This is a genomic window from Vibrio sp. Makdt, assembly GCF_027587015.1.
GTDB lineage: Bacteria > Pseudomonadota > Gammaproteobacteria > Enterobacterales > Vibrionaceae > Vibrio > Vibrio chagasii_B.
This window is the reverse complement of the sequence record NZ_JAPPTH010000007.1, coordinates 115344-171044: the sequence shown is the minus strand read 5'-3', so window position 1 is coordinate 171044 and position 55701 is coordinate 115344. Positions and strand designations below refer to the sequence as shown.

The following is a 55701-nucleotide window of genomic DNA, read 5'->3' as shown; positions in this document are numbered from 1 at the left end:
TCCTGCCAATTATTGTTGCTCGGCTCTGATGAGCTACTCTTGGTGTTTTGCTGTTCGCTCAGCCCAACGGTATTTATCTCTAGCGCAACGCGAGATGTAACCGGAGTTGCCTCTACTTTAGGTTCAGGCAACGGCACAACAAGTAGGATAAGAACGATCGGCGAAATCACCATTAATAATCTTTGGTGTAATTTTGGTAATGAGCCCCAAGTTTGCACTGCTGAGGTTTTCATTCCTTTAATATCGATCGAGCTCAATTTCTCTTTGACCTGATTCAGTCGATCCTTGAGTTCTGCTAAGTGGTCAACTTTCTGCTTTTTCTTTTGACGACGATTCATACCACTGCGTCCTATACATTGAATAACTACAGTATAAAAACCAAAGTACCAACAGTATAGATCTTTCCGTCACAACAGGGCTCAATGCAAGAAAATTGACATGGCTGTGATTTGGACGCGGTAAAGCGCAAGTGATCAGGGACTAGCCGTTTCTTCACGCTGCTAATACTGGTATTCTTACCTTTTTCGTACTGACAAAAAGAGTGACTTTTCATGTCTGAAGTAAAATTTGAAACTGTAGAGCAAAAAGCTAGCTACGGTATCGGTCTACAAATGGGCCAACAACTTGCTGGTTCTGGTCTTGAAGGCCTAAACGTTGACGCAATCGCTGCTGGTATCGCTACAGCTCTAGTTGGTGACATGCCAGCTATCGAAGTTGACGAAATCAACAACGCACTACAAGAGCTACACACTCGCGGTGAAGCTGCACGTCAAGAACTAGCTAAAGCTGCAGCTGCTGACGGCGAAGCTTTCCTAGCTGACAACGCTCTTCGTTCAGAAGTAACCGTTCTTGAGTCTGGTCTTCAATACGAAGTACTAACTGAAGGCACTGGCGAAATCCCAACAGCAGACAAGCAAGTACGTGTTCACTACCACGGCGAACTAACTGACGGTACTGTTTTCGACAGCTCTGTATCTCGCGGTCAACCAGCTGAATTCCCAGTAACTGGCGTAATTCAAGGTTGGGTACAAGCTCTACAAATGATGCCTGTTGGCTCTAAGTGGAAGCTATACATCCCTCAAGATCTAGCATACGGTGAGCGTGGCGCAGGTGCTGCAATCCCACCATTTGCTGCTCTAGTATTTGAAGTTGAACTTCTAGCTATTCTTTAATTTTTATAAAAACCTCTAGTAAAACAAAATACTATAGGCAAATAAAATTGAAATAATCCAACGGCGATGTCACTACATCGCCGTTTTTCGTTTATAGTGAAAGAGTAAATTACTTTATTACTTAAGGACGAATAATGAAGAAAGTACTCATCACAGTTTTAAGCAGCCTTGCTGTTGTCTCTTGCTCTAGCACTAGCGACTCTGAACAAACCAGTTCTGGTTCTGATACCAACTACTCTCAACTATCACAAACTGCATTAATGGCAGCTGTAAACATGTGGACTCAACAAAATGAAACAACACCGCTTGCTGACACTGTTGCCGACCAAGCGTCTGTCACTAGCGATCAAGCGATTGGTGGTATCGGTTCTATGTTAGCACTGGCACAGAACTCATTAGATACTACAGATAACAAAGAGCTTGCGTCACTTATCCCAGGTATGTCTAGTCTGGAGTCAACGGGTCTATCATCACTACTAAACTCACAAGGTGCAGTTGAAAGTGCCTTTTCTAGTTTAGGTATGGATCCATCGATGGTATCGACGTTTGCACCAATCATTCTGCAAACACTGCAATCTAAAGGCGCAACGAGTGGCTTGATGGATTCTTTGGCTGCTATTTGGCAATTATAGTGAGTGGTTAGTTTTAGAAAATGATAAGGGCACTTCGGTGCTCTTTTTTGTGGATGGAAGAAATGGGATGCGAGATGCGAGATGCGAGATGCGAGATGCGAGATGCGAGATGCGAGATGCGAGATGCGAGATGCGAGATATTTTGAATAGTGAAGCAGAGAAGGCAAGAATAAATGCCAAACATCGTGGTGCAAGATTCAACCTTTAAAGACACAAAGTCCAGATACAAAAAAGCCGAGCTAATGCTCGGCTTTTTGTATTAAGAATCTAGATAGATTACTCAGCAGCTTCTTCAGCAGCTGGGCGGTCTACAAGCTCAATGTAAGCCATTGGAGCTTTATCACCAGTACGGAAACCACATTTAAGAATGCGAGTGTAACCACCTTGGCGAGCCGCGAAACGCGGGCCTAGTTCATTAAATAGTTTTGCTACCACTTCGTTATCACGAGTGCGAGCGAATGCAAGACGACGGTTAGCAACACTGTCTGTCTTAGCTAGGGTAATCAACGGCTCAATTACGCGACGTAGTTCTTTTGCTTTAGGCACGGTAGTTTTGATAACTTCGTGACGAACAAGAGAGCTAGCCATGTTGCTGAACATCGCTTTACGATGACTGCTGTTGCGGTTGAGTTGACGACCACTTTTACGATGGCGCATGACCTAATCCTTCTAACTTTTCGATTAATCTTCAGCGATTGACGCTGGTGGCCAGTTTTCTAGACGCATGCCTAGAGAAAGACCACGTGAAGCAAGCACATCTTTAATCTCTGTAAGAGATTTCTTACCAAGGTTTGGCGTTTTAAGTAGCTCAACCTCAGTGCGCTGTACAAGATCACCGATGTAGTGAATCGCTTCTGCTTTCAAACAGTTAGCAGAGCGAACTGTTAGTTCAAGATCGTCTACAGGACGTAGTAGGATAGGATCGAATTCTGGCTTCTCTTCCTTCTCCTCAGGTACACGTACATCACGAAGATCTACGAACGCATCCAGTTGTTCAGCTAGAATAGTAGCTGCACGACGGATTGCTTCCTCAGGTTCTAGAGTACCGTTCGTTTCCATATCGATAACAAGCTTGTCTAAGTCAGTACGTTGTTCTACACGTGCCGCTTCTACAGCGTAAGCGATTTTATCAACCGGGCTGTAAGTAGCGTCAACAAGTAGACGACCGATTGGACGCTCATCTTCTTCAGTATGGATACGAGCTGAAGCTGGAACGTAACCACGACCACGTTCAACTTTGATGCGCATAGCGATCTCAGCGTTGTCATCCGTTAGGTGACAAATTACGTGCTCAGGGTTAGCGATCTCTACATCACCATCGTGGGTGATGTCACCTGCAACAACAGGGCCTGAGCCTGATTTGTTCAGTGTAATAAACACTTCATCTTTGCCTTCAGCAACGCGCACAGCCAAACCCTTAAGGTTTAGAAGGATTTCCAGGATATCTTCCTGAACGCCTTCTTTAGTGCTGTATTCGTGTAGCACACCTTCGATTTCAACTTCTGTTACGGCACAACCCGGCATAGAAGATAGAAGAATGCGGCGAAGAGCATTACCTAGAGTGTGGCCGAAACCGCGCTCTAATGGCTCAAGAGTTACTTTCGCGTGTGTCGTATTGATCTGTTCAATGTCAACAAGACGCGGCTTAAGAAATTCTGTTACAGAACCCTGCATTGTGTCCTCTCTTTTTTTAACCTTACTTAGAGTAAAGTTCGACGATCAAGTGTTCATTGATGTCAGCTGATAGGTCAGAACGCTCAGGCATACGCTTGAATGTACCTTCCATTTTGCCAGCATCTACTTCAATCCAAGTTGGCTTTTCACGTTGTTCAGCAACTTCTAGAGCCGCTTTAATACGAGATTGCTGTTTAGCTTTCTCGCGGATAGAAACAACGTCGTTTGCCGCTACTTTGAAAGAAGGAACGTTTACAACTTTACCGTTAACTAGGATAGACTTGTGGCTAACTAGTTGACGAGATTCAGCGCGAGTCGCACCAAAGCCCATACGGTAAACTACGTTATCAAGACGACCTTCAAGAAGCTGAAGCAGGTTTGCACCCGTGTTGCCTTTTAGACGTGCAGCTTCTTTGTAGTAGTTGCGGAATTGTTTTTCTAGAACGCCGTAGATACGACGAACTTTTTGCTTCTCACGAAGCTGAACGCCATACTCAGATAGACGACCGCGACGAGCGCCGTGTACACCTGGTGCGTTATCAATTTTACACTTGGTATCGATCGCACGGACACCAGACTTAAGGAATAAGTCAGTACCTTCGCGACGGCTAAGCTTTAGCTTAGGACCCAAATATCTTGCCATGATCTTTCTCCAATATTCCTAGAAACGAAACTTAAACGCGACGTTTCTTAGGTGGACGACAACCGTTATGAGGGATTGGTGTCGCATCAACAATGTTAGTGATACGGAAACCAGCAGCGTTCAGTGCGCGAACAGTAGATTCACGACCTGGACCTGGACCCTTAACCATAACTTCCAAGTTCTTTAGGCCATATTCTTTAGCCATTTCACCACAACGCTCAGCTGCAACTTGTGCTGCGAACGGAGTAGATTTACGAGAACCACGGAAACCTGAACCACCTGCTGTAGCCCATGCAAGAGCGTTGCCTTGACGGTCAGTGATAGTTACGATTGTGTTGTTGAAAGAAGCATGAATGTGCGCTACGCCATCAGCTACTTGCTTGCGTACGCGCTTACGCGCGCGAGTTGGTTGTTTTGCCATTGTACTCTACCTTATCCGACTATTTCTTGATCGGCTTGCGCGGACCCTTACGGGTGCGAGCGTTGGTTTTAGTACGCTGTCCACGTAGTGGTAGACTGCGACGATGACGAAGACCGCGGTAACAGCCAAGGTCCATAAGACGCTTGATGTTCATCGATACTTCACGACGTAGATCACCTTCTACAGTGTACTTAGCTACACCATCACGCAGTTGATCGATCTGCTCTTCAGTTAGTTCACTGATCTTAGCATCTTCAGCAATACCCACTTCAGCTAGAATAGCTTGAGAGCGAGTTTTACCGATACCGTAGATTGCAGTAAGTGCAATTACAGAATGCTTGTGATCAGGAATGTTAATGCCGGCTATACGGGCCATTATTCACTCCTAAGGGGTTCATAAAAGAATTATCCGCAGCAAAGCCCGTTATGGATACGCTGCGGCATACTACTTCTTTTGCACGCAAAAGGTAGGCCGAGGAATATACTCGACTCTACCTTGTATTTCAAGTAAAAATTTCTGCTGATTAGCCTTGGCGTTGCTTATGCTTTGGCTCACTGCAAATCACGCGAACGACACCGTTACGCTTGATAACTTTACAGTTACGGCAGATTTTTTTAACGGAAGCACGAACTTTCATTGCTAAACTCCGTAAATGGAACTGAAATTATTACCACCGAATTAACGGCCGTAACCTTTCAGATTCGCTTTCTTTAACACAGAATCATACTGTTGTGACATCAGATGAGTCTGTACCTGTGCCATGAAATCCATGATAACTACCACTACGATTAGTAGTGAAGTGCCGCCGAAGTAGAAACGAACGTTCCACGCGACCATCATGAATTCAGGAATCAGACATATAAAAGTAATGTATAGAGCGCCCGCAAGGGTTAGTCTAGTCATCACTTTATCGATATATTTCGCTGTCTGCTCACCTGGGCGGATACCGGGTACGAATGCACCAGACTTCTTCAAGTTATCAGCTGTTTCACGTGGGTTAAACACCAACGCTGTATAGAAGAAACAGAAGAAGATTATAGCTGCTGCATAAAGCATTACATACAGAGGCTGACCTGGGCTAAGAGCTAATGACACGTCAGTTAACCAACCGAACGCGCTGCTTTCACCATTTTGACCAAACCACTGTGCTAATGTTCCTGGGAACAAAATAATGCTCGATGCGAAAATCGCTGGAATAACACCTGCCATATTAATTTTAAGAGGCAAGTGAGAGCTTTGTGCTGCAAAAACCTTACGACCTTGTTGACGTTTCGCATAGTTAACGACGATACGACGTTGACCACGTTCCATGAAAACTACGAAGTAGATAACAGCAAAAGACAATACAGCAATCAACAGCAGAAGAAGCACATGCAATTCACCTTGACGCGCTTGCTCGATTGTTTGACCGATTGCAGAAGGCAATCCAGCAACAATACCTGCAAAAATCAGAATGGAAATACCATTACCGATTCCTCGCTCAGTGATTTGTTCACCTAACCACATTAAGAACATGGTACCAGTTACTAAACTCACGGTAGCAATAAGCGTAAACATGGTTTGGTTGATAACAACCAGATTGTCGACCATGTTTGGTAAGCCCGTTGCAATACCAATAGCTTGGAATGTTGCAAGTACAAGCGTGCCGTAGCGTGTATATTGGCTTATCTTACGACGGCCTGCTTCACCCTCTTTCTTGAGTTCCGCTAACGCTGGATGAACTACAGTTAACAATTGGACTACGATCGATGCCGAAATGTACGGCATGATACCCAATGCTAATATAGATGCACGCTCAAGAGCACCACCGGAGAACATGTTAAACATTTCAACGATGGTACCTTTTTGCTGATCGAACAAATCGGCAAGTACAGCTGCGTCAATACCAGGGATCGGCACAAAAGAGCCGGCTCGGAATACTAAAAGTGCACCAATTACGAATAATAAGCGCGACTTTAGTTCACTTAAGCCGCTCTGAGCACTACGAAAATCTTGTCCTGGTTTCTTAGCCATCTGTACCTCGTTCCTCGAGATTATTCCTCGATTTTACCGCCTGCAGCTTCGATTGCAGCTTTAGCGCCTTTAGTCACGCGTAGACCTTTAACAGTCACAGCTTTGCTTAGGTCACCAGAAAGAACGATCTTAACGAATTCGATGTTCTTAGTGATAACGTTAGCAGCTTTAAGGCTGTTAAGATCAACTACGTCACCTGTTACTTTCGCTAGCTCAGCTAGACGAACTTCAGCAGACACTAGGCTCTTACGAGAAGTGAAACCGAATTTAGGTAGACGTTGTTTTAGAGGCATTTGACCGCCTTCAAAACCTGGACGAACAGAGCCGCCAGAACGTGACTTTTGACCTTTGTGACCGCGGCCACCTGTTTTACCAAGGCCAGAACCGATACCACGACCTACACGCTTCTTAGAAGGTTTAGAGCCAGCAGCCGGTGATAGAGTATTCAAACGCATTCTGATTACTCCTCAATCTTAACCATGTAGTAAACCTTGTTGATCATACCGCGTACGCACGGAGTATCTTCAAGTTCTACTGTATGGTTGATGCGACGAAGACCTAGACCTTTAAGACACGCTTTGTGCTTAGGTAGGCGACCAATTGAGCTTTTAGTTTGAGTTACTTTAATAGTTGCCATCGTGTGCTTACTCCGAAATAGATTCAACAGTTAGACCACGTTTAGCAGCAACCATTTCTGGTGACTTAACGTCTACTAGAGCACCAATCGTTGCACGAACGATGTTGATAGGGTTCGTAGAACCGTATGCTTTAGAAAGTACGTTATGTACGCCCGCAACTTCAAGTACAGCACGCATTGCACCACCGGCAATAACACCTGTACCTTCTGCAGCTGGCTGCATGTAAACTTTAGAGCCCGAATGACGACCTTTCACCGGGTGGTGAAGAGTGCCTTCGTTCAGCGCAACAGTAACCATGTTACGACGCGCTTTTTCCATTGCTTTTTGAATCGCAGCAGGTACTTCACGAGCTTTGCCGTAACCGAAACCTACACGACCATTACCGTCACCAACTACTGTTAGTGCAGTGAAGCTCATGATTCGACCACCTTTAACCGTCTTAGATACACGGTTAACAGCGATTAGCTTTTCTTGCAAATCATTAGCTTGTTGTTGTTCTTTAGCCATCTTCCAACCCTACCTTAGAATTTCAGACCAGCTTCGCGAGCAGATTCTGCTAGCGCCGCTACTCGACCGTGGTATTGGAAACCAGAACGATCGAATGCAACTGAAGCTACGCCTTTTTCAAGAGCGCGCTCAGCAACAGCTTTACCAACTGCTTTAGCTGCATCAACGTTACCAGTGTTCTTAACTTGCTCACGGATCGCTTTTTCTACAGTAGAAGCAGCTGCGATAACCTCAGAGCCGTTTGCCGCGATAACTTGTGCGTAAACATGGCGAGGAGTACGGTGTACTACCAGGCGAGTTGCACCAAGTTCTGCAATCTTACGACGTGCACGTGTAGCACGACGGATGCGAGATGCTTTCTTATCCATAGTGATACCTTACTTCTTCTTAGCTTCTTTAGTACGCACATTTTCATCTGCGTAACGAACACCTTTACCTTTGTAAGGCTCAGGAGCACGGTAAGAACGAATGTCAGCCGCAACTTGACCAACTAGCTGCTTGTCACAACCAGTTACAACGATCTCAGTTTGGCTAGGGCACTCAGCTTTAATACCTTCAGGTAGAGCGTGCTCTACTGGGTGAGAAAAACCAAGAGTTAGAGCTACAGAGTTGCCTTTCATAGCAGCACGGTAACCAACACCCTTTAGAGTTAGCTTCTTAGTGAAGCCCTCTGTAACACCCACAACCATGTTGTTAACTAGAGCGCGAGCTGTACCAGCTTGTGCCCATGCGTTAGCAACACCTTCTTTCGGACCGAAAGTTAGGTTGTTTTCTTCCTGTGCAATAACTACGGCGTTGTTAAGAACGCGAGTAAGCTCACCTTTGCTACCTTTTACAGTAACTTCTTGGCCGTTTAGTTTCACCTCTACGCCAGCTGGAATAGCGACAGGTGCTTTAGCAACACGAGACATAATCTACTCCTTATTAAGCTACGTAACAGATGATTTCACCGCCAAGACCTGCTTTACGAGCAGCACGGTCAGACATTAGACCCTTGGAAGTAGAAACAACTGCAATACCAAGACCGCCCATCACTGTTGGTAGAGAGTCTTTATTTTTATAAACTCTTAGACCAGGACGTGATACACGCTTGATTTGCTCGATTACAGGTTTAGCTTGGAAGTACTTAAGAGTAACTTCTAGCTCAGGTTTTGCTTCGCCTTCAACAGCGAAGTCTACGATGTAACCTTCAGCTTTTAGTAGTGCAGCAATTGCAACTTTAAGCTTTGAAGAAGGCATTTTTACAGCAACTTTGTTTGCTGCCTGACCGTTACGAACGCGGGTCAGCATATCCGAAATCGGATCTTGCATGCTCATAAGATTTACTCCAAATGATTAAGTGGCAATTACCAGCTAGCCTTACGAAGACCCGGAATCTCGCCTTTCATGCAAGCTTCACGAACCTTAATGCGGCTTAGACCGAATTTACGTAGGTAACCGTGTGGACGACCAGTTTGGTTGCAACGGTTACGCTGACGTGATGCACTTGAATCACGTGGAAGAGATTGCAGTTTAAGAACCGCATTCCAACGATCTTCTTCAGATGCGTTTACATCGCTAATGATAACTTTTAGCGCAGAACGCTTTTCAGCGAACTTAGCTACTAGTTTTGCACGTTTAGCTTCACGTGCTTTCATTGATTGTTTAGCCATAACAGTAACCCTACCCTTACTTACGGAATGGGAAGTTAAAGGCAGCCAGCAGAGCTCGGCCTTCCTCATCGGAACCCGCAGAAGTCGTGATAGTGATATCAAGACCGCGGACACGATCGACTTTATCGTAGTCGATTTCCGGAAAGATGATTTGCTCGCGAACGCCCATGCTGTAGTTACCGCGACCGTCGAAAGACTTAGCGCTAACACCACGGAAATCACGTACACGTGGAAGTGCGATAGAGATTAAACGCTCTAAAAATTCCCACATGCGCTCACCACGCAAGGTTACTTTACAACCAATTGGGTAGCCTTCACGAATTTTGAAACCAGCTACAGATTTACGCGCTTTAGTGATAAGTGGCTTTTGACCAGAGATCGTTGCCATATCAGCTGCTGCGTTTTCTAGCAGTTTCTTATCGTTGATTGCTTCACCAACGCCCATGTTTAGGGTGATTTTCTCAATCCTAGGGACTTGCATGACGCTTGTGTAGCTGAACTCTTTGGTAAGCTCAGCGACTACAGACGACTTGTAGTAATCATGCAGTTTCGCCATAGTAGAACTCCAAATTACTTCTAATTAGTTAGAAACAGTTTCGCCGTTAGATTTGAAGAAACGAACTTTCTTGCCATCTTCGATACGGAAACCGATACGGTCTGCTTTACCAGTAGCCGCGTTAAAAACTGCAACGTTAGAAGCGTCAATAGCTGCTTCTTGTTCAACGATGCCACCTTGTTGACCTAGAGCCGGAACCGGCTTTTGGTGTTTCTTAACAAGGTTGATGCCTTCAACGATAACTTTACCAGTTGTCAGAACCTTAGTTACTTTACCTTTCTTGCCTTTATCTTTACCAGCAAGAATGATTACTTCGTCATTACGACGGATTTTAGCTGCCATATTGCCGCTCCTTACAGAACTTCAGGTGCTAGTGATACAATCTTCATGAATTTCGCGTTACGAAGTTCACGAGTCACAGGACCAAAGATACGTGTGCCGACTGGTTGCTCAGTAGTGTCGTTTAACAATACACAAGCATTACTGTCGAAGCGAATGACAGAACCGTCTGGGCGACGAACGCCTTTACGGGTGCGCACTACTACCGCCTTCAGAACATCACCTTTTTTTACTTTACCGCGAGGAATTGCTTCCTTAACTGTAACTTTGATGATGTCACCGATATGTGCATAACGGCGGTGAGAGCCACCCAGAACCTTAATACACATTACCTTGCGCGCGCCAGAGTTATCTGCTGCGTCAAGTGTACTTTGCATCTGGATCATTGTTAGTGCTCCGCTAAATATTAAAACTAGACCCTCTCGGGTCGGGCTGCCTCTTTAAAAGGGACGCGAATTGTACCACCCTTTTTTTAAATTGGGTAGACAAAAAACAAGCGGCCCCAAAAATAATTTGGAGCCGCTTATAAGTTATAGAATTACAAAGATTAAATCTTCGCTTTTTCTAGAACTTTAACCAATGTCCAAGACTTAGTCTTAGACAGAGGACGACACTCAGCGATTTCAACTTTGTCGCCTAGGCCACAAGTGTTGTCTTCGTCGTGTGCGTGTACTTTAGTCGTGCGTTTAACGTATTTACCGTAAATTGGGTGTTTTACAGTACGCTCGATAGCAACAACGATAGACTTGTCCATCTTGTCACTTACTACACGGCCTTGCTGGATGCGGTTAGTTTCGCTCATTATGCGCCTGCCTTTTCAGTCAAAACAGTTTTCACACGTGCGATATCACGGCGTACAGCTTTTAGAGTATGAGTTTGCTGAAGCTGACCAGTTGCAGCTTGCATGCGCAAGTTGAACTGTTCACGTAGCAAATTCAATAGCTCAGCGTTAAGCTCTTCAACGTTCTTTTCGCGTAGATCTTGTGCTTTCATCACATCACCTGCTTAGTTACAAAAGTAGTTTTAACAGGCAGTTTACGTGCCGCTAGGCGGAACGCTTCACGTGCCAACTCTTCAGGTACGCCATTCATTTCGTACATAACTTTGCCAGGTTGGATTTGAGCAACCCAGTACGCTACTGAACCTTTACCTTTACCTTGACGAACTTCAAGAGGCTTTTCAGTAATCGGTTTGTCTGGGAATACACGGATCCAGATTTGACCTTGACGCTTAATGTGACGTGTCATAGCACGACGTGCCGCTTCGATTTGACGTGCAGTCAGACGACCACGGCCAACAGCTTTAAGACCGAATTCGCCGAAGCTTACTTCAGTACCTTTAGCTAGACCACGGTTACGACCAGTCATAACCTTGCGGAACTTAGTACGTTTTGGTTGTAGCATCGTTCGACTCCTTACTTACGGCCTTTACGCTGCTTCTTAGGCTTATCGCCTTTAGGCTCTACTGCGTTAGCAGCTGGCATACCGCCTAGAATCTCACCTTTGAAGATCCAAACTTTAATGCCGATCACACCGTATTGAGTGTGAGCCGAAGAAGTTGCGTAATCAATGTCTGCACGTAGAGTGTGTAGAGGCACACGGCCTTCACGGTACCACTCAGAACGTGCGATTTCAGCGCCGCCTAGACGACCACTTACTTCCACTTTGATACCTTTAGCGCCTAGACGCATTGCGTTTTGTACTGCGCGCTTCATAGCACGACGGAACATAACACGACGCTCTAGTTGAGACGCGATGCTATCAGCTACAAGCTGACCATCTAACTCAGGCTTACGTACTTCAGCGATATTGATTTGCGCTGGTACACCTGCGATTTTAGCTACAGCTGCGCGTAGCTTCTCTACGTCTTCACCTTTCTTACCGATAACAACGCCAGGACGAGCAGTGTGAATAGTCACACGGATGCTCTTAGCTGGACGCTCGATAACGATACGAGATAGTGATGCTTTTTGTAGTTCCTTTGTAAGGAACTGACGTACCTTGAAGTCGCCGTCTAGGTTGTCAGCGAAATCTTTGGTATTAGCAAACCATGTAGCATTCCAAGGCTTAACGATGCCAAGACGAATACCATTAGGATGTACTTTCTGACCCATTGCTTACTCTCCTAGTCTTTAGCGATCTGCTACAACAATAGTGATGTGGCTTGAACGCTTCAAGATACGATCCGCACGACCTTTAGCACGAGGCATAATACGCTTCATGATAGGGCCCTCATCTACGAAGATTTTAGCGACATTTAGATCGTCGATATCTGCACCTTCGTTATGTTCCGCGTTAGCGATAGCTGACTCAAGAACCTTCTTAACCAATACAGCAGCTTTTTTGTTGCTGAAAGTTAGAATTTCAAGAGCTTGGTCTACCGACTTACCGCGAATTTGGTCTGCAACTAAGCGAGCTTTCTGTGGAGAAATACGAGCAAAGTTATGTTTAGCTAAAGCTTCCATCATCTACTCCTTACTTCTTCTTAGCTTTCTTATCTGCAGCATGACCGCGATAAGTACGAGTTGGTGCAAATTCGCCCAGTTTGTGACCGATCATTTCTTCGGTAACGAAAACTGGAACGTGCTGACGACCATTATGGACAGCGATGGTCAAACCAATCATTGTTGGGATGATCATTGAGCGACGGGACCAAGTCTTAATAGGCTTTTTGTCTCCGCTTTCCACCGCTTTCTCTACCTTCTTCAGCAAGTGTAGGTCAATAAAAGGACCTTTCTTGAGAGAACGTGGCATGGCGATTCCTCTTTATAAATTATTTAGTGCGACGACGTACGATGTACTTGTCAGTGCGCTTGTTCTTACGAGTCTTGAAGCCCTTAGTAGGAACGCCCCAAGGAGAAACTGGGTGACGACCACCAGATGTGCGGCCTTCACCACCACCGTGTGGGTGATCCACCGGGTTCATTACTACACCACGTACGGTTGGACGTACGCCGCGCCAGCGTGAAGCACCAGCTTTACCAAGTTCACGTAGCATATGCTCAGAGTTACCAACTTCACCGATCGTTGCACGACCTTCAGAAAGTACTTTGCGCATTTCACCAGAACGTAGACGGATAGTGATGTATGCACCGTCGCGAGCAACGATTTGAGCATAAGCACCAGCCGAACGAGCTAGTTGAGCACCTTTACCAGGCTTAAGTTCAACACAGTGTACAGTAGAACCTACTGGGATGTTACGCATCGGCAGAGTGTTACCTGCTTTGATTGGCGCATCAACACCAGATTGGATCTGGTCACCTGCTTGAACACCTTTTGGTGCAATGATGTAACGACGCTCACCGTCTGCGTACAGAACTAGAGCGATGTTAGCGCTACGGTTTGGATCGTATTCTAGACGCTCAACTTTCGCTGGGATGCCATCTTTAGTACGTTTGAAGTCAATTACACGGTAGTGGTGCTTGTGACCACCGCCGATGTGACGTACTGTGATACGACCGTTGTTGTTACGACCACCGTTCTTAGAGTTTTTCTCTAGAAGAGGTGCGTATGGCTTACCCTTGTGTAGGTCAGCGTTAACAACTTTAACGACGTGACGACGACCAGGGGAAGTCGGCTTACATTTAACAATAGCCATTTTTAACTACTCCTGTTATTCCGCGCCGCCAACGAAGTCAAGATCTTGACCTTCTTTCAAAGTAACGTAGGCTTTCTTAACGTCTGAACGACGGCCTTCACGCATACCTTGACGTTTGGTCTTACCCTTTTGAACAAGAGTATTTACAGACTTAACTTCAACTTCAAATAGCTTTTCTACAGCTGCTTTGATCTCTTTCTTAGTTGCATCTTTAGCTACTTTGAAAACGATAGTGTTCGCTTTCTCAGCTGCCATAGTTGCTTTTTCAGAGATGTGCGGAGCACGTAGAACTTTTAAGATACGCTCTTCAGTGATCATGCTAGCATCTCCTCAACTTGCTTAACTGCGTCAGCAGTCATTAGAACCTTGTCGAATGCAATTAGAGATACTGGATCAACACCAGCAACGTCACGTGCGTCAACTTTGTATAGGTTACGAGCAGCTAAGAATAGATTTTCATCTACTTCGCCAGTTACAATCAGAACGTCGCTTAGCTCAAGCTCTTTAAGCTTAGCTACAAGTTCTTTTGTTTTTGGTGCTTCTACTGAGAAGTTATCAACAACGATTAGACGCTCTTGACGAACAAGCTCAGAAAGAATGCTCTTCATAGCACCGCGGTACATTTTCTTGTTTACTTTTTGGCTGTGATCTTGTGGTTTCGCAGCAAAAGTAACACCACCTGTACGCCAGATTGGGCTACGAATTGTACCAGCACGTGCGCGGCCAGTACCTTTTTGACGCCATGGCTTAGCGCCACCGCCAGATACTTCAGAACGAGTCTTTTGAGCACGAGTACCTTGACGAGCACCTGCTGCATATGCAACAACTACTTGGTGTACAAGAGCTTCGTTGAAGTCACGTCCGAAAGTAGTCTCGGAAACAGTTAGTGCATCAGCACCTTTAACCATCAATTCCATTACTTACTCCTAGACGTTATGCTTTAACAGCAGGTTTTACGATCACGTTGCCGCCTGTTGAGCCTGGTACTGCACCTTTAATAAGAAGCAGATTGCGCTCAGCGTCAACACGTACGATCTCTAGGTTTTGAGTCGTTACACGCTCAGCACCCATGTGACCTGCCATTTTCTTGCCTTTAAACACGCGACCTGGAGTTTGACATTGGCCAATTGAACCCGGTGCACGGTGAGACAAAGAGTTACCGTGAGTCATATCTTGAGTAGAGAAGTTCCAACGCTTAACAGCGCCTTGGAAGCCTTTACCTTTAGATGTACCAGTAACGTCTACTTTTTTAATTTCGTTGAAAAGTTCTACGTTTAGCTCAGCGCCAACTTCAAACTCTTCGCCGTTTTCTAAACGGAATTCCCAAAGACCGCGACCTGCTTCTACACCCGCTTTCGCGAAGTGACCAGCTTCAGGTTTAGTTACACGGTTAGCTTTCTTAGCACCAGTAGTTACTTGGATTGCTGCGTAGCCGTCGTTCTCTAGAGTTTTAACTTGAGAAATACGGTTCGCTTCAACCTCAACAACAGTTACTGGGATAGAAACGCCTTCTTCAGTAAATACGCGGGTCATACCCACTTTACGTCCGACTAGACCAATCATTATTCTTATCTCCCTTAACCTAGGCTGATTTGAACATCAACGCCAGCTGCAAGATCAAGACGCATTAGAGCATCAACAGTTTTATCTGTTGGCTCAACGATGTCGATCAAACGCTTGTGAGTACGGATTTCGTACTGGTCACGTGCATCTTTGTTGACGTGTGGAGAGGTAAGAACAGTGAAACGCTCTTTACGAGTAGGTAGTGGGATAGGACCACGAACCTGTGCGCCAGTACGTTTTGCTGTTTCAACGATTTCCGCAGTTGAAGCATCGATTAGCTTGTAATCAAACGCTTTAAGGCGGATACGAATACGTTGGTTCTGCATGAGACAGAGCTCCAATTATTAAAAATTACACAAACAATATCGCCACTCAAACTCGATAAAACGAGAGAATGCCGATTGATTTATGTGAAACCGTAGCATCCAAAATTAGGACGCATTGTCAGTTAACTTTTGAAGTAAAGACAAGCCTTACTATTTTTATTAACCGCGAACATAAGCTGAGTATACATTACTAGGTAAAACCTACTCCTCAGTGCTCATTGGTTCACAACCAGCTTAAGCTAGTGCGGTGCATTATACAGATCACACTTTAACTTGCAAGCTGTGTTTGAAAAATAATCGCAAAATCTAGTGGAAGGGGGGATTGGAGAATTTTTCATTCTTGGTAGTGCCCTACCGACTAAAAAAGAAAAGCAAGGTAGCCGCTAGGATGCGCCTGAGCAGCTACCCTTGTTATTGGTACTTTTTAGCCTTCGTCTTCATCGACATATTGAGCTTGTAGGTAATTTTGAATACCCGTCATTTTGATGAGGCCGAGTTGGGTTTCTAACCAATCGACATGTTCTTCTTCATCTTCCAAAATCTCAAGGAACAGATCTCGTGACACATAATCGTGAATGTCTTCAGCATAAGCGATGGCGTTTTTCAGATCCGGAATGGCTTCCATCTCTAATGACAAGTCGCACTCCAGCATTTCCTGAGTATCTTCGCCGATTTTAAGTTTGCCTAGATCTTGCAGATTGGGGAGCCCTTCGAGAAACAAGATTCGTTCAATCAGATGGTCGGCATGTTTCATTTCGTCGATGGATTCATGATATTCCTTGTCGGCGAGATGCTTTAAACCCCAGTCTTTATACATGCGCGCATGCAAGAAATACTGATTTATTGCGACAAGTTCATTACCAAGAATTTTATTGAGATGTTGAATGATGATTGGATCGCCTTTCATGACATAGCCCTCCTCTTTGGCTCTTCTAACTGTAGAACCAAATCGAGAAGTGTCAAAAAAGCTACTGCCCTTTGAGCAGAACTAGCTTGCCTGTTTGAACAGGTCTTTCGCGGTGTCGTTAATGACTTCTTTTGCTGAACGTACACACTTGCCGCATTGACTGCCAAGTGCTGTACACTTTTTAATTCCTTTTATGTCAGTAATGCCCTCTTCTAATACCAACTTGCGGATTTTCTTGTCCGAGACCCCATGGCATAAACAAACGTACATAGTAAAACCTAACCCCTTAACTTGAGGTTAAATATAAAAAGGAATCATTCTTATTACCAGTCAAAAATTGCCGTATATTTATATCGATTGGTTATAGTGTTTCGTCGAAAAGAGAGTTTAACGGGCTTTGGAGAGGAGAGAGTTTAGGTGGGCAGCTTAAGCCGCTAAGTAAATAACTGTATTTACATCGGAATATAGACTGCGGATATTACGAGTTGCGAATTTTCCTTATAACCAAAATAAAAAAGGGAAGCCGAAGCTCCCCTTTTTTTGATGCGTGCTCTTCTAATGAAGAGTGTGCAAAAATCTAAATGCTATTAAGCGAAGATTTTAGCTACAACACCAGCACCTACAGTACGGCCACCTTCACGGATAGCGAAACGTAGGCCTTCGTCCATTGCGATTGGAGCGATTAGCTCAACAGTCATTTGAACGTTGTCACCTGGCATTACCATTTCTACGCCTTCTGGTAGAGTGATGTCGCCTGTTACGTCAGTTGTACGGAAGTAGAACTGTGGACGGTAACCTTTGAAGAAAGGAGTGTGACGGCCGCCTTCGTCTTTAGAAAGTACGTATACTTCAGACTCGAACTTAGTGTGTGGGTTGATAGAACCTTTAGCAGATAGTACTTGGCCACGTTCAACTTCGTCACGCTTAGTACCACGTAGAAGTGCACCAACGTTCTCACCTGCACGACCTTCGTCAAGCAGTTTACGGAACATTTCAACACCAGTACAAGTAGTAAGAGTAGTCTCTTTGATACCAACGATTTCTACTTCGTCACCTACACGTAGGATACCACGCTCGATACGACCAGTTACAACAGTACCACGACCTTGGATCGAGAATACGTCTTCGATTGGTAGTAGGAACGGTTGGTCAACTGCACGCTCTGGCTCAGGGATGTAAGAATCTAGTGCTTCTGCAAGCTCAACGATCTTGTCTTCCCACTGCTTCTCGCCGTTTAGTGCGCCAAGTGCAGAACCTTGGATAACTGGTAGGTCATCACCTGGGAAGTCGTACTCAGAAAGAAGTTCACGAACTTCCATTTCTACTAGCTCAAGTAGCTCTTCGTCATCAACCATGTCACATTTGTTCATGAATACGATGATGTAAGGGATACCAACTTGACGACCAAGTAGGATGTGCTCACGAGTTTGAGGCATTGGGCCGTCAGTCGCAGCAACAACTAGGATACCACCGTCCATTTGCGCAGCACCAGTGATCATGTTTTTAACATAATCCGCGTGTCCTGGGCAGTCTACGTGTGCGTAGTGACGTGATGGAGTGTCGTACTCAACGTGAGAAGTAGCGATTGTGATACCGCGCTCACGCTCTTCTGGAGCGTTATCGATAGATGCGAAATCTTTAGCAACACCACCGTACACTTTTGCAAGTGTAGTACAGATAGCAGCAGTTAGAGTTGTTTTACCGTGGTCAACGTGGCCGATAGTACCAACGTTTACGTGCGGTTTCGTACGTTCAAATTTTTCTTTAGACACAATCGTGTTCCTTCCTAGTTATGATTCGCCACGTTCATTATTGAGCGAGACGCGCCAGAAATTGCTATTTTATGCGCCAACTCTCGTTAGCGCAATATTTGGACGCATTAGATCTTTCAAAAAATGAAAAAAATGCCTTCCTTTTGTTTAACCACGCTCTGCAATGATTGCTTTTGCAACATTGTTAGGCACTTCAGCGTACTCACTAAACTCCATGGAGTAAGAAGCACGACCTTGTGTCGCAGAACGTAAATCAGTTGAGTAACCGAACATGACAGACAACGGAACTTGTGCACGAATTATCTTCAGGCCAGCTGTCCCCTCGTCCATACCTTCGATGATGCCGCGACGACGGTTAATATCGCCAACAACGTCACCCATCCAGTCTTCTGGAGTAGTCACTTCAACTTTCATCATAGGCTCAAGCAGAACTGGTTGCGCTTCAAGTGCACCTGATCTGAAAGCCATAGAGGCAGCGATTGTAAACGCCATCTCACTTGAATCTGTTTCATGGTAAGAACCATCATATAGTGTAGCTTTGATATCCAGAACTGGATAGCCAGCAAGCACACCATTGTTCATCTGCTCTTCAACGCCTTTAGCTACTGAAGCGATAAACTCTTTTGGTACTGTACCATCGGCAATTTCATCCACGAAGACAAAGCCTTCGCCAACTTCTGATGGTTCCAGTTTCAGCCATACATGACCGTACTGACCTTTACCACCGTGTTCACGGATAAATTTACCTTCCGCTTTCGCTGTACCACGAATTGTTTCACGGTAAGCGACTTGCGGGTTACCAACGTTGCAGTTCACGCTAAATTCGCGCTTCATACGGTCAACGATGATATCTAAGTGTAGTTCACCCATACCAGAAATCAGTGTCTGGCCTGTTTCGTCATCCATATCGACGCGGAACGATGGGTCTTCTGCCGCTAACTTACTTAGCGCGATAGTCATTTTATCTTGATCGGCTTGTGAGCTTGGCTCTACAACGATCTGAATAACTGGGTCTGGGAATTCCATGCGCTCTAGAACAATCTTATGGTTCTGGTCACACAGAGTTTCACCAGTGGTCACATCTTTTAGGCCGATAATAGCCGCGATGTCACCTGCTCGTACTTCTTTTACTTCTTCACGCTTGTTTGAGTGCATTTGTACAATGCGACCTAAACGTTCACGTTGTTTCTTCACAGAGTTGTAAGCTGTTTTACCGCTTTCAACAACACCAGAGTAAACACGGATGAAAGTTAGAGTACCAACGAATGGGTCTGTTGCGATCTTAAATGCTAGCGCTGAGAACGGTTCTTTGTCGTCCGCGTGACGCTCTGCTTCATTCTCGTCTTCATCGATGCCCTTAATTGCAGGTACATCAACTGGAGAAGGAAGGAAATCAACCACTGCATCTAGAACAGCTTGTACACCTTTGTTTTTGAATGCACTACCACAAGTTGCTAGTACGATTTCATTATTAAGAGTACGAGTACGAAGACCTTGTTTGATTTCAGCTTCTGTCAGTTCACCTTCTTCAAGGTACTTATCCATTAGCTCTTCAGAGGCTTCTGCCGCTGCTTCAACAAGTTCTGTACGATATTCTTCAGCCATTTCTTGCATGTCTGCTGGAATGTCTTCGTACGTAAAAGTCATGCCCTGGTCAGCTTCATTCCAGTTGATTGCCTTCATCTTGATAAGATCGACAACACCTTGGAAGTTTTCTTCTGCGCCAATGTTCAGTTGAATCGGAACAGGAGTCGCGCCTAGGCGGTCCTTGATCTGCTCGATAACGCGCAAGAAGTCTGCGCCAGTACGGTCCATTTTGTTAACGAAAACCATACGAGGAACTTGGTACTTATCAGCTTGACGCCAAACTGTCTCTGATTGAGGCTCAACACCAGATGAACCACAGAACACAACAACGGCACCATCAAGTACACGTAGAGAACGTTCTACTTCGATAGTGAAGTCAACGTGTCCAGGAGTGTCGATGATATTGATACGGTGATCTGGGAATTGCGCTTCCATACCACGCCAGAACGTAGTGGTTGCTGCTGAAGTGATCGTAATACCGCGCTCTTGCTCTTGCTCCATCCAGTCCATGGTTGCTGCACCATCGTGAACTTCGCCGATTTTGTGAGAAAGACCGGTATAGAACAGAATACGTTCACTTGTGGTTGTTTTACCTGCATCTACGTGAGCAACGATACCGATGTTACGGTACTGCTCAATAGGAGTTTTACGAGCCACGGTTGAATCCTCTTATTAGAGACTTAGGGACTATTGCTATACCTAGGGTTGAAATTTGCCTGCCCTAGAAATAGCAATAGTTCCTAGCATAAGCATAGGAACTAAAGAAGTGCTGCAAGGAACCTTGCAGCACTAAAAAGGTATTACCAACGGTAATGTGCGAACGCTTTGTTTGCGTCAGCCATGCGGTGAACGTCTTCACGTTTCTTAACCGCAGTACCTTTGTTCTCAGACGCGTCTAGCATTTCAGCAGCTAGGCGTTGAGCCATAGATTTTTCACCACGCTTACGCGCAGCTTCAACTACCCAACGCATAGCAAGAGCGTTACGGCGAACCGGACGAACTTCTACAGGTACTTGGTAAGTTGAACCACCTACACGGCGAGATTTAACTTCTACCGCTGGGCGAACATTTTCAAGAGCTTCTTCAAATACAGCTAAGTGGTCTTTACCAGACTTCTCAGCCATTGCATCTAGTGCAGTGTAAACAATTTTCTCTGCAGTAGATTTCTTTCCGTCAACCATTAGGATGTTAACGAATTTTGCCAGCAGTTCAGATTTGAACTTTGGATCTGGAAGGATCTTACGCTGACCTATTACGCGACGACGTGGCATGGATATTCTCCGTTGTCTTCTTCAGGTTTTTTCCAAAACTTTTCAGAATAATAAATAAAATAGTGTTTGGCCTTACTTAACGATTTCTTTTTAAAAAAGAGAATCAATTAAGACTTAGGACGTTTCACACCGTACTTAGAACGACCTTGTTTACGGTCGTTAACGCCAGCACAGTCAAGTGCGCCGCGAACAGTGTGGTAACGAACACCCGGAAGGTCTTTTACACGACCGCCACGGATTAGTACAACACTGTGCTCTTGTAGGTTGTGGCCTTCACCGCCGATGTACGAAGTTACTTCGAAACCGTTAGTTAGACGTACACGACATACTTTACGTAGTGCCGAGTTAGGTTTTTTAGGTGTAGTAGTGTAAACACGAGTACATACACCACGTTTTTGTGGGCACGCTTCTAGTGCAGGCACGTTGCTTTTAACAACTTGCTTTACACGAGGTTTGCGAACCAACTGGTTAATAGTTGCCATTAACTAGCTCCTGAAATTTACTTGAAAGTAAGCTTTGTGAAAAATCTATCCCTAACTACATGTCGCAATTAGGGACGCAAAATTCTATTCAGCAGTGGGATGTGTGTCAAGAAATATACAGATCTTTTTTAGCCGTCTAGAGCTCAGGATGGTTTAGTTTTGACCAAGCCGATAGAACATGGCTACCAAGTGACTGATTTGTCGTTTAAAACTGTCAATTCAACAAAGCCATCAAAGCCTACTTGTGTGATGGCTTCAGAGGCCAGTTTTTGTAGGCCACGACTCTCTAGATCGGGTTTTAATACCGACACATACTCGACTGCACTGATTTGAGTGAATAACTCATGATTTGGAAGGCAAACATACACCGCATCTTCAACTAACAAGAACTGATCCTGTGTTTGCGAATAGACGAGTGCAAGCTTGAGTTTATCGGCTGTTTTAACAATATGAAGCATAGCGTTTCCTAGAAAGTCAGTATCTGTTGGCACTGAGCTAACGTCTGCGCTAACTCATCGACTTCTGTGACGGTTACATCAATCAACAAATCATCAGCTGAAAGGCCGAACTGATTCAGGCTTCGCTGACATACGTATACCTGTTCGATATCGTACAGATCCATCAACTTAAACGCCGAGATGTAGTCACGGGACAGTGTCTGTTCAGGCTGTTGTGCTTTAAGAAGCTGAGTCACACCATCGCCGACAAAAAATACCACGATCTCTTCACTATAAGCCGACGCAGCTAATAATGCGTCTAAACCTTCTCTACCCGCAGCGGTAGTATGGGGAAAGCTATTAAATACAAAAGCTAATTTTCTCAAAACTGTACCACTCTGTCTTGCGTGAGTAGCGCTTCGGATAAGCTACCTAAACCAGCCTGTGTGAATCCAGAAGCTAAGTTAGAGCCACTAAGCTGATGCTGCTCTGCTTCTTCAGAACTGATGATGCCACGTCTTAGTGCCGCCGCAACACAGGTCTCAAGACTCACATTGTGTTCATTTGCCAATTTCTGCCAAGCCGCAGCCAAATCAAACTCATCATTAGCTGGCACAGTAAGGTCAGAGCCGTTACTTACGCCGTCTTGATAAAAGAACACACTGTGGAGTTTGTGGCCCTGTTGAAGCAGAGCCACGGCAAACTGGTAAGCACTTCTTGCTGACTGTGAACCATAGAGAGGTCCATTAACTAGGAGTGTATAGCTTAACAACCCTCTTCATCCTCTGTTTTACGCTGACGGATATATAGGTACACGGTGTGCTTAGAAATATTCAATCGCTCAGCAACACGGTTAATCGCATCTTTGATATCGAAAATACCTTTGTCGTACAACTCCATCACGATTTGACGGTTCTTGGTATTGTTCGATACTGACTTGTCGGCATTGATCTCTTCAATGGTGCGCTCAACTGTTTGGTCAACAAGCTCTTCAACATCGCTTGCAAAGTTAACCGATGATGCAGCTTCGTCTGCGTCTTGTGTCGGCATGAAAGATTGCAGCACTTGAGAGAAAGGCGCATCCAGGTTCACGTTAATACACAGCAGGCCAATCACTCGGTCTTCACCATTTCGGATAGCCACAGTGATCGACTTCATCAACACGCCGCCTTTAGCACGGGTGAAGTATGAGCGCGAGAAGTTACGTTTAGAACCTTCGATATCTTTTAGCATCTTTAACGCAAGGTCAGTAATTGGCGAGCCAACCTGACGCCCCGTATTCTCACCGTTAGCAATTTTAATCGCAGAGGTGTTGAGGTCTTCTAAAGAGTGCAGAACGATCTCACAAAATGGGCCAATTAGACTCGCAATGCCGTCTACCACCGCTTCATAAGATCTTAGAATGATTTTATCGTGTTCACTGAATGGCATGACATTGACTGATTCCATTTCAAGTAACACATCTGCATTGACTGTTTCTGTAGTAGTCACTTATTCCTTACCTTCGTGTGAAAAATCAACAAATTTATGTAAGTTTATCAGAAAATTTTAATTGCACACCTAGCTAACATTGCAACTAGTGATTTAGAACAAGTTTAAAAATCAAATACTCATATTCGAATCATAAAAAAAGCCTAACGAAAAGTTAGGCTTTTTAGTCAATCAACGCTTTTTACAGCAGGATTTCTTGCAATTATTACTGAGCAGCAGGTGCTTCAGCGTTATCAATGCTTAGTAGTTCAACTTCGAATACTAGCGTTGAGTTAGCTGGGATAGTCGGTGTATCTTGCTCACCGTATGCTAGCTCTGGCGGGATTACAAATTTGTACTTAGAACCAACTTGCATTAGTTGTACGCCTTCAGTCCAACCTGGGATTACGCGGTTTAGTGGGAATGTTGCTGGTTCGCCACGGTCGTAAGAGCTGTCGAACTGAGTACCGTCAGTTAATGTACCTTTGTAGTGTACTTGAACTGTATCTGTGTCTTTTGGAGAAGCGCCTTCACCTTGTGTCATTACTTGGTAAAGTAGGCCAGATTCAGTTTGCTTAACGCCTTCAGTTTTTGCGAACTCAGCACGGAAATCGTCACCTGCTTTCTTAGTTTCAGCTGATTTCTCTGCCGCTTGTGCTTGCATAGTTTCAGCAACACGCTTGTCTAGAGCTTCAAGCGCTGCACGAGTTTCTTCTTCGTTAAGTGCAGTTTTCTCTGCGAATACGTCTTCAATACCTTGAAGAACCATGTCTTTGTCTAGATTAATGCCTAGCTCGCTTGGCTTATCAATGCTTGTGCTCAGGTAGTTTGCGAAAGATACGCCGATTGCGTATGCCGCTTTGTCATCTTCGGTTTTAAAGTTTACTGCTTCTACTTTAACTTCTTCTACTTGAGGTGCTTCTGCCTTTGGTTCTTCTTTCTGACAACCAACTGCTAGCATAACCGTTGCGGCAAGCAGTGATACTTTTAAAACTGATTTCATTGAATTCTCCAATTAATGGCCAAGCCATTGGTTATTGTGCACAAATCTAATGATTAGATTGGTGTGAATACGTTAGTTATAACAATATACTAGTCATATGTCTTTCGACACAAACCGGATTATTAGAAGTGATGCAAATATTTTTCCATTCCTTGCTATGTGCAATTGTCATCACCTTGTTAAATGGATGCTTTTTCTTTCAAGACGATGAGCAGCGTTGGGAAATTGAGCCCAGCGGCGCCACCAGCTTTGCCTTAAGCAGAGATGGACGCTTCGCCCTGCTCTACTCTCAGCAAAAACAATTGCTACTTTGGGACCTTGCCGAAAACAAAGAGTTAGCCCAACTCGGCCCTCAAGATCAGTCCGAAAACCAAGTATCGCGCATTCGAATCTCTGACAATGGCCGCTTTGCCATTACTGCCAGCCAGATGAACTTCGCCGTGTGGGACCTATCTTGGACCCAAGCTGAAGGGCTATGGTCTATCTCAGACGGCTTAATTCGCGATGTTGATATCTCTAGCAATGGTGAAAAAGTACTGCTCGGTTTATCTAATGGTAAAGCCATCTATGTGGACTTAGTCACCGGACGCCGTCTGGAGTTCCTTGCTCATAGAGAAAAAGTTAATTCCGTTGCCCTTTCTTCGAACGGTCGCTATGCGCTTTCTGGCGGTAACGACTATAAAGCCTACCTGTGGGATACCGAAACCGGCTTGGTATTACGAACCTTTGAGCATGAACAAAGAGTAGTACGTGTTGCCCTACAACGTGACGGTAATTTAGCTTTTACCTCTGATGGTGGTAATCAAGCGATGATTTGGGATCTTGAAACGGGCGAACCTCAAGCCCAGCTGCAGAGTTGGTCTCGACAACTGATATTCTCCAGTGCCCGCTTTTCTGATGATGGCAGCATGTTGGTGACAGGCACTCCATCAAGCCAAGTGAGCGTGTGGAATACTGAGGACGGCAAACGACTTTCACGACACGATGCAGAGCCATTAAAAGATACTCGCCCTCCTCGTGCGGTAGTGTATGATGCAGCCTTTGATGATAAGAACCGTGTAATATCGGGCACCTCTGCGGGCATCGCCCAAGCTTGGAATGTGGATTAAGAACGATGACAGAAAAGCGAGTTGAACAGTTAGAAAGCCGCGTGAATGACTTAGAATGTCAGCTAGCTTTCCAAGAACAGACCATTGAAGAACTCAATGAAGCGCTTAGCCAACAACAGATGTTGATCACTAAGATGCAAGACCAAATGAAATATGTAGTGGGTAAAGTGAAGAACATTGATGGTTCAAACTTGGCTGACGCATCTGAAGAGACGCCACCACCACATTACTAATGTGCGTTGCCAATGAGCTGCGGCTTATTGGTCTGGTTGAAAAACAAAAAGCGACAGAGAATATCTGTCGCCTTTTGCGTATTTGATTGGGAACTTGAGTTACACCGAAGCTTGACTAGTCATCGGCATAAATCTTAACTTCAACTCGACCTTCTGTATCGACACTAGCACGGTACATGCCTGAACTGTTCATGCCGAAGTGAATGTCACCTTGGCCATCAATCGCAATCAGACCACCTTCACCGCCCATGGTTTTCAGTTCACCTTGGATGATATGTTCACATGCGGTATGAACATCTTCTTTAAGATAACGCATGCGCGCAGCCACATCACTGGCAACCATTTTTCTTAAGAAGAACTCCCCCATGCCAGTAGTAGAAACCGCAACATTGCCATTTTCAGCAATAGTGCCCGCGCCAATGATTGGCGAATCGCCGACACGGCCGTACTTCTTGTTTGTCACACCGCCAGTACTGGTCGCTGCCGCCAAGTTGCCCGCTTGGTCTAATGCCACCGCGCCAACCGTGCCGTACTTTTTGTCGTCTGGGTATTTCTCAGCTTGCTGCTCATCGTATTTCGCTTCAGATAGAGCAAATATGCCCTTCTCTTTCATCGATTGAAGTTGGTCGTAACGGCGCTCAGTAAAGAAGTAGTCTTGCTCGGTAAAGGTATAGTCGTGTTCAAAGGCAAACTTCTCCGCCCCTTCTCCAATCAACAATACATGGTCGCTTTTCAGCATCACATCGCGGGCTAATTCGATCGGGTTTTTAATGTGGCGAACACCAGCAATAGCACCCGCATCCATTTCACGACCGTGCATCACCGACGCATCCATCTCAACAAACTCATCATGCGTAAGAACGGAGCCCTTACCCGCATTGAAGTGTGGGCTGTCTTCCATCACCTTTACCGATGCCACTACCGCATCCAACGCATCACCACCCGATTGCAGCACTTGGTAACCAGCTAACACTGATTTTTCTAAAGCCTCAGTAATGTCCACTTTTAGCTCATCACTCATTTGCTCTCGCAAGATGGTTCCAGCACCACCGTGAATGGCAATTGAAAAAGGTTGCGACATCTATACTCTCCACTGACGTATTCTTGTTATCTGTCGCTATCAATATCATATCCAAAGCTCGATGTCTGATAGCAACAACAAATCTTTCGCTAGCGGTCATGCTCACGCCAGAAAGCACAACCCCAATACGAAAAAAGCCTCCACAAGGGAGGCTTTAATATTCTTGAACTAATCCGTTAGGTCGGTATTAGTGAGAACCACAGCTACCGCCGCCGCAGCAGCCGTCTTTTTTCTCTTCACCGTGGTCGTGGCCTTCGCCACCACAGCAACCGCCTTCGTGGTCATGGTCATGGTCGTGACCGTGGCTGCCACAGCCACCAGCTTGGTGTACGTGACCGTGTTGAACTTCTTCTTCAGTCGCTTCACGAACCGCTACCACTTCAACGTCAAACGTTAGAGTTTGGCCAGCTAGCATGTGGTTACCATCAACAACAACTTCGTCGCCGTCTACTTCAGTTACTTCTACTGGGATTGGACCTTGGTCTGTATCCGCTAGGAAGCGCATACCAACTTCGATTTGCTCAACACCTTGGAAAACGTCAGCAGGAACACGTTGCACTAGTGCGTCGTTGTGCTCACCGTAAGCGTCTTCTGGAGTAACCGTTGCAGAGAACTTGTCGCCAGCTACTTTGCCTTCAAGCTCTTTTTCAAGACCTGTAATTAGGTTGTTATGACCGTGAAGGTAATCTAGTGGAGCTTCTGCAGTTGATTGGTCAACTACTACGCCATCTTCAAGTTTCACTTGATATGCAACACTAACTACTACGTTCTTTTCAATTTTCATGAGAGCTCCAAGGAGGTTTGGACTAAGCTCCAACAGTTGAGCTTAGGAAAAATTCTGTACCCGGATATTATGGGGATCAATTATCGAAACTCAATCATTCAGGCTTAAAAATACCGATCATTTCTTGATTCGCGTGTTCAGATTTCTCTACAGTTTTCGGTTTACGTTGCTCTGAGAAGTCACAATCGACACATTCCACCAGCTCGATATTATTCTCAATCCACCAACGAAGCGTGTCTTGAGTATTGCAGCTTGGGCAGCTCGCCCCTGCGATAAAGCGTTTTTTCTGTTTCACGTTAATATCCTTTACTACTCTGGATTCGCGGTTCTCTATGCTTGATGTGAAAGCGAATAGGACCACGTTTATTATTAGGTATCTCTGGGCAATGGCTTTTGGCTCAAAGCATTCATTACAAGCTCGAACCATTCACTCTAAGCTGAGGCTATTGCCAATAGTTTCGAGATTGGTGGTCATTCTCCATCTCATGTCCAAAGATCTCTTCAAGCTCTTTACGAGCTTCTTTTGCTCTTTGGGCTAATTCGGCGTCTTCATTATGCTGAGGCAACAGCTCTTTCAGCATACCATTATCCAACTTCCTAAAATGTGCTTCTGCTCGCTTCGCTTTATATGGGTGCATGCCAAGTTCGGTCAATGTTTGACGACCTAAATCGAGAGCCCCAAGGAAGGTTTCACGCGAGTAGTTACTCACTCCGTGGTTAAGTAATTGATACGCTTCAACACGGCTTCGAGCTCGCGCTAAGATCTTTAAGCGTGGGAAGTGCTGCTTACACAAATCGACGGTTTTCATGATTTCATCAGGAGAGTCAGTACACAACACTATCGCTTCGGCCTTATCTGCCCCCGCTGCGCGTAACAACTCCAAATGAGTGGAGTCACCGTAAAACACCTTATAGCCAAACTTTCTCAGGATGTGGATTTGGCTTGCGTCACTTTCCAAGATGGTAATGCGGATTTTATTGGCGTACATCAGACGACCAATGATCTGACCAAAGCGACCAAAGCCGGCAATGATCACTCGAGGGCTACGGTCAACCACATCCGAAGACATCGCATTCTCACTGATTTGATTCAATTGGCGAGCAAAGAACTTATCTTGTAGCTTAAGCATTAATGGTGTGGTCACCATTGATAAACTCACGACTACTAGCAAGAAAGATACTTGCTCACCACTCAAGATGCCTTGTGCACTTGCCGCCGTGAAGATAACGAAAGCGAATTCACCACCTTGGCTAAGAATCATTGCCATGCGACTACGCGCTTTGGCTTGAGTACCAAACACTCGCGCAAGGGCGTACAAAACCAAACCTTTTAGTACGACTAGCGCAAGAACAGCGATCAATATTGCGAATGGGCTTTCGGCCAACAATCCCAAGTTAACGGCCATACCTACTGAGATGAAGAACAGACCAAGCAACAACCCTTTGAACGGGTCAATCGCGATTTCCAGCTCATGTCGGTATTCACTCTCCGCCAGAAGCACACCAGCTAGGAAAGTACCCAATGCCATCGACAAGCCGATCTGTTGCATGATCACAGCAATACCAATCACCAATAGCAGAGCAGCAACGGTGAACAACTCACGTACACCACTCATTACCACATAGCGGAAAAGAGGCCTCAACAAGAAGTGACCGCCCACCAGCAAACCAACCACGCCACCTAGCATCCACAGCATGTCGCCCCAGCTTCCGCCGGTGTTACCAGCAAGCAGAGGCAGCATAGCCAACATTGGTATTACGGCAATATCTTGGAAAAGCAAAACCGCAAAGCCAGATTGCCCAGCTTCTTTACCACCAAGCTCTCGCTCTTCAATAACCCTTAAAGCGATAGCAGTCGAGGACAAGGCCAAACCCATACCTATTACTAGGCTCGTTTGCCACGTTAAACCGAACATGCAGGCGATGGCAGTAATAATCAGAGTAGTGATCAGCACCTGCGCGCCACCGAGCCCGAGAATAGGCGCTCGCATCTGCCACAGTTTTTTAGGGTTAAGCTCTAAACCAATCAGGAAGAGCAGCAGCACCACCCCGAATTCGGAAAAGTGTAGAATCGCTTCTACGTCACTAATTAACCCAAGCCCCCATGGGCCAATTGCCACACCCGCCAGCAAGTAGCCCAAAACTGAGCCTAAACCTGCGCGTTGTGCGATAGGAACAGCAACCACCGCGGCAGCTAAAAATATAACGCTACTTTGCAAAAATTCATTAGTCAGAGCCATCGTTCGCTCCTATATCTTGTAGCGGGTCTCGCAACCAGTTTCGATACGCTTCTGCATGTTGATACCGTGTCATATCTGTGACATTTCGTGCCCAGTGTAAAACCAATGGTGGTATCCAATTCATCTGACACAAAGCAGCTGTGAGTTCGAAAGGTTGTAAAATCTCTTGTAATGGATATTTATTATAGCCTGCTGCTCCAAACGCCTCTTCTTTACCACCCGTAGTGATAACACTTCGCCAATGTTTACCTTTCAGTGCACTTTGCTCACCAAACGCAAAGCCTTTGCCCAATACGCGGTCAAACCACTCTTTTAGCAATGAAGGGCAGGAATACATAAACAGAGGGTGTTGGAACACAATCACATCGTACTCAAGGAGTAATTCATGCTCATAAGGCACATCGATAAAGAAATCAGGATAGATGGCATAAAGATCGTGAATTTTGACATGCCCGAGCGACTCTACCTTCTTGACCATCATCTGATTAGCAATAGAGGTTTGTGGCTCTGGATGTGCGTAGATGATTAACACCTTAGGCACGGTTTTGTCTGTCGAGGGAGTATTACTCATTCCTTTGAAGCATTCCTTTTAAGGCTAAACGGTGGCAAGGCCACAAGAATTTAAGCAAAAGTTATTAATATGTTATTGGCATCATAACGCAAATTGCATTGTGATCGACTTTTATCTGGTTTCAGCCTACTATGCAGGCGTCTGTTCATCTCTAATTTCTATGCTATTTCTATGATTACTTTCTCTGATATTCAATTGCTACGCGGCGGTAAGCCCCTCCTCGACCAAGCATCTGCGACTCTTCACCCTGGCGACAAGATTGGCTTGGTAGGCAAAAACGGTTGTGGTAAATCGACGCTGTTCGCTTTAATTAAAGACGAGCTATCGATTGATGCTGGCTCATTCAGCAAACCTGCTCATTGGGAAATGGCGTGGGTTGCTCAAGAAACTCCAGCATTAGAAAGAACAGCAATTGAATACGTGATTGATGGTGACCGTGAATATCGTGGCCTCGAAGATCAGCTACAAAGAGCGGAAGTAGCCGACAACGGCACACTCGTCGCAGAGATTCACGGCAAGATAGAGACCATTGGTGGTTACAGCATCAAAGCTCGCGCAGCCGAATTGCTAGACGGCCTAGGCTTTAGCCAAGAACAAATGACATGGAACCTGACTCAATTCTCAGGTGGTTGGCGTATGCGTTTGAACCTAGCTCAAGCCCTACTGTGCCGCAGTGACTTACTGCTGCTCGATGAGCCAACCAACCACTTGGACTTGGATGCAGTAATGTGGCTAGAGCGCTGGTTACAAACCTACCCTGGTACGCTAGTACTTATCTCGCACGATAGAGACTTCTTAGATCCTATCGTCAATCGTATCGTGCATGTTGAAAACCAAAAGTTAAATGAGTACACAGGCAACTACTCATCGTTTGAGAATCAACGAGCGCAAAAGCTAATTCTGCAACAGGCGATGTACCAGAAGCAGCAAAAGCAGATGGCTCACATGCAGAGCTACATCGACCGTTTCCGTTATAAAGCTTCAAAGGCTCGCCAAGCGCAAAGCCGCATTAAAGCACTCGAAAAAATGGAACAAGTACTGCCCGCTCAGTTTGATAACCCATTCAGCTTTGAGTTCAGAGAGCCTGACGCACTACCAAACCCAATCATGATGATGGATGAAGTATCTGCGGGCTACGACGACAACCTAATCCTAGAGAAGATTCGCCTTAACCTGGTTCCAGGCAGCCGTATCGGTCTACTGGGTCGAAACGGCGCAGGTAAATCGACGCTTATTAAGCTGCTTTCTGGCGAACTGAAACAGCAAGGTGGCGAGCTGAGCTACTCACAAGGCGTTAAGATTGGTTACTTCGCACAGCATCAACTAGAAACGCTGCACCCAGAAGAAACACCACTGCAACACATGATGCAGATTGCGCCTAAGCACACCGAACAACAGCTGCGTGATTATCTTGGTAGCTTCGGCTTCCAAGGCGAGAAAGCACTGGATAAAGTAGCGCCTTTCTCAGGTGGTGAGAAAGCACGTTTAGTGTTGGCACTGCTCGTCTGGCAAAAACCGAACCTGTTACTACTCGATGAACCAACCAACCACTTGGATCTCGACATGCGTCAAGCGCTGACGTTTGCTCTTCAGACATTTGAAGGCGCAATGGTTATCGTATCGCACGACCGTTACCTACTTCGTGCAACTACCGATGACCTGTACCTTGTACACGACCGCCAAGTTGCACCGTTTGACGGTGACCTGAACGATTACTACAAGTGGCTCACCGAACAACAAAAAGTGGAACGCAAAGAAGCACAAGCACAGGCTCCAGCGAAAGATGGCGCCAACAGTGCTGCTGCGAAAAAAGAGCAAAAACGTAAAGAAGCGGAGTTCCGTAAGTTAACCGCGCCAATCCGTAAAAAGCTGACTCAATTTGAAAAACAGATGGATAAACTGACGCTTGCTCTTGAAGAAGCTGAACAACAATTATCCGACACTTCACTGTATGAAGCTGAAAATAAGGCTAAACTGAATGAAGTACTCGCTCTACAAGCGAGCAGTAAGTCACAACTGGAAGAAGTTGAAATGGATTGGATGTCCACTCAAGAAGAGCTTGAGCAGATGGAACAGGATATGGATAGTTTATGAGCCTAAAGCACGCCCCAATATCACTCACACTGGAAAGACTATGGCAATTTAGCCTTCAGTACTACAGTGTGCGTGGTGTTAAAGATGCGTGCTTAGCTTTGCAAAACCAGTTCCACGGCAACGTCAATCTACTGCTGCTCCTCAAATGGCTTGATGAGCAGCAATTGTCTTTTGCAGAAGAAGAGTGGCACAAAGTGCAGCAGTGCTTAAGCCGCTCTGAGACTCTACTGCATAGCTATCGAGAGCTGCGCAAACACCTTAAAGAGCATGTTGTCGACTCTCTCTACCGTGAAGCCTTACAGTTTGAACTGCAACTTGAGAAGCAGCAGCAATCCGACCTTGTTGACTGTATCAACTCGCTGCAGCTATTCACCAATCAACAAGCGCCACTGGCTCTGCAATATTGTCGTCTACTCGGGGCAGAAAACCTCTATGACGCATTTTCTGAACCCGCCCCTCAGCCTTAACTCATTTTCTTTCTCTTTTGAGTTGTTCCGGTACAAGCTTACTCTCGTATTGATATTTCGGTGCACCTAGCAAAACGAGTGCTCATAGCAAGCAGAGGCTAGCTCGTACAAGTTTGATAATATTCAATCAGTTACTCACAACATATTTTTACATTGAGTCTCAGTGAAAGGCTTGCGCTTGCACCGAGAATCAACCAAGCTCAAATAAAAACGTGGGCGCATCGCAATACTTAATACTTTTCAAAGCCCATAAAAAGTACGGACTGTTTTATGACCATATTTACCGCAGCGGCTGGTTTATCTAACCCACACTTACAAACTTTAGTGCCAAGGTTTATCAGAAAGCAGGCGTTGTTCCATCCTACATGGCAAACCTTAGAAACGCCTGATGGTGATTTCCTAGACCTTGCTTGGAGTGAATCACCAGATAACGATGAACTGACGAGCAACAAACCTATCTTTATTCTGTTTCACGGATTAGAGGGCAGTTTTGAGAGCCCTTATGCCAACGGGCTGATGAATGCATTTGCGAAGGATGGTTGGTTATCCGTGATGATGCACTTTAGAGGCTGTAGCGGTAAACCGAATCGCCTGGCTCGCGCATATCACTCCGGTGAAGTTGAAGATGCTCGCTTTTTCCTAAGGCACCTGCATGCACAGTTTCCCAACAACCCTAAGGTGGCAGTCGGCATCTCTTTAGGTGGAAACATGTTAGCTAATTATCTGGCTGAATATTCAGACGATCCCCTGCTATCAGCAGCAACCATAGTGTCAGCTCCGTTTGATCTGGCTTGTTGCGCGAGTCGCATTGAAAAAGGCTTTTCTAAGCTCTACAAGAAGTACCTGCTCAGCTCTCTCAAATCAAACGCCCTAAAAAAGATTAACCTGCTGCAAGAGAAGCTCAACATCACCGCTGAGACAATCAAGAAGATTGATAAGTTGTATGAGTTTGATGAACGAATCACCGCGCCTCTGCATGGATTCAAGAACGCTCAAGACTATTACGCACAGTGCTCAGCTCTTCCTAAGCTCAATAAGATAAAGCTACCAACTCAGATCATTCATGCTAAAGACGATCCTTTCATGACTGATGATGTGATTCCAAAATTCGTTCTACCGGATAACATCGATTATCGCTTGTTCCAGAAAGGGGGTCATGTTGGGTTTATTACTGGTAGTACGCTAAAACCAAGGTTTTGGTTAGAAGAAGCGCTGCCTGCCTACTATGAAAGTATTCAAGATTCGGCATAACGGCTAAGCCTACTAAAGATATAAGTGAAACCTTGATAAGATAGCGCAGCCCCTAATTGGGGTTGTACTAAAACATCACTAGACACACTCATCAACATATCAATGAACATAAAAGAGAGAAGTATTTATGATCATCCCATGGCAAGACATCGCGCCAGAGACTCTGGAAAACCTCATCAAAGAATTCGTGCTGCGTGAAGGCACAGACTATGGCGACGTGGAGATCTCTCTACAAAACAAGATTGACCAAGTGAAACATCAATTAGCTTCTGGTGAAGCCAACATCGTGTTTTCCGAACTGCACGAGACCGTTGATATCCAGCTCACAAAACGCTTCTAAGCTGCGTTGAGAAAAGAGCCGTGTTATAGTGGAAAACGATTGCTAACAAGTAAGTTACTCATAAGACAAGGGTTGTCATGTCCGCTAAACATCCAATTATTGCGGTGACGGGTTCCTCAGGAGCCGGCACCACCACCACCTCAGAAGCCTTCCGCAAAATGTTCAATATGATGGACGTGAAGGCTGCTTGGGTTGAAGGGGATAGTTTCCACCGCTTCACTCGACCAGAGATGGACGTCGAGATCCGTAAGGCGCGCGAGCAAGGTAAGCACATCAGCTACTTTGGTCCACAAGCCAACGACTTCGGGGCCTTAGAAGAGTTTTTCCGTAAATACGGAAATGAAGGTACTGGCCAAGTACGTAGTTACCTACATACGTTTGACGAAGCTGTCCCTTATAATCAAATGCCGGGCACCTTTACGCCATGGCAAGATATCCCTGAAAATTCAGACGTGATGTTTTACGAAGGCCTGCACGGTGGAGTGGTTGATGGCGACATTAATGTCTCTCAACACGTCGACCTGCTGATTGGCATGGTACCGATCGTAAACCTAGAGTGGATTCAAAAATTCGTTCGTGACACTCGCGATCGTGGCCACTCTCGAGAAGCGGTAATGGACTCTATTGTGCGTTCAATGGATGATTACCTTAACTACATTACCCCGCAGTTTTCACGTACACATATCAACTTTCAGCGTGTTCCAACCGTAGATACATCGAACCCACTCAACGCCAAAGGGATTCCAAGTTTAGACGAAAGCTTCGTAGTTATACGTTTGCGTGGTATCAAAAACGTCGATTTCCCTTACCTTTTGGCAATGATTGATGGCTCATTTATGTCTCGTCATAACACGCTAGTTGTGCCAGGAGGCAAGATGAGTTTTGCTATGGAGCTCATTGTAAGGCCAATCCTACAACAACTCATCGAAACCGGAAAAATAGGTTAACAAAACGACATTCTGGTTGATTACTTTTCATACCGTGATCATGTGCACAATTTTGCGTAAAAAATCGTAGCTTGGTCACGATTAAAATCAAGAAATAGTACCTGAAAAAGGATACTATTCTTAAACGAAACACAAGATAGCTTGCAGCGCTCATCGAGTGCTCTTATCCTAAGAAGTCAATTCAGGCTTAGCTAAAATACGGAAAGCGGCAAGCATACCCTGCAGAGGAAGTGAGATATTATGGTTCTAGGTAAACCTCAAACCGATCCAACATTAGAGTGGTTCCTTTCACACTGTCATATTCATAAGTACCCTTCAAAAAGTACTTTGATTCATGCTGGTGAAAAGGCAGAAACCTTGTACTACATCGTTAAAGGTTCTGTGGCAGTTCTTATCAAAGACGAAGAAGGTAAGGAAATGATTCTTTCTTACCTAAACCAAGGCGACTTCATCGGTGAGCTAGGCTTGTTCGAAGAAGACCAAGAGCGTACTGCTTGGGTTCGTGCTAAATCTCCTTGTGAAGTAGCTGAAATTTCTTTCAAGAAATTCCGTCAACTTATCCAAGTGAACCCAGACATCCTAATGCGTCTTTCAGCGCAAATGGCAAGCCGCCTACAAGTAACTAGCCAAAAGGTTGGTGACTTAGCGTTCCTTGACGTAACAGGTCGTATCGCTCAAACGCTACTAAACCTAGCGAAACAGCCAGATGCAATGACTCACCCTGACGGCATGCAAATCAAGATCACTCGTCAAGAGATTGGCCAGATCGTTGGTTGTTCTCGTGAGACAGTAGGTCGTATCTTGAAGATGCTAGAAGAGCAGAACCTAATTTCTGCACACGGTAAGACTATCGTGGTATACGGCACTCGTTAATTTCGACTAACTGAGTCAAAAATATCAAAGCCACCAAATGCGAATTTGGTGGCTTTTTCTTTATCGAGAGAAGATACGAGATACGAGATACGAGATACGAATGGAATACATGAGACTCTCGCCTTGTAAACACTCTCAGCGAAGCGTACCCGCCTCTCTAGGGCAAAGCCCGTGCTTGTATCTTTCTTTAACCGTTGGTGCTTTCGAAGATCTTATCTGCCGATGCCGCAACAAAACCGGTATACAGATCACCATTGGCCATTGGGTAGCGCTTAGCGAACTCATAGAAGCCACCAGGAATCATCTCATTGCCTTCAACAAATGCCACTGGCACTTTGTCTGCCATTGTTGATGATTGCTCTAATAACACCTCTGGAGAGCCTTTTACCTCACCACCAGATGCGTTAATCGTAAAGCCAGCATCACTCAGGTAGTCATTCACTGCTTGTACTTCATCGAACTTGTTCAGTTGATTGACACTAACCGTGAAGTGGTTAGCACCGTAACCGTGAGCGGCTAACCAAGAGGCGTATTCGCTCTCTTTTGCTAACAGTTGGAAATCAGCGAAGCTCAAGTCCCAAAGGCGGCCACCAAATAGGAATTCATGCCCCTCTAACTTACTTACATCAACCTGCTCAACCAATTTGGCAACGATCTGCTGTAATTCACTAGAACACTCTTCTACCTTCAACTCACTGATGAACACTTTCGGTTGTTTTGGATCTGGGTGTTCGTAGTGTTTAGCCACTAGCTTCTTGCTTTCAAACAGGTAATCGCCACATGCCTTATAGCCTAACTCAAGGAAAGGTTTGGCTAATGTTTCGATACCAAGAGGAGCAACATTAAAAGTACGCAATGCAATGTGATCGTTGATCAGCGCTTCATCTTCTTTTAGCAAGTGATGTACTTTCTCTGCCGATGGGCAAAGCCTGTGAATGTAATCGTCCCATAGAGATTTAAAGAGTAGATCGGGCGTCATGGTGACTCCTTGTCAGAGGTTCTAGCAAGCTAGTAATTTGGATTAGAAAGGGAGAGACTGAGACACAAAGTCAGCAGCCATCAGCCTGTGACATACTTGTTCTATTATTATCTACCGCCCAATCTTGACGCTGAGCGTGGTTAAAATAAGGAAGCGATACGCTGCTTCCTTATTTCATAACTAATGAATGAGCCTTAGCTCAATATCAATCTAAACTACAGCTCGATACCTGGGCTAAACGTAGCTGGCAGTTGAGTTTCCCCACCTTCCATTGAAGCCATTGGGTAAGCACAGTAATCTGCCGCATAGTAAGCGCTTGGGCGTAGGTTGCCAGAAGCACCCGGACCACCAAATGGTGCATCGCCACTTGCGCCTGTGAGTTGGCGGTTGCGGTTAACAATACCCGCGCGGATATGGTCAACGAAGTATTCCCACTCAGCATCGTCTGTCGATACTAAACCTGCTGACAAACCAAAGCGTGTGTCGTTAGCTAATTCAACCGCTTGCTCTAGCGACTGATAACGAACCACTTGTAGCAATGGGCCGAAGTACTCTTCATCTGGCAGGTCAGCAATGTTGGTTGCATCGATAATGCCCGGAGAAACAAATGCCGCTTCGCCTGCTTTTGCCTCTACTAGGCTGACACCACCCAGCGATTGCAGGTTAGCTTGTGCATCTAGAATAAACTTAGCGGCAGCTTCAGAGATTTGAGGCCCCATGAAAGGTGCAGGTTCAGCGAATGGCTGATCAACACGAATCTTTTGCGTCGCTGCGACCAGTTTGTCGAGTAGCAGATCACCCTTTTCGCCAACAGGAACATACAGGCGACGAGCACATGTACAACGTTGACCAGCACTGATGAACGCTGATTGGATAATCGTGTATACCGTTGCATCTGCGTCACCGTATTGGTCACTGATCACCATAGGGTTATTACCACCCATCTCTAGTGCCAGCATCTTGCCCGGTTGACCCGCGAATTGACGGTGCAGGATATGACCCGTATTAGCACTACCTGTAAATAGTACGCCATCAAGACCTTTAGCATCTGCTAGTGCGATACCTGTCTCTTTAGCGCCTTGCACTAGGTTGATTACGCCAGCAGGAAGACCCGCTTCTTGCCATAGCTTCATTGCGAACTCACCTGTCCAAGGCGTCTGCTCTGAAGGTTTGAATACCACTGTATTTCCCGATAGCAATGCAGGAACAATATGACCATTTGGTAGGTGGCCTGGGAAGTTGTAAGGGCCAAATACCGCCATCACGCCCAATGGACGGTGACGAAGTACAATTTGGTTACCAGCCGCTTCACGTGATGCTTCACCGGTACGCTCGTGATAAGCACGAATAGAGATAGCGATCTTGCCCGCCATTGCGCCCGCTTCAGTGCGAGTTTCCCAAATAGGTTTACCCGTCTCTTTTGCGATAATTTGCGCGATCTCTTCGCTGTTCTCTTTTACTTTTTCCGCGAACTTCAACACGATCGCTTCACGCTCAGCAAAGCTCAGTTTTTTCCAAACTAGGAACGCTTCGCGAGCCGCTGCCACTGCAGATTCAACCTGTGCCGGTGTTGCGCTATCACCCTGCCACACTACTTCATTGTTGTATGGGCTTACTGATGTCATGGCATCACCTTGACCTGCTACCCATTGTCCTGCTATCCACTGAGTCATACTTCTATCCTTAAAATCTTCGACAGATAATCGCCGCTCTTATTGAGCCAACATGCGAACGAATTCGCCTTCTTTTACTTCAAGAGCGCTTGCTACTTCAGATGATAAAATCACTGCGTCGCTTGCTTGGTCATACGCACCTTTCGCGGCCACTGCGCGGAAGTTCTCAAATGAGGTATTACCAATTAGGAAGTCTTTAGAGCTAGAGTGCTCTGCAATTTGAACCTGTGCTCGAATAGAGTGACGTACAGATTCGATGTTTCTTAAATCACACTCGACCGTTGGTCCCGCATCAAAGATGTCGACATAACCACGATTCGTGAAACCTTCACGTTCCAGCAGTTTCAATGCTGGGCGGGTGTTATCGTGCACTTGGCCAATCACCGCCTGAGCTTCTTCACTCAATAGGTTTACATAGATTGGCAGTTTCGGCATAAGGTCCGCGATGAAGCCTTTCTTACCAATACCCGTTAGGTAATCGGCTAGTGTGAAATCAATCGAGAAGAAGTGTTCTTGCAACCACTTCCAGAATGGCGAGTTGCCTTCTGCATCTGATACACCACGCATCTCAGCAAAGATCGTTTTCGAGAAACGCTCTGGGTGCTCAGCCATCAGTAGGAAACGACACTTAGACATCAGTCGACCGTTTAAGCCTTTGCGGTAATCAGGACGCAAGAACAGCGTACAAATTTCGCTGCAGCCTGTGTAGTTATTACCAAACGTCAACAGCTTAACCACGTTATTCACTTTAAGGCGCTGTGAAGAGTGAACCACTTTACTGATGTGGTACGAGTAAAAAGGCACATCCCAGCCAATGGAAGCTTCGATACCCGTTGTACCAGCAACTTCGCCAGTTTCAGCGTCGAAACCCACCATGAGATAGCCTTCATCACCGGGTTCGGTCACGTCTGCTTTCGCAAAGCTGTATTCAGAATGGGTAATTCGGTTAGTTAACAATTCTTCGTTAACCGGAAGAGATGTGAATCCATGACCTGATTCAACTGCACAGGTGTGCAGCGCATCGTAATCAGACAGTTTTATTGGGCGAACAACTAGCATCAATATTCCCTCCAGATGCAAAATAGGCCCAAAACCAGAAGCTTGGGCCTTTAGCAGTACGTCATGGGATCGCTCTAATGGCGATCATTCCTATGACGCCGCTCAGGCTAAACTAGCGTAGCGATTGCTTTGTCTAGTTTTGATAAGCCTTCTTCAATTTCTTGTTTAGTGATAACCAGTGATGGAGTGAAACGAACCACGTTTGCACCCGCAACCAGTACCATTAGGCCTTGCTCGCCTGCTGCTACCAATACGTCGCGCGCACGTCCTTGCCATTCGTCATTCAGTGCAGCACCTAACAATAGGCCTTTACCACGAATCTCACTGAAAATTTGGTATTTGTCGTTAATCTTAGTTAGACCATCGCGGAATAGCGCTTCACGCTCTTTTACGCCTTCTAGAGTCTCAGGTTGGCTAACTACGTCAACCACTGCTTCAGCTACCGCACACGCCAGTGGGTTACCACCGTATGTAGAACCGTGCGTACCAACCTTAAGGTGTGTAGCCAGTTCAGACGTCGTCAGCATTGCGCCGATAGGGAAACCGCCACCTAGAGACTTCGCAGTGCTTAGAATGTCTGGCGTCACGCCCAGACCTTGGTAAGCATAGAAGTTACCAGTACGGCCATTACCTGTTTGTACTTCATCAAAAATCAACAGTGCATTGTGCTTGTCACACAGTTCACGAACCGTATTCACGAACTCAGCCGTTGGAGAGATGATACCGCCCTCGCCTTGCAGAGGTTCCATCATGATTGCACAAGTGCGATCAGAGATATGCGCTTCTAGAGCTGCAATATCATTGTAAGGTAGGTGAGTTACATCGCCAGGTTTTGGACCGAAGCCATCAGAGTAAGCCTCTTGACCACCAACGGTTACGGTAAAGAAAGTACGACCATGGAAACCTTGTTTGAATGCAATGATTTCAGATTTCTCAGGACCGTGAACATCTGCTGCCCAACGACGAGCTAGCTTAAGTGCTGCTTCATTCGCTTCTGCGCCAGAGTTCGCAAAGAATACTTTTTCTGCAAAACATACGTCAGTTAGCTTCTTCGCTAGACGCAGTGCAGGTTCGTTAGTCATTACATTACTTAGGTGCCAAATCTTGTTTGCTTGCTCAGTAACGGCATTCACCATTGCTGGGTGACAGTGACCCAAACAGCTCACAGCAATACCACCAGCAAAGTCGATATACTCTCGGCCTTGTTGGTCCCATACGCGTGCGCCTTCCCCTTTTACCGGGATCATTTCCATTGGGTTATAACAAGGCACCATCACCTCATTAAAAAGACTACGTTCTACATTATTTTCCACTGTCATCGTACATTCCTTCTCGATACCGCAAGCTTCGCAAATAAGCGTAATGATTCATAAGTGAGACAAAAAAATTTTGTCTCGCTACAATCCCGCTGCAGCATTATATTTACATTTAATTAACGTTTTCAATAGTAGATTATTCTTTAGCCATCCCTCACAACCAGCTAAACCTCACTACCTATGACTATTTATGCATCAATCAACCTGTTTTATGAAGCTTTTTTTACGCATACGCCCATCCTGCAAAGGCAAAGCCTTACTGGCACAGAGGTAAATTGGGTTCAAAAGGAAATACGGCGAATAACTTTGCATAGGCTAAAAACTTAGCCGGATGAGGAAGAAATGTTATAAAAAGTGATCGGCGTCAGAAGGATCGAGCTCGGTAAAACTCAAATTAAAACGGATAACGAAGGAGTTGGCAGGTTAAGCTCACCTATTTAGGAGAATAAAACGCCCGCTTTAAACACTTAACGTGCTAAAAAGTTAGCCAGAAGTTGGTGCCCTTGCTCTGTTTTAATCGATTCAGGGTGGAACTGAACCGCATCAATTGGCAGAGTTTTGTGTTGATAGCCCATGATCTCATCCATACTGCCATCTTTAAGCTCCGTCCAAGATGTCAGTTCAAAGCAATCTGGTAGTGTGCCGTTTTTCACCACAAGGGAGTGATAGCGTGTGACGGTTAGCGGGTTATTCAGCCCTTGGAAAACACTCTTACCATTGTGGCGTATCGGTGAGGTTTTACCGTGCATCACTTGTCTGGCTCTCACCACTTCACCGCCAAACACTTGAGCAATGGCTTGATGGCCAAGACACACACCTAAGATAGGTAACTTGCCAACGAAGTGTTCTATGACTTGTAGAGAGATACCCGCATCATCCGGTGTACAAGGCCCAGGGGATATCACAAGGTGACTAGGATTCAGCGCTTCAATGCCCGCAATATCAATTTCATCGTTGCGTACAACTTTTACAGTTACCCCTAACTCACAGAAATACTGATACAAGTTATAGGTAAAAGAGTCGTAGTTATCGATGATAAGTAACATGGGTGAAATCGTTTGCTAAATACTAAATGATTGGGAGATATAGGGGCGGTATTGTGCAATACCCATAGCGAAAGGCAAGTGGAAACTGCATTTCACCAATAATTAAGGCCAACCTAAGTTGACCTTAATTGTTTACAGATAACTGTCAATTACCCGCATTCGGTGATGTGTACTCACTTTCACCGTTAGCAGTAAAGCTGATTCGCTCACTACTTACGACGGCGCCACATCGCGAGGCCAAACAGTGACATCAACGCGCCAAAGCCAAACGAACCACCGACTTTTAGCTCAAGAACCGCTGGATCATGATCCGATGAACGGAAGTGGTCTTGGTACTTAGGCAGGTCGCCTTTGTACTCTTCGTTGTAGTCAAATAGCGTCGATTCACCACCATTGATATGCCAGTCGGTCGCGTCGACAACCATGTCTTTTAAGCTCTCGCTCACCAATAAGTGGTCTAACGCGCCAACTTCATCGTTGTATGAGTAGCTCCAGCTGTCTGGGTGCTTCTGAGCTACGGCATTAATGTAGCCGTAGTTCTTAGTAATCACCGCACCGTTATCACCAAACTGTTCAACACCATCAATGTAAGTGTTACGCGCCGCTTTGATCTGCTTGCCGTACTTCTCTTCAGAGTAATCTGTCAGCACTAGCATTGGGTCTTCCATGCCATACGAGTTCATATCACCCAGAATCACTTTGTGACCTTCAATGCCATCGAGTGCTTCGCCCAACGCAACCGCCGCTGCAACACGGAAGTTCTCACATGAGCCTTGCTTATCGGCATCTACACCACCTTGACCGCCTTGCTCAACAGGGGCAGCATCTTCCCAACACTTAGAACCTTTCGATTTAAAGTGGTTAATCGCTACAGTCAGTTTCTCTTTGGTGCCCTTCACCTTAAAGGTTGGCGCCAAGGAGTCACGTTGGTAGTTCTTACCATCTTCAATCACCTTACCTGAGTCGTCTAACACCTCTGGTGCTTGCTGGCTTGGCATCGCGATAACACGGCTGTCTTTAAGCTTAACCACCTTCTTACGGTAGATAACACCCGTAGTAATCACATCAGTGCCGATCGAGTCCATTTCGTCGGTAACGCCATCCTCATTAGAGTCGACAGCCACAAAGGTGTAACGATCTTTTTTATGTTCAATACGGTCATTCAGTTGATTCACAAGCTGTTGAATTGCCGAGCCTTCGCCAAAGCCGTTGTTCTCGATTTCCATCAAACCGATGATGTCAGCATCCAAGCGAAGAATCGCGTTTACAATCTTCTCTTGTTGCATCTCAAACTCAGTGATGGTGTTTGCACCACGGTTATTACCATGTTGATTCGCATCACCGCCAAATGGTGAGTTGAAGTAGTTCAATACATTGAAGGTCGCAATACGTAGGTCGCCTTCATCCATATCTGGTTTGTCAGTACGTGGGTCGTTGCGAATGAAGTTTTCAGCCGTGATCTGGTTAGTCGTAATCAGACGGTACTCGCCATAGCTGTAAGTCAACACGCCTTCTAGACCAACAATGGTGTCATCAATACGGATGTAGTCTTCCGTTGAGCCATCTTGGTCGATGTCAGTACGGCCAAAATCTGGATAGAAAGGAACTTGTCCATCACCTGCTTTTTGGTCAGTCTCTACGAAAAGACGACGGTCAGCATTGTCTTCCGTTTGCTGTTTCGCTTCATCAGAACCCGCTGCGAAAAGTTGGTTTGGTTGCATGTTGATACGCTCATGCGCCAAAACCATGTTGTTACGACGACCTGCGTAGTCATAACCGAAGGTACGCGTTACACGCATATCTAGCGCTTCAGTTGTTTTCACCAACATGCCTTCGTAACGTTCAAGTGTCGCCGCGAAGTTCTCGTCAGTGTCTAATACTTCAATGTCTGTCGCGTCAGGTGCGTCCTGCTCGCCTTGCTTTAACCATTGATTGTTTTCAACTTTAAGCTGAGTGTGGCTGTAGTATTCTTGTACTTTACCTTTCACACACACCACATCGCCTGCAGCTAATTCTGAGCTAGATTGGTTAGTATGAACAAATAGACCTTCAGAAGTGCTTGAGTTGAAGTCATCCTCAAGAGCTTGCAGATAGAAACCTTTAGTTAGGCCGGTAGTAACCGCACTTACCACCCCTTTTACGAAATACTCATCGTCGGTGATGTACGGGTAGCCATCGATGAACGGCGATGTCGCGCCCTCACCTTGGATTTCTTGAATGGTGGTGAATACTGGGTCTGAGCCATCTTGCGTACAAGCAAAGGCTTCTGGCAACTCAACATTGTCTAGAGAACCTAGGCCTTCAATGTTGTCTTTTGGTAGCGATACCCACTGTGAAGCGTCAAACGTCGCCGATGGGGTTTGGTCAGCACGAACCAAGGTAACATCTTTACCCCAGTCGACATCGCCCATCACGCCAACCATGTCCAACACGCTTGAGTCTGCATTCAAGATAGCCAATGGGTCATCACCATTGTGATTAGCCAATGAAGCGTTAAGAATATCAGCGACGGCTTTAATCTCATCGCTTGCACTGCTATGTGCAACAACCAGTACCTCACCAGGCGCTAAAACGTGGCCATCTAAAGGTAAAGTGGCGCCCCATGATCCGTTGCCATTCGCTGATTTAGCCAGTGAATAGCCATCTAAATTAATGCTGCTATCACCGTTGTTGGCGATCTCAACCGCTTTGTTGTAGCTGCCGCCTTCCACATATTGTGAAATAAACAAATCAGCGTGTGCGCTTGCCGTTAACAAGCTACCAATTGCCACTGCTAGCAATGAAGGTTTGTGTAAAAGAGCCATCCGTTTCACCTGAGTTCATCGATTTATAATTACTGCCATCTATGGGCAGTCATGTATTTTGTGGTAACTATCAGGTTTATTTATGAAAGGAATAAGTCAGTTGGCAAGAAAATGAGGAACTTATCACTTTGGAATCATCAATTGTTTGGCACGCTATATATTTCCAACATAAATAGAAATGAGCGCATATTTATAAAACCCAAGCTTATTTAATAAGATACTCTGCACAACATAGATGTTACAGATGTGTTAGTCATTAAATGCGTAAATCATCAATTAAAACAGCACGATTATTGGGAAGCCTTAGCTAGCGGGCACTAAAAAGCCCAAAGTAAACATAGTCACTTTGGGCTTAGATTTTATCGCGGAAGGTTTTGATTCACCCTATGGGCGAGTTACAAAACCTACGGCTTCGTATGCTTTCTTCAGCGTTACTGCTGCGCGCTCAGAGGCTTTTTCTGCGCCCGCTTTCATTACTGCGTCCATGTAGGCACGATCAGCACGGATGCGGTGGTATTCCGCTTGAATCGGCTCAAGCATCTCAACAATCGCAGCACCCACATCTTTCTTGAATGGGCCGTACATTTCAACACCTTGGTACTGCGCTTCAATCTCTTCGAATGTTTTACCTGTTGCTGCCGAGTAAAGCCCCATCAGGTTAGAGATACCCGCTTTGCTTTCCCAATCATGAGCAATACGTGGTGGTGTTTCTGCATCCGTTTGCGCTTTGTTGATCTTCTTGATGATCGACTTAGGCTCTTCTAGCAGAGTAATCACGTTCTTACGGTTATCGTCCGACTTAGACATCTTCTTGGTCGCATCTTGTAGGCTCATTACACGTGCATTCACTGTTGGGATGTAAGGTTCTGGCACTTCGAAGATTGGCTGTTCTGACGAGTAGATGTTGTTGAAGCGAGTTGCGATATCACGCGCTAACTCTAGGTGTTGCTTCTGGTCGCTACCTACTGGCACTTGGTGAGCACCGTAAAGCAGGATGTCTGCAGCCATCAACACTGGGTAATCAAACAGACCTACGTTTACGTCGTTTGAGTGACGTGCAGACTTGTCTTTAAACTGAGTCATTCGGCTCAGTTCACCCATTTGTGTGTAACAGTTAAGAAGCCAACCAAGTTGAGCATGCTCTGGTACGTGAGACTGAACAAATAGCGTGCTCTTCTTTGGATCAACACCGACAGCAAGACAGATAGCTAGTGCGTCTAGAGTCGCTTCATGCAGTGCTTTCGGATCTTGGCGAACCGTAATTGCGTGAAGGTCTACCACACAGTATTGGCAATCGTAGTCATCTTGCATCTGTTGCCATTGACGTAGAGCACCCAAGTAGTTACCGATACTTAGTTCACCAGATGGTTGAACACCACTCAATACGATGGGCTTGCTCATGGTTTTAATTCCTTTGCTTATTCGCTAAGTCAATTGATGGCTTAGCTTCTTAACTTAAATATAGAAAAGCCGCACAGCTCTTTCTGCGCGGCTCATCCAGTGTACTCATTGATAAGTATTTTGCTAGTGAGTTAGCTAACTTTTGTCCGCTTTATGCAGAAACTAGAACGACATCGAGCAATTGCGCGACATTATCTGCCACATAGTCAGGGTTTGATGCTGAAATAGGCTCACCGTGGTTGTAGCCGTAAGTCAGGCCAAACGAATGACAACCCGCGTTCTTTGCCGCTTTGATGTCATTGCTTGAGTCGCCAACCATTAGCATCTCTTCTGCTTTCACATTGTGCTTTTCTAGCAACCAGTTTAGCGCGACTGGGTTCGGTTTTTTCTCTGGGAAAGAGTCACCGCCAAGCACATCTACAAAGTACTTATCGATACCGTGTTGCGCTAGCACGTCTGGCACAAACTTCGATGGCTTGTTGGTTACCAATGCCATAGTAAAGCCCGCTTTGTGCAGCTCTGCCAGCGTCTCTTTTACTGATGGGTAAAGGTGACTCAGCTTATGGCCGCCCTGCTCGTAGAAGTCATCAAACAAGATGCGTGCTTTTTTCAGCAGCTCTGGTTCTAAGCTTGGGTCCACAGTTAGATTGCGGCTTAGTGAACGCCCGATCAGTACATCGGCACCATTGCCTACATAATCACGAACTTGTTCTTCACTCACTGAAGGGAAACCTAGCTCCTGACAAGCTTGGTCAGCAGCGACTGCCAAATCAGGCACGCTATCTAACAAGGTTCCATCCAAATCAAAGGCGATCAGTTTTATTGAGCTTAATGACATCTTACTTTCCTATTCATTATATTCGTCTCATGTGTTGAGCAATAAGACGTAAAAAAGGGACCAATCAGCCCCCTTAATCTAAATTTTTTGATTTTAGGTCAACTGACCCTAGTTCTACTTTTATGCGTTTACTTTTGCAAGCTCTGCACGCATCTCATCAATCACTTCTTTGTAATCTGGTTGATTGAAGATCGCTGAGCCAGCAACGAACATATCTGCGCCCGCTTCTGCGATTTCACGAATGTTATCCACCTTTACACCACCATCGATCTCTAGGCGAATATCCCGACCTGATTCGTCAATCAACTTACGAACCGCACGTAGCTTATCTAAAGTGTGAGGAATGAAAGATTGGCCGCCGAAACCTGGGTTCACAGACATCAATAGGATCATGTCTACTTTGTCCATGATGTAATCTAGGCAAGATAGTGGTGTCGCTGGGTTAAGAACCACGCCCGCTTTACAGCCGTGCTCTTTGATCAGTTGTAGAGTGCGATCGATGTGCTCTGATGCTTCTACGTGGAAGGTAATCATCGATGCGCCAGCCTTTGCAAACTCAGGCACGATGTTATCAACCGGCTTCACCATTAGGTGAACATCGATTGGAGCAGTAATACCGTAGTCACGTAGTGCTTTACAGATAGGCGCGCCAAAAGTCAGGTTAGGTACGTAGTGGTTATCCATCACATCAAAGTGCACAACATCGGCACCGGCTGCGAGTACTTTTTCAACGTCTTCACCAAGACGAGCAAAATCTGCAGACAAAATTGATGGAGCGATTAGAAAATCTTTCATACCAAACCTCTTAAGAGTAAGTAAATTGCGAGTTCACCGCCTTGGTGGCACCTCGTATGCGTACAAGATTCAACCCCAAGACTATTTGGTGTGCAATTCTACCTAAGCACCTAGGCAGATCCTAGCAGTTCGAAAGATTAGTTTAAGAAAGTACCTGTTGGTCACTCAATTTGAGGGGTTCGAGGTTATTCTGCTGCAGCGTGTTGCTGGTTTTTATCTTGATGGAATAGCGCTAATAGCTCATCCACTTTATTACGACCAGCGCCATTACGGCTGATAGTGCGCTTCACCTTCACCACGTTCAACTCTGCACCATGATACAAGCGACGCGTTAATGTCGTGTCGTGGTTAGAAATCAACACAGGGATACCGCGTTCTGTTGCCGCTTTTTCAGCAACGTCAGCCAGTGCTGCTTGATCATCTAAGCTAAAGCCGTTACCTGCGTAAGAGGTAAAGTTAGCTGTATTTGACAGCGGTGCGTACGGAGGATCGCAGTAAACCACGCAACCTTTACGGGCACGGCTAAAGGTTTCATGGTATCCCTCACACACGAAAGTGGCCTTTTTCGCTTTTTCAGCAAAAAACTCCAGCTCAGCTTCTGGGAAGTAAGGCTTTTTGTAAGAACCAAACGGAACGTTAAAACCGCCTTTCTTGTTGTAGCGACATAGCCCATTGAAGCCAAATCGGTTCATGTACAAGAAAGCAAGTGAGCGATACATAACATTGTCAGTATCGTTGAACTGAGCTCGAATATCTAAGAAGGCTTCTTTGCGGTTGTTCTCAGGGCAGAACCAACGCTTTGCTTCCGCGATGTAGGTCTCTGGGTCGGTTTTAAGTAGATTATACAGGTTGATAAGATCGGGATTGATATCAGCCAGTAGATACTGTTCGTAGTCCGTGTTCAAAAACACAGAACCAGCACCAACAAATGGTTCTACCAATTTACGAGCAGGTGGCAGGTGACGTTGGATGTCTTCAACTAGGCCATATTTACCACCAGCCCATTTTAGAAAGGCACGCTGCTTTTTCATTTACTGCTCTATCTATCAACACAAAAATAAGGCTGCGGAATGTAACATATTTTGAGGCTAAGCTCAGGGTTATTTCGCACGTTCTATCTCTCGATGCACTTGATTCATCGATTTTGCCCAAGGTTCCAACTGTTGAAGTGGTTTTGAGAGTGTACTTACCGCATCTCGCGCCACCTGAATCGTTGGGTAATCTTGATAAGTGATGATAAACCACTTGGTATCGTTACGCAGAGTTGGGTAGATACGAACCTTGTTCTCTAAATCGTACTCTTCAATGAAAGACTGCACATCTTCCAACGAAGTCATCGCACTCAACTGTAAGGTGTATGCTCGTGGCGAGATAGCTTGTAGCTCCTCGCGAGCAAACGAGAACGTTATCTTTTTAGTCGGTGGCGTTGATTCGGTTAAGTCCGACTCTTCATCAACGGTAGATGCCGCTTCAGCGTCAGCCTGCGAATTAGCCTCAACTTCAGTGTTCTCTTCAACAACAGCATCGATGGCACTGGTATCGGCGCTCTCAGCTTTATCATCAAGCAAAGCATCAACCACATCAGAAGTGATTACGACACGTTGTTGGTCTTGTTCAACCTCACCCACGCTAGCCGTCTCTTCCACCACAACTGGCGGCAAAGATGAGCTGTCATCATCGGCGCCTTGATAACTGATGTCAGTTGACGCTTCAGAGTCTACAACTTCCTCAACGCCAGCCTGCTCTGAATCACTGTCCACCTCAAAGGTTGGGATAGCAGTCTGCTCGATAGGTGCGATCAGAGATTGCGCTTTATCATCTGGTGTCGGTTGGCTGAACATCCACCAATACCCACCACCAATTAACAACAGCAACAGGGCCACCACAATCGCGATATTGATTGGTGAGCCAATGATTGAGCGAATAATAATCCTTTTTTCCACTTTCAATTCTCCTAAAGCCATTAGCTCGCCAGGCAGAGGTTGCGCTTTATTAAACGCACGTCGCACGCGAGTTTCAGACTCATCATCCACGTATCGAATCACCAGTGATTCAAAGAAATGTTCAGCTTCTGGTTGCGAAAGGTCATCGATCTCGAGATCGATAGGCTTGTGTTGTTGGCCGTAACTTAGACGTGTGAGTAAGGAGTCTAGGTGACCAATTTCTGAGAAAAGAACGACATTGATCGTCCATTGGGGATTAGCTTGAGCTTCCAGTACCAACATCCATAGTTCGGATACCAATAGCTCAGAAAGTCGGTGGGCATCATCGACAACGATAACCACGCTACACGGCTCACCATCCAGCAACCTTGCTAGGCTATCTGATAAGGAATCGTGTTGATTAAATAGCGGATCAGAAACAATTTGGCTAAGAATAAGCGCGCGGCGTTGTTGGTCGTCTTGGCTTGGATGACAAAGCAGTAAACACTGATTCTTTTCTGTCGCCCACGCTTCGAGATAACGCTGTGCTAACCAAGAACGGCCAGAGCCAGGTTTACCAGCCACCGTTACTAGATTTGAACCAAAGTTAGTCAAAAGCTGTAAGCGCTCTAGCAGCTCAACTTGAGACTCTAACTCTAATACTCTTAATTCATGAGCCAAACTCATTGCGGATCCCTACTGATTAGATCGATCAGTAAAACGCTTCAGTTGCCTAGAGTCTAACTAGGCAACCTCACAACCAAATTTAAAGAGTACGGCAAAAATCAATTGCTTGTTTAATGATGTCCTGAGGCACATCAGCAACCACTTCAGCAGTACCAATACTTGTTGGCAATACCAGACGTAATTGACCAGACAGCACTTTTTTATCACGCATCATGTGCGTCATAAAGTCTTCAAAAGACATGCTTTCTGGCGTATGAACTGGCAGTTTCGCATTCTTGAGTATAGAAATAATTCGCTCAAGCTGCTGCTGAGTGATCAGTCCCTGTAACTGAGCAGTTTTCGCTGCCATTACAGTGCCTGACGACACAGCTTCACCATGTAGCCAATTACCATAGCCTAGTTCTGCTTCGATAGCATGACCAAATGTATGACCTAGGTTCAATAACGCTCTGATTCCTGACTCTTTTTCATCTAGAGCAACCACTTCAGCCTTAATTGCACAACAGCGAGCAATTGCAGTAATCAGTGCTTGTTCATCAAGTTGATAAAGTTTCTCTAGATTCTGCTCCAACCAATCAAAGAAGGCTTCATCGTAAATGATGCCGTATTTGATGACTTCAGCAATGCCCGCTGCAAACTCACGCTCAGGAAGCGTTGATAAACAGTTGGTATCGATGATCACAGATTTTGGTTGGTAGAATGCACCGATCATATTCTTACCAAGAGGATGGTTTACTGCGGTTTTACCACCAACAGAAGAGTCCACTTGAGAAAGAAGCGTTGTCGGGATTTGAATGAAATCAATACCACGCTGGTAACAAGATGCAGCAAAGCCGACCAAATCACCGATAACACCACCACCTAAAGCAATCACCACCACATCGCGGCTGTAATTTCCTTCAAGCATGTAGCTCATCACTGAATTGAACGTTTCAAGCGTTTTGTATTGCTCACCATCAGGTAACTCGAGAAGAGATGTCTGACAGCCAACTTGATCCAGTAAAGATAAAATTTTATCAGCGTAAAGAGGCGCTACTGTCACATTACTGATAACAACGACTTTCTGCTTGCCTGATAAAAAAGAAAGGTACGCCGGGTCGTCAAATAACCCGGCGCCAATAGAGATAGGGTAGCTACGCTCAGCTAGATTGACCGTAATCCGTTCCATGGGTTTGCTCTCCGAAAAAATGAACTTAACGTTCTTCTAGCATTTTTACGATCTGGTTGGCTACCACTTTTGCACTTTGGTCGTCAGTACGAACTGTGTAGTCCGCCACTTCTTCGTATAGTGCGTTGCGAGATACAGCTAGATCTTCTAGCACATCACGCGGGTTGTCTGTTTGAAGTAGAGGGCGTTTCTTGTCGCGGTTTGTGCGAGCAAGTTGCTTTTCAATTGTTGTCTCTAGGTATACAACAATGCCTCGTGCAGATAGACGGTTACGGTTTTCTTTGCTCATCACTGAACCACCACCTGTCGCTAGAACAATACCTTGCTCTTCAGTCAGATCGTTGATTACAGATTCTTCGCGCTTACGGAAACCTTCTTCGCCCTCAACATCAAAAACCCATGCGATGTCTGCGCCAGTGCGCTCTTCAATCACAGTGTCAGAGTCTAGAAACTCCATATGAAGTTGGGAAGCTAGGTGTCTACCAATTGTACTTTTGCCGGCGCCCATTGGGCCAACAAGAAAAATATTGCGTTTCTCAGCCATGTTTTTAGCAGTAATTTACAACGTTAATTCAATGACATCGCCACAAGGTAGGTCAGTACAAGTACTGAAATTAAAAGGCCCGTGGCACCGATTCCTCACAGATAATTCGTGATAAGACCCGAAATTATCAAGGTTAGGTGCCACTAATGCAACTTTATTTTTAATCTAATTGTACGTTACTGAATCACAACTTTAGGTGTAACAAAAATAAGCAGTTCACTTTTACCCACATTTTCGTAGCTACGACGGAACAATGCACCCAATAAAGGAAGGTCTCCCAACAGAGGAACTTTATCGACTGTACTACTGACACTGTGTTGAAATATTCCACCAAGAACGACGGTTTCACCATTATTAACAAGCACTTGCGTACCTATTCTTTGGGTATCTATCGCGACAGCTTCCCCGGTTCCAGTTTTCACCACTTGCCCAGGTCTATCTTGAGTCACACTCAAATCCAGAACCAAGCGATTGTCTGGTGTGATTTGAGGGGTAACTTTCAAACTCAACACAGCTTTCTTAAATGCGACGGACGTTGCACCACTCGAAGAGGACTCTAAGTAAGGAATTTCAGTACCTTGCTCAATGTAAGCCGGCTTTTTATTGGTGGTAATTAAGCGTGGGCTAGAGATGATCTCCGCCTTAGACTCTTGTTGCAGTGCAGATAGCTCAAGATCGAGCAACGTATCTGAGCCAAGCTTCGCCACCTGAAAAGCAATACTCGATGCATTTGGCGATGTCGCCGCCAAATTCACGTTAAGGTAGTCATCAATCACGCTGCTGCCACCATCGTCGTCATAAGGTGTAATGGCTGAAGGGTGATTACCCTCGATTGAACCGCCAACCGTGAAGCTTCCGTTGGTCGATGAAACGCCCCAGCGCACGCCGAGTTCATCAAGGTTACCTTCGGTGACGGTAACAATGCGCGCCTCTATCTGAACCTGCTTCACTGGGATATCTAACGACTCAATAATGCCGCGTATTACCGCAATGTTCTCTTCCAGCTCGCGAATCAGCAGAGAGTTGGTACGTTCATCTATGGTAATCGAGCCGCGATCAGACAACATGCTCACCGCCCCTTCACCGCCAATCATGTCAGCTATATCGGTGGCTTTGGCAAAGTTAATCTTAATGATTTCTGATTTAAGTTCCCCAAGCTCTTCCTCTAGGCGGGATTTTTCGAGCGCTTGCTGTTCTCTCAGATCCAGTTCCGCTTTGGGAGCGACCAAGATAACGTTGCCGTCGACGCGCTTATCCAAGCCTTTAACTTGCAAGATAATGTCGAGAACTTGCTGCCAAGGGACGCCATCCAAGCGTAATGTCAGGTTACCCGCGACCGAGTCGGATACCACCAAGTTGAACTCATTGTAGTCAGCGATTAACTGCAGCACGTTTCGGACAGGGATATCTTGGAAGTTAATCGATATCAGTTTGCCCTCTTTCTCAAGTACACTTTTCTCTGTCGTCACTTCTTCAATCGTGGGCTTGCTGATCACCACTTCGATGAAGCGCCCCTTGAGGTCATATTCGTATTGGTAGTCATTACTGATGGTCGCCAGTAACCGAGTGCTTGGCGTCTCTTTGTATACTTCAATCCCCTCAACCAGAGTCGCGAAATCTTTAACGTCCAAAAGGTAGAGCTTGTCATCATCGACTTCTGTATTGATAAGTTCGATGCTCAAGCCTTCTTGTGCTCGCTGAACATCAACCACCGCGCTACTGGTTGCTAGCTCAATGATAATGACAGCGTCTTTATCCTTGTTAACTCTAAAATCAATGTTCTCTAATTTATTAGACGAGCTCTCTGCGTAGCCGAAGACGCTAAAAACCAACATCACAGACACAGCAAAGCCTTGTAGAGCTTTGCTCACTAATCCACATCATGTGACATTGGTTTATTTCAGAGCCAGCCTAACGTTGCGCTTATGCCAACAACCTAAGCCATCTGGAAGAGTTTCATTAATCAGAACGTACTGGCTCGTTACCTTAGTAACTCGGCCATTGTTTAAGCCGATAAACTGGCCTTTTTTCACATTGACGACATTACCCTTGGGAGTTTGTACAAGCCCAAACACGCTGGATCCGCTGCCCATCACTCCTTTTAAGCGCAATTTACTCAATGGGTATTTCTCCAACTTGCCGCTGCGTGCACGAGCACCGGGCTGCCAACAATCTTTCTTAACCAACGGCTGGTTTTGCACAATCGCTTCTTTAGGCAGTTCAAAGGGAGGACGAAAAGTACGCCGTTGATAGGTAGCCGCCGAAAACTCAGTTGCTGGGACAAGTTGCTCGACCTCCTTTCTCGCCTTAGCTTCTACCTGTATAACAAAGTCTTCTAATGAGTCTTGATTGGCTTTGCAGCCCGACAACGCAAGCAGCAATACGATTGAGTAAAACGTGCTATTGGGTTTCATCATTGACCTCCGATTTAAACTGGTAGGTATAAGCTCGAACCCTAAAGTGCAGAGTGCTGCTTTCTTGGCTGACTCGCTGCCAATTCACATCATCAAAGCTGATTATTCGTGGAAGCTTGGCGATAGCTGCAGAGAAGTCGCCTATCTCGTGGTAATCACCAGTCAGCTCGATATTAAGAGGTAAGCGGTATAAGAAGGCTTTGTTCTGTTTTTCACCCCAGTCGATTCGGGTAAAGGTTAGTGAGTTATCTAAGCCAAGCTCATTGACTGATGCCAACATGCTTGCCAACTCCTTTTGCACGGGAAGCTGTTCTAACAGGTAATCGTAGCGACTGGTGAGTTCATCCAGTTGGCCCTGAAGCTTAGGTAAAGCAGCAACCTTATTGGCTTTGATGCTCAGTG

General features: G+C 45.6%; 71 protein-coding genes (2 of these 71 running past the window's edge). 10 read left to right on the top strand and 61 right to left on the bottom strand.

What is annotated here, in order from left to right:
* Positions 1-338, bottom strand: the 5' portion of a protein-coding gene (locus tag OH460_RS11375; protein WP_008220517.1) for a LysM-like peptidoglycan-binding domain-containing protein. It extends 247 nt beyond the left edge of the window; only the first 338 of its 585 coding nucleotides appear in the window; it begins with the start codon at positions 336-338; its stop codon lies beyond the left edge, outside the window.
* 213 nt (positions 339-551) lie between these two features.
* Here OH460_RS11375 and OH460_RS11370 point away from each other — a divergent pair, with 213 nt between their 5' ends.
* Together OH460_RS11370 and OH460_RS11365 are read left to right on the top strand one after the other, a co-directional pair.
* Positions 552-1172: an FKBP-type peptidyl-prolyl cis-trans isomerase gene (locus OH460_RS11370; RefSeq protein WP_008220519.1), complete on the top strand. Its 621-nt coding sequence runs from the start codon at positions 552-554 to the stop codon at positions 1170-1172.
* A 134-nt stretch (positions 1173-1306) separates the two neighbouring features.
* On the top strand, positions 1307-1804 hold the full coding sequence (locus tag OH460_RS11365) for a DUF2780 domain-containing protein (protein ID WP_269997122.1): 498 nt from the start codon (positions 1307-1309) through the stop codon (positions 1802-1804).
* Positions 1805-2080: 276 nt separating this feature from the next.
* Here the strand turns inward: OH460_RS11365 and rplQ are convergent, their stop codons facing one another.
* From rplQ to fkpA, 39 genes are all read right to left on the bottom strand, one after another.
* On the bottom strand, positions 2081-2461 hold the full coding sequence (gene rplQ, locus OH460_RS11360; RefSeq protein ID WP_004729812.1) for a 50S ribosomal protein L17: 381 nt from the start codon (positions 2459-2461) through the stop codon (positions 2081-2083).
* Between the two features lie 24 nt (positions 2462-2485).
* Positions 2486-3478 carry a DNA-directed RNA polymerase subunit alpha gene (locus tag OH460_RS11355; RefSeq protein WP_004729813.1) on the bottom strand — a complete coding sequence of 331 codons (993 nt, stop codon included), beginning with the start codon at positions 3476-3478 and terminating at the stop codon, positions 2486-2488.
* Positions 3479-3500: 22 nt separating this feature from the next.
* The gene (gene rpsD / locus OH460_RS11350; RefSeq protein WP_004738777.1) at positions 3501-4121 is read right to left on the bottom strand and encodes a 30S ribosomal protein S4; all 621 of its coding nucleotides are present in this window, start codon (positions 4119-4121) and stop codon (positions 3501-3503) included.
* A 31-nt stretch (positions 4122-4152) separates the two neighbouring features.
* Positions 4153-4542, bottom strand: coding sequence for a 30S ribosomal protein S11 (gene rpsK, locus OH460_RS11345; protein ID WP_004738778.1), 390 nt, complete (start codon positions 4540-4542; stop codon positions 4153-4155).
* 19 nt (positions 4543-4561) lie between these two features.
* Entirely contained in the window at positions 4562-4918 is a 357-nt protein-coding gene (gene rpsM, locus OH460_RS11340; protein ID WP_004738779.1) for a 30S ribosomal protein S13, read from the bottom strand.
* 148 nt (positions 4919-5066) lie between these two features.
* Complete coding sequence (rpmJ, locus tag OH460_RS11335) at positions 5067-5180, bottom strand: 50S ribosomal protein L36 (protein ID WP_000868186.1); 114 nt, start codon at positions 5178-5180, stop codon at positions 5067-5069.
* Positions 5181-5221: 41 nt separating this feature from the next.
* A complete protein-coding gene (gene secY / locus OH460_RS11330; protein ID WP_004738781.1) occupies positions 5222-6556 on the bottom strand; it encodes a preprotein translocase subunit SecY in 1335 nt (444 codons plus the stop codon).
* Positions 6557-6576: 20 nt separating this feature from the next.
* Complete coding sequence (rplO, locus tag OH460_RS11325; protein WP_004736758.1) at positions 6577-7011, bottom strand: 50S ribosomal protein L15; 435 nt, start codon at positions 7009-7011, stop codon at positions 6577-6579.
* 5 nt (positions 7012-7016) lie between these two features.
* Positions 7017-7193, bottom strand: coding sequence for a 50S ribosomal protein L30 (gene rpmD, locus OH460_RS11320; protein ID WP_004736756.1), 177 nt, complete (start codon positions 7191-7193; stop codon positions 7017-7019).
* Positions 7194-7200: 7 nt separating this feature from the next.
* On the bottom strand, positions 7201-7701 hold the full coding sequence (gene rpsE, locus OH460_RS11315; protein ID WP_004738783.1) for a 30S ribosomal protein S5: 501 nt from the start codon (positions 7699-7701) through the stop codon (positions 7201-7203).
* Between the two features lie 14 nt (positions 7702-7715).
* Positions 7716-8069 carry a 50S ribosomal protein L18 gene (rplR, locus tag OH460_RS11310; RefSeq protein ID WP_004738784.1) on the bottom strand — a complete coding sequence of 118 codons (354 nt, stop codon included), beginning with the start codon at positions 8067-8069 and terminating at the stop codon, positions 7716-7718.
* 9 nt (positions 8070-8078) lie between these two features.
* On the bottom strand, positions 8079-8612 hold the full coding sequence (gene rplF / locus OH460_RS11305; RefSeq protein ID WP_004738786.1) for a 50S ribosomal protein L6: 534 nt from the start codon (positions 8610-8612) through the stop codon (positions 8079-8081).
* A gap of 13 nt (positions 8613-8625) precedes the next feature.
* Positions 8626-9018, bottom strand: coding sequence for a 30S ribosomal protein S8 (gene rpsH, locus OH460_RS11300; RefSeq protein ID WP_004738788.1), 393 nt, complete (start codon positions 9016-9018; stop codon positions 8626-8628).
* A gap of 29 nt (positions 9019-9047) precedes the next feature.
* Positions 9048-9353, bottom strand: a complete 306-nt coding sequence (rpsN, locus tag OH460_RS11295) for a 30S ribosomal protein S14 (RefSeq protein WP_004738789.1) — start codon at positions 9351-9353, stop codon at positions 9048-9050.
* Between the two features lie 16 nt (positions 9354-9369).
* Positions 9370-9909: a 50S ribosomal protein L5 gene (gene rplE / locus OH460_RS11290; RefSeq protein WP_004738790.1), complete on the bottom strand. Its 540-nt coding sequence runs from the start codon at positions 9907-9909 to the stop codon at positions 9370-9372.
* A gap of 24 nt (positions 9910-9933) precedes the next feature.
* Positions 9934-10251: a 50S ribosomal protein L24 gene (rplX, locus tag OH460_RS11285; protein WP_004738792.1), complete on the bottom strand. Its 318-nt coding sequence runs from the start codon at positions 10249-10251 to the stop codon at positions 9934-9936.
* A gap of 11 nt (positions 10252-10262) precedes the next feature.
* Positions 10263-10634 (bottom strand): 50S ribosomal protein L14, encoded by a 372-nt coding sequence (rplN, locus tag OH460_RS11280; RefSeq protein WP_004738793.1) that lies wholly within the window; start codon positions 10632-10634, stop codon positions 10263-10265.
* A gap of 161 nt (positions 10635-10795) precedes the next feature.
* A complete protein-coding gene (gene rpsQ / locus OH460_RS11275; protein WP_004738796.1) occupies positions 10796-11050 on the bottom strand; it encodes a 30S ribosomal protein S17 in 255 nt (84 codons plus the stop codon).
* Positions 11050-11241: a 50S ribosomal protein L29 gene (gene rpmC / locus OH460_RS11270; RefSeq protein ID WP_004736737.1), complete on the bottom strand. Its 192-nt coding sequence runs from the start codon at positions 11239-11241 to the stop codon at positions 11050-11052. The genes rpsQ and rpmC overlap by 1 nt, the downstream gene beginning before the upstream one ends.
* On the bottom strand, positions 11241-11651 hold the full coding sequence (gene rplP, locus OH460_RS11265; protein WP_004736736.1) for a 50S ribosomal protein L16: 411 nt from the start codon (positions 11649-11651) through the stop codon (positions 11241-11243). Before rplP ends, rpmC begins: the two co-directional genes overlap by 1 nt.
* An 11-nt stretch (positions 11652-11662) precedes the next feature.
* Positions 11663-12361 carry a 30S ribosomal protein S3 gene (rpsC, locus tag OH460_RS11260; protein ID WP_004738797.1) on the bottom strand — a complete coding sequence of 233 codons (699 nt, stop codon included), beginning with the start codon at positions 12359-12361 and terminating at the stop codon, positions 11663-11665.
* A gap of 18 nt (positions 12362-12379) precedes the next feature.
* Entirely contained in the window at positions 12380-12712 is a 333-nt protein-coding gene (gene rplV / locus OH460_RS11255) for a 50S ribosomal protein L22 (protein WP_004736732.1), read from the bottom strand.
* Between the two features lie 10 nt (positions 12713-12722).
* Positions 12723-13001 (bottom strand): 30S ribosomal protein S19, encoded by a 279-nt coding sequence (gene rpsS, locus OH460_RS11250; RefSeq protein WP_004736729.1) that lies wholly within the window; start codon positions 12999-13001, stop codon positions 12723-12725.
* 19 nt (positions 13002-13020) lie between these two features.
* Positions 13021-13845 carry a 50S ribosomal protein L2 gene (gene rplB, locus OH460_RS11245; RefSeq protein WP_061033928.1) on the bottom strand — a complete coding sequence of 275 codons (825 nt, stop codon included), beginning with the start codon at positions 13843-13845 and terminating at the stop codon, positions 13021-13023.
* A gap of 15 nt (positions 13846-13860) precedes the next feature.
* Positions 13861-14163 carry a 50S ribosomal protein L23 gene (rplW, locus tag OH460_RS11240; RefSeq protein ID WP_004738802.1) on the bottom strand — a complete coding sequence of 101 codons (303 nt, stop codon included), beginning with the start codon at positions 14161-14163 and terminating at the stop codon, positions 13861-13863.
* A complete protein-coding gene (rplD, locus tag OH460_RS11235; RefSeq protein ID WP_004738803.1) occupies positions 14160-14762 on the bottom strand; it encodes a 50S ribosomal protein L4 in 603 nt (200 codons plus the stop codon). Before rplD ends, rplW begins: the two co-directional genes overlap by 4 nt.
* 16 nt (positions 14763-14778) lie before the next feature.
* Complete coding sequence (gene rplC, locus OH460_RS11230; RefSeq protein WP_004738804.1) at positions 14779-15408, bottom strand: 50S ribosomal protein L3; 630 nt, start codon at positions 15406-15408, stop codon at positions 14779-14781.
* A gap of 14 nt (positions 15409-15422) precedes the next feature.
* Complete coding sequence (gene rpsJ, locus OH460_RS11225; protein ID WP_004736761.1) at positions 15423-15734, bottom strand: 30S ribosomal protein S10; 312 nt, start codon at positions 15732-15734, stop codon at positions 15423-15425.
* A gap of 424 nt (positions 15735-16158) precedes the next feature.
* Entirely contained in the window at positions 16159-16641 is a 483-nt protein-coding gene (bfr, locus tag OH460_RS11220; RefSeq protein WP_061033929.1) for a bacterioferritin, read from the bottom strand.
* 81 nt (positions 16642-16722) lie between these two features.
* Entirely contained in the window at positions 16723-16911 is a 189-nt protein-coding gene (locus OH460_RS11215) for a (2Fe-2S)-binding protein (protein WP_061033930.1), read from the bottom strand.
* Between the two features lie 317 nt (positions 16912-17228).
* Positions 17229-18413: an elongation factor Tu gene (tuf, locus tag OH460_RS11210; RefSeq protein WP_105057636.1), complete on the bottom strand. Its 1185-nt coding sequence runs from the start codon at positions 18411-18413 to the stop codon at positions 17229-17231.
* 147 nt (positions 18414-18560) lie between these two features.
* Positions 18561-20657: an elongation factor G gene (gene fusA, locus OH460_RS11205; protein WP_105057637.1), complete on the bottom strand. Its 2097-nt coding sequence runs from the start codon at positions 20655-20657 to the stop codon at positions 18561-18563.
* Between the two features lie 143 nt (positions 20658-20800).
* The gene (rpsG, locus tag OH460_RS11200) at positions 20801-21271 is read right to left on the bottom strand and encodes a 30S ribosomal protein S7 (protein WP_004737195.1); all 471 of its coding nucleotides are present in this window, start codon (positions 21269-21271) and stop codon (positions 20801-20803) included.
* A gap of 107 nt (positions 21272-21378) precedes the next feature.
* Complete coding sequence (gene rpsL / locus OH460_RS11195; RefSeq protein WP_004737194.1) at positions 21379-21753, bottom strand: 30S ribosomal protein S12; 375 nt, start codon at positions 21751-21753, stop codon at positions 21379-21381.
* 182 nt (positions 21754-21935) lie between these two features.
* Positions 21936-22211, bottom strand: a complete 276-nt coding sequence (gene tusB / locus OH460_RS11190) for a sulfurtransferase complex subunit TusB (RefSeq protein WP_269997119.1) — start codon at positions 22209-22211, stop codon at positions 21936-21938.
* An 8-nt stretch (positions 22212-22219) separates the two neighbouring features.
* A complete protein-coding gene (gene tusC, locus OH460_RS11185; protein WP_269997117.1) occupies positions 22220-22576 on the bottom strand; it encodes a sulfurtransferase complex subunit TusC in 357 nt (118 codons plus the stop codon).
* Positions 22573-22962 (bottom strand): sulfurtransferase complex subunit TusD, encoded by a 390-nt coding sequence (gene tusD, locus OH460_RS11180; protein ID WP_004737191.1) that lies wholly within the window; start codon positions 22960-22962, stop codon positions 22573-22575. Before tusD ends, tusC begins: the two co-directional genes overlap by 4 nt.
* Positions 22956-23681: a helix-turn-helix transcriptional regulator gene (locus tag OH460_RS11175; protein ID WP_004737190.1), complete on the bottom strand. Its 726-nt coding sequence runs from the start codon at positions 23679-23681 to the stop codon at positions 22956-22958. The genes tusD and OH460_RS11175 overlap by 7 nt, the downstream gene beginning before the upstream one ends.
* A gap of 205 nt (positions 23682-23886) precedes the next feature.
* Positions 23887-24663: an FKBP-type peptidyl-prolyl cis-trans isomerase gene (gene fkpA, locus OH460_RS11170; RefSeq protein WP_061033636.1), complete on the bottom strand. Its 777-nt coding sequence runs from the start codon at positions 24661-24663 to the stop codon at positions 23887-23889.
* Between the two features lie 131 nt (positions 24664-24794).
* On the opposite strand from fkpA, the gene OH460_RS11165 reads away from it, so the two are divergent.
* Both OH460_RS11165 and OH460_RS11160 read left to right on the top strand, forming a co-directional pair.
* Positions 24795-25772 (top strand): WD40 repeat domain-containing protein, encoded by a 978-nt coding sequence (locus tag OH460_RS11165; RefSeq protein WP_269997220.1) that lies wholly within the window; start codon positions 24795-24797, stop codon positions 25770-25772.
* Between the two features lie 5 nt (positions 25773-25777).
* Positions 25778-26005 carry a SlyX family protein gene (locus OH460_RS11160; protein ID WP_004737187.1) on the top strand — a complete coding sequence of 76 codons (228 nt, stop codon included), beginning with the start codon at positions 25778-25780 and terminating at the stop codon, positions 26003-26005.
* A 115-nt stretch (positions 26006-26120) separates the two neighbouring features.
* On the opposite strand, the gene OH460_RS11155 is transcribed toward OH460_RS11160, so the two are convergent.
* The 5 genes from OH460_RS11155 to kefG form a co-directional block, all read right to left on the bottom strand.
* Positions 26121-27086 (bottom strand): isoaspartyl peptidase/L-asparaginase family protein, encoded by a 966-nt coding sequence (locus tag OH460_RS11155; protein ID WP_269997111.1) that lies wholly within the window; start codon positions 27084-27086, stop codon positions 26121-26123.
* 187 nt (positions 27087-27273) lie between these two features.
* Positions 27274-27870, bottom strand: a complete 597-nt coding sequence (gene slyD, locus OH460_RS11150; RefSeq protein ID WP_269997109.1) for a peptidylprolyl isomerase — start codon at positions 27868-27870, stop codon at positions 27274-27276.
* A 94-nt stretch (positions 27871-27964) separates the two neighbouring features.
* Positions 27965-28165, bottom strand: a complete 201-nt coding sequence (locus tag OH460_RS11145) for a YheV family putative zinc ribbon protein (protein WP_004737184.1) — start codon at positions 28163-28165, stop codon at positions 27965-27967.
* Positions 28166-28313: 148 nt separating this feature from the next.
* Positions 28314-30110 (bottom strand): glutathione-regulated potassium-efflux system protein KefB, encoded by a 1797-nt coding sequence (gene kefB / locus OH460_RS11140; protein WP_239962825.1) that lies wholly within the window; start codon positions 30108-30110, stop codon positions 28314-28316.
* A complete protein-coding gene (kefG, locus tag OH460_RS11135; protein ID WP_061033642.1) occupies positions 30097-30681 on the bottom strand; it encodes a glutathione-regulated potassium-efflux system ancillary protein KefG in 585 nt (194 codons plus the stop codon). Before kefG ends, kefB begins: the two co-directional genes overlap by 14 nt.
* 171 nt (positions 30682-30852) lie before the next feature.
* Here kefG and OH460_RS11130 point away from each other — a divergent pair, with 171 nt between their 5' ends.
* From OH460_RS11130 to crp, 6 genes are all read left to right on the top strand, one after another.
* Positions 30853-32775, top strand: a complete 1923-nt coding sequence (locus OH460_RS11130; protein WP_269997103.1) for an ABC transporter ATP-binding protein — start codon at positions 30853-30855, stop codon at positions 32773-32775.
* Positions 32772-33242, top strand: a complete 471-nt coding sequence (locus tag OH460_RS11125; RefSeq protein ID WP_008222332.1) for a TIGR02444 family protein — start codon at positions 32772-32774, stop codon at positions 33240-33242. Before OH460_RS11130 ends, OH460_RS11125 begins: the two co-directional genes overlap by 4 nt.
* 270 nt (positions 33243-33512) lie before the next feature.
* On the top strand, positions 33513-34493 hold the full coding sequence (locus tag OH460_RS11120; protein ID WP_269997100.1) for a hydrolase: 981 nt from the start codon (positions 33513-33515) through the stop codon (positions 34491-34493).
* Positions 34494-34620: 127 nt separating this feature from the next.
* The gene (locus tag OH460_RS11115) at positions 34621-34833 is read left to right on the top strand and encodes a YheU family protein (protein ID WP_269997098.1); all 213 of its coding nucleotides are present in this window, start codon (positions 34621-34623) and stop codon (positions 34831-34833) included.
* 77 nt (positions 34834-34910) lie between these two features.
* On the top strand, positions 34911-35780 hold the full coding sequence (locus tag OH460_RS11110; protein WP_008222326.1) for a phosphoribulokinase: 870 nt from the start codon (positions 34911-34913) through the stop codon (positions 35778-35780).
* Positions 35781-36020: 240 nt separating this feature from the next.
* Positions 36021-36653, top strand: a complete 633-nt coding sequence (gene crp / locus OH460_RS11105; protein WP_004410522.1) for a cAMP-activated global transcriptional regulator CRP — start codon at positions 36021-36023, stop codon at positions 36651-36653.
* Between the two features lie 187 nt (positions 36654-36840).
* On the opposite strand, the gene OH460_RS11100 is transcribed toward crp, so the two are convergent.
* The 16 genes from OH460_RS11100 to OH460_RS11025 all read right to left on the bottom strand — a co-directional run.
* The gene (locus OH460_RS11100; protein WP_269997094.1) at positions 36841-37632 is read right to left on the bottom strand and encodes a DUF1338 domain-containing protein; all 792 of its coding nucleotides are present in this window, start codon (positions 37630-37632) and stop codon (positions 36841-36843) included.
* 215 nt (positions 37633-37847) lie between these two features.
* Positions 37848-39305, bottom strand: coding sequence for a succinylglutamate-semialdehyde dehydrogenase (gene astD / locus OH460_RS11095; protein ID WP_008222319.1), 1458 nt, complete (start codon positions 39303-39305; stop codon positions 37848-37850).
* A 39-nt stretch (positions 39306-39344) separates the two neighbouring features.
* Entirely contained in the window at positions 39345-40364 is a 1020-nt protein-coding gene (astA, locus tag OH460_RS11090) for an arginine N-succinyltransferase (RefSeq protein WP_269997090.1), read from the bottom strand.
* A 107-nt stretch (positions 40365-40471) separates the two neighbouring features.
* Complete coding sequence (locus OH460_RS11085) at positions 40472-41683, bottom strand: aspartate aminotransferase family protein (protein WP_008222315.1); 1212 nt, start codon at positions 41681-41683, stop codon at positions 40472-40474.
* A 464-nt stretch (positions 41684-42147) separates the two neighbouring features.
* The gene (locus OH460_RS11080; RefSeq protein WP_269997087.1) at positions 42148-42726 is read right to left on the bottom strand and encodes an aminodeoxychorismate/anthranilate synthase component II; all 579 of its coding nucleotides are present in this window, start codon (positions 42724-42726) and stop codon (positions 42148-42150) included.
* A gap of 209 nt (positions 42727-42935) precedes the next feature.
* Positions 42936-45530: an ExeM/NucH family extracellular endonuclease gene (locus OH460_RS11075; protein ID WP_269997085.1), complete on the bottom strand. Its 2595-nt coding sequence runs from the start codon at positions 45528-45530 to the stop codon at positions 42936-42938.
* Between the two features lie 384 nt (positions 45531-45914).
* Entirely contained in the window at positions 45915-46931 is a 1017-nt protein-coding gene (gene trpS / locus OH460_RS11070; RefSeq protein WP_269997083.1) for a tryptophan--tRNA ligase, read from the bottom strand.
* A gap of 151 nt (positions 46932-47082) precedes the next feature.
* Positions 47083-47769: a phosphoglycolate phosphatase gene (locus OH460_RS11065; protein WP_061033626.1), complete on the bottom strand. Its 687-nt coding sequence runs from the start codon at positions 47767-47769 to the stop codon at positions 47083-47085.
* A gap of 120 nt (positions 47770-47889) precedes the next feature.
* Entirely contained in the window at positions 47890-48564 is a 675-nt protein-coding gene (rpe, locus tag OH460_RS11060) for a ribulose-phosphate 3-epimerase (protein WP_008222304.1), read from the bottom strand.
* Between the two features lie 185 nt (positions 48565-48749).
* Positions 48750-49595, bottom strand: coding sequence for a Dam family site-specific DNA-(adenine-N6)-methyltransferase (locus tag OH460_RS11055; RefSeq protein ID WP_004737168.1), 846 nt, complete (start codon positions 49593-49595; stop codon positions 48750-48752).
* Between the two features lie 69 nt (positions 49596-49664).
* The gene (locus OH460_RS11050) at positions 49665-51173 is read right to left on the bottom strand and encodes an SPOR domain-containing protein (RefSeq protein WP_269997078.1); all 1509 of its coding nucleotides are present in this window, start codon (positions 51171-51173) and stop codon (positions 49665-49667) included.
* 79 nt (positions 51174-51252) lie between these two features.
* Positions 51253-52341, bottom strand: coding sequence for a 3-dehydroquinate synthase (gene aroB, locus OH460_RS11045; RefSeq protein ID WP_004737166.1), 1089 nt, complete (start codon positions 52339-52341; stop codon positions 51253-51255).
* Positions 52342-52366: 25 nt separating this feature from the next.
* Complete coding sequence (aroK, locus tag OH460_RS11040) at positions 52367-52885, bottom strand: shikimate kinase AroK (RefSeq protein WP_004737165.1); 519 nt, start codon at positions 52883-52885, stop codon at positions 52367-52369.
* A 176-nt stretch (positions 52886-53061) separates the two neighbouring features.
* Positions 53062-54756, bottom strand: a complete 1695-nt coding sequence (locus OH460_RS11035; RefSeq protein WP_269997072.1) for a type IV pilus secretin PilQ — start codon at positions 54754-54756, stop codon at positions 53062-53064.
* Between the two features lie 24 nt (positions 54757-54780).
* Entirely contained in the window at positions 54781-55299 is a 519-nt protein-coding gene (locus OH460_RS11030) for a pilus assembly protein PilP (RefSeq protein ID WP_269997218.1), read from the bottom strand.
* A protein-coding gene (locus OH460_RS11025; RefSeq protein ID WP_269997070.1) for a type 4a pilus biogenesis protein PilO crosses the window boundary here: on the bottom strand, positions 55286-55701 show its 3' portion. It continues 196 nt past the right edge of the window; the window shows 416 of its 612 coding nt (coding positions 197-612); the start codon falls outside the window, past its right edge — the gene reads right to left on this strand; its stop codon occupies positions 55286-55288. Before OH460_RS11025 ends, OH460_RS11030 begins: the two co-directional genes overlap by 14 nt.

Bases quoted from the DNA above. Each gene is read 5' to 3' on its own strand.
- OH460_RS11370 (WP_008220519.1), top strand. From the start codon at position 552: ATGTCTGAAGTAAAATTTGAAACTGTAGAGCAAAAAGCTAGCTACGGT.
- OH460_RS11365 (WP_269997122.1), top strand. From the start codon at position 1,307: ATGAAGAAAGTACTCATCACAGTTTTAAGCAGCCTTGCTGTTGTCTCT.
- rplQ (WP_004729812.1), bottom strand. From the start codon at position 2,461: ATGCGCCATCGTAAAAGTGGTCGTCAACTCAACCGCAACAGCAGTCAT.
- OH460_RS11355 (WP_004729813.1), bottom strand. From the start codon at position 3,478: ATGCAGGGTTCTGTAACAGAATTTCTTAAGCCGCGTCTTGTTGACATT.
- rpsD (WP_004738777.1), bottom strand. From the start codon at position 4,121: ATGGCAAGATATTTGGGTCCTAAGCTAAAGCTTAGCCGTCGCGAAGGT.
- rpsK (WP_004738778.1), bottom strand. From the start codon at position 4,542: ATGGCAAAACAACCAACTCGCGCGCGTAAGCGCGTACGCAAGCAAGTA.
- rpsM (WP_004738779.1), bottom strand. From the start codon at position 4,918: ATGGCCCGTATAGCCGGCATTAACATTCCTGATCACAAGCATTCTGTA.
- rpmJ (WP_000868186.1), bottom strand. From the start codon at position 5,180: ATGAAAGTTCGTGCTTCCGTTAAAAAAATCTGCCGTAACTGTAAAGTT.
- secY (WP_004738781.1), bottom strand. From the start codon at position 6,556: ATGGCTAAGAAACCAGGACAAGATTTTCGTAGTGCTCAGAGCGGCTTA.
- rplO (WP_004736758.1), bottom strand. From the start codon at position 7,011: ATGCGTTTGAATACTCTATCACCGGCTGCTGGCTCTAAACCTTCTAAG.
- rpmD (WP_004736756.1), bottom strand. From the start codon at position 7,193: ATGGCAACTATTAAAGTAACTCAAACTAAAAGCTCAATTGGTCGCCTA.
- rpsE (WP_004738783.1), bottom strand. From the start codon at position 7,701: ATGGCTAAAGAACAACAACAAGCTAATGATTTGCAAGAAAAGCTAATC.
- rplR (WP_004738784.1), bottom strand. From the start codon at position 8,069: ATGGATAAGAAAGCATCTCGCATCCGTCGTGCTACACGTGCACGTCGT.
- rplF (WP_004738786.1), bottom strand. From the start codon at position 8,612: ATGTCTCGTGTTGCTAAAGCACCTGTCGCTATTCCAGCTGGCGTAGAG.
- rpsH (WP_004738788.1), bottom strand. From the start codon at position 9,018: ATGAGCATGCAAGATCCGATTTCGGATATGCTGACCCGCGTTCGTAAC.
- rpsN (WP_004738789.1), bottom strand. From the start codon at position 9,353: ATGGCTAAACAATCAATGAAAGCACGTGAAGCTAAACGTGCAAAACTA.
- rplE (WP_004738790.1), bottom strand. From the start codon at position 9,909: ATGGCGAAACTGCATGATTACTACAAGTCGTCTGTAGTCGCTGAGCTT.
- rplX (WP_004738792.1), bottom strand. From the start codon at position 10,251: ATGGCAGCTAAAATCCGTCGTAATGACGAAGTAATCATTCTTGCTGGT.
- rplN (WP_004738793.1), bottom strand. From the start codon at position 10,634: ATGATCCAGATGCAAAGTACACTTGACGCAGCAGATAACTCTGGCGCG.
- rpsQ (WP_004738796.1), bottom strand. From the start codon at position 11,050: ATGAGCGAAACTAACCGCATCCAGCAAGGCCGTGTAGTAAGTGACAAG.
- rpmC (WP_004736737.1), bottom strand. From the start codon at position 11,241: ATGAAAGCACAAGATCTACGCGAAAAGAACGTTGAAGAGCTTAACGCT.
- rplP (WP_004736736.1), bottom strand. From the start codon at position 11,651: ATGCTACAACCAAAACGTACTAAGTTCCGCAAGGTTATGACTGGTCGT.
- rpsC (WP_004738797.1), bottom strand. From the start codon at position 12,361: ATGGGTCAGAAAGTACATCCTAATGGTATTCGTCTTGGCATCGTTAAG.
- rplV (WP_004736732.1), bottom strand. From the start codon at position 12,712: ATGGAAGCTTTAGCTAAACATAACTTTGCTCGTATTTCTCCACAGAAA.
- rpsS (WP_004736729.1), bottom strand. From the start codon at position 13,001: ATGCCACGTTCTCTCAAGAAAGGTCCTTTTATTGACCTACACTTGCTG.
- rplB (WP_061033928.1), bottom strand. From the start codon at position 13,845: ATGGCTATTGTTAAATGTAAGCCGACTTCCCCTGGTCGTCGTCACGTC.
- rplW (WP_004738802.1), bottom strand. From the start codon at position 14,163: ATGATCACTGAAGAGCGTATCTTAAAAGTTCTACGTGCTCCGCACATC.
- rplD (WP_004738803.1), bottom strand. From the start codon at position 14,762: ATGGAATTGATGGTTAAAGGTGCTGATGCACTAACTGTTTCCGAGACT.
- rplC (WP_004738804.1), bottom strand. From the start codon at position 15,408: ATGATTGGTCTAGTCGGACGTAAAGTGGGTATGACCCGCGTATTTACT.
- rpsJ (WP_004736761.1), bottom strand. From the start codon at position 15,734: ATGCAGAACCAACGTATTCGTATCCGCCTTAAAGCGTTTGATTACAAG.
- bfr (WP_061033929.1), bottom strand. From the start codon at position 16,641: ATGAAAGGCGATCCAATCATCATTCAACATCTCAATAAAATTCTTGGT.
- OH460_RS11215 (WP_061033930.1), bottom strand. From the start codon at position 16,911: ATGTACGTTTGTTTATGCCATGGGGTCTCGGACAAGAAAATCCGCAAG.
- rpsG (WP_004737195.1), bottom strand. From the start codon at position 21,271: ATGCCACGTCGTCGCGTAATAGGTCAGCGTAAGATCCTTCCAGATCCA.
- rpsL (WP_004737194.1), bottom strand. From the start codon at position 21,753: ATGGCAACTATTAACCAGTTGGTTCGCAAACCTCGTGTAAAGCAAGTT.
- tusB (WP_269997119.1), bottom strand. From the start codon at position 22,211: ATGCTTCATATTGTTAAAACAGCCGATAAACTCAAGCTTGCACTCGTC.
- fkpA (WP_061033636.1), bottom strand. From the start codon at position 24,663: ATGAAATCAGTTTTAAAAGTATCACTGCTTGCCGCAACGGTTATGCTA.
- OH460_RS11165 (WP_269997220.1), top strand. From the start codon at position 24,795: ATGCAAATATTTTTCCATTCCTTGCTATGTGCAATTGTCATCACCTTG.
- OH460_RS11160 (WP_004737187.1), top strand. From the start codon at position 25,778: ATGACAGAAAAGCGAGTTGAACAGTTAGAAAGCCGCGTGAATGACTTA.
- OH460_RS11155 (WP_269997111.1), bottom strand. From the start codon at position 27,086: ATGTCGCAACCTTTTTCAATTGCCATTCACGGTGGTGCTGGAACCATC.
- slyD (WP_269997109.1), bottom strand. From the start codon at position 27,870: ATGAAAATTGAAAAGAACGTAGTAGTTAGTGTTGCATATCAAGTGAAA.
- kefB (WP_239962825.1), bottom strand. From the start codon at position 30,110: ATGGCTCTGACTAATGAATTTTTGCAAAGTAGCGTTATATTTTTAGCT.
- kefG (WP_061033642.1), bottom strand. From the start codon at position 30,681: ATGAGTAATACTCCCTCGACAGACAAAACCGTGCCTAAGGTGTTAATC.
- OH460_RS11130 (WP_269997103.1), top strand. From the start codon at position 30,853: ATGATTACTTTCTCTGATATTCAATTGCTACGCGGCGGTAAGCCCCTC.
- OH460_RS11125 (WP_008222332.1), top strand. From the start codon at position 32,772: ATGAGCCTAAAGCACGCCCCAATATCACTCACACTGGAAAGACTATGG.
- OH460_RS11120 (WP_269997100.1), top strand. From the start codon at position 33,513: ATGACCATATTTACCGCAGCGGCTGGTTTATCTAACCCACACTTACAA.
- OH460_RS11115 (WP_269997098.1), top strand. From the start codon at position 34,621: ATGATCATCCCATGGCAAGACATCGCGCCAGAGACTCTGGAAAACCTC.
- OH460_RS11110 (WP_008222326.1), top strand. From the start codon at position 34,911: ATGTCCGCTAAACATCCAATTATTGCGGTGACGGGTTCCTCAGGAGCC.
- crp (WP_004410522.1), top strand. From the start codon at position 36,021: ATGGTTCTAGGTAAACCTCAAACCGATCCAACATTAGAGTGGTTCCTT.
- OH460_RS11100 (WP_269997094.1), bottom strand. From the start codon at position 37,632: ATGACGCCCGATCTACTCTTTAAATCTCTATGGGACGATTACATTCAC.
- astD (WP_008222319.1), bottom strand. From the start codon at position 39,305: ATGACTCAGTGGATAGCAGGACAATGGGTAGCAGGTCAAGGTGATGCC.
- astA (WP_269997090.1), bottom strand. From the start codon at position 40,364: ATGCTAGTTGTTCGCCCAATAAAACTGTCTGATTACGATGCGCTGCAC.
- OH460_RS11085 (WP_008222315.1), bottom strand. From the start codon at position 41,683: ATGACAGTGGAAAATAATGTAGAACGTAGTCTTTTTAATGAGGTGATG.
- OH460_RS11080 (WP_269997087.1), bottom strand. From the start codon at position 42,726: ATGTTACTTATCATCGATAACTACGACTCTTTTACCTATAACTTGTAT.
- OH460_RS11075 (WP_269997085.1), bottom strand. From the start codon at position 45,530: ATGGCTCTTTTACACAAACCTTCATTGCTAGCAGTGGCAATTGGTAGC.
- trpS (WP_269997083.1), bottom strand. From the start codon at position 46,931: ATGAGCAAGCCCATCGTATTGAGTGGTGTTCAACCATCTGGTGAACTA.
- OH460_RS11065 (WP_061033626.1), bottom strand. From the start codon at position 47,769: ATGTCATTAAGCTCAATAAAACTGATCGCCTTTGATTTGGATGGAACC.
- rpe (WP_008222304.1), bottom strand. From the start codon at position 48,564: ATGAAAGATTTTCTAATCGCTCCATCAATTTTGTCTGCAGATTTTGCT.
- OH460_RS11055 (WP_004737168.1), bottom strand. From the start codon at position 49,595: ATGAAAAAGCAGCGTGCCTTTCTAAAATGGGCTGGTGGTAAATATGGC.
- OH460_RS11050 (WP_269997078.1), bottom strand. From the start codon at position 51,173: ATGAGTTTGGCTCATGAATTAAGAGTATTAGAGTTAGAGTCTCAAGTT.
- aroB (WP_004737166.1), bottom strand. From the start codon at position 52,341: ATGGAACGGATTACGGTCAATCTAGCTGAGCGTAGCTACCCTATCTCT.
- aroK (WP_004737165.1), bottom strand. From the start codon at position 52,885: ATGGCTGAGAAACGCAATATTTTTCTTGTTGGCCCAATGGGCGCCGGC.
- OH460_RS11030 (WP_269997218.1), bottom strand. From the start codon at position 55,299: ATGAAACCCAATAGCACGTTTTACTCAATCGTATTGCTGCTTGCGTTG.